The 57,500-nt window shown below is 45.9% G+C and carries 59 protein-coding genes, 2 tRNA genes and 4 rRNA genes (2 of these 65 only partly in view); 64 read left to right on the top strand and 1 reads right to left on the bottom strand.

Annotated elements, in window-relative coordinates; genetic code table 11:
- The 15 genes from BZ167_RS09535 to rsmI form a co-directional block, all read left to right on the top strand.
- Positions 1-369, top strand: a 23S ribosomal RNA gene (locus BZ167_RS09535) (it extends 2,561 nt beyond the left edge of the window).
- 50 nt (positions 370-419) lie between these two features.
- Positions 420-535: ribosomal RNA gene (gene rrf / locus BZ167_RS09530) — 5S ribosomal RNA — on the top strand.
- A gap of 174 nt (positions 536-709) precedes the next feature.
- Positions 710-904: a sigma factor G inhibitor Gin gene (locus BZ167_RS09525; protein ID WP_007409914.1), complete on the top strand. Its 195-nt coding sequence runs from the start codon at positions 710-712 to the stop codon at positions 902-904.
- 148 nt (positions 905-1,052) lie between these two features.
- Positions 1,053-1,667, top strand: a complete 615-nt coding sequence (locus BZ167_RS09520) for a 5-bromo-4-chloroindolyl phosphate hydrolysis family protein (protein ID WP_060675324.1) — start codon at positions 1,053-1,055, stop codon at positions 1,665-1,667.
- Positions 1,668-1,682: 15 nt separating this feature from the next.
- The gene (locus BZ167_RS09515; protein ID WP_060675323.1) at positions 1,683-2,801 is read left to right on the top strand and encodes a toxic anion resistance protein; all 1,119 of its coding nucleotides are present in this window, start codon (positions 1,683-1,685) and stop codon (positions 2,799-2,801) included.
- A 77-nt stretch (positions 2,802-2,878) separates the two neighbouring features.
- Positions 2,879-4,312 carry an aminotransferase class I/II-fold pyridoxal phosphate-dependent enzyme gene (locus BZ167_RS09510; protein WP_060675322.1) on the top strand — a complete coding sequence of 478 codons (1,434 nt, stop codon included), beginning with the start codon at positions 2,879-2,881 and terminating at the stop codon, positions 4,310-4,312.
- On the top strand, positions 4,309-4,947 hold the full coding sequence (gene tmk / locus BZ167_RS09505; protein WP_007409918.1) for a dTMP kinase: 639 nt from the start codon (positions 4,309-4,311) through the stop codon (positions 4,945-4,947). The genes BZ167_RS09510 and tmk overlap by 4 nt, the downstream gene beginning before the upstream one ends.
- Positions 4,948-5,017: 70 nt before the next feature.
- Entirely contained in the window at positions 5,018-5,347 is a 330-nt protein-coding gene (darA, locus tag BZ167_RS09500; protein ID WP_004264734.1) for a cyclic di-AMP receptor DarA, read from the top strand.
- Between the two features lie 12 nt (positions 5,348-5,359).
- On the top strand, positions 5,360-5,800 hold the full coding sequence (locus BZ167_RS09495) for a YaaR family protein (protein WP_004264730.1): 441 nt from the start codon (positions 5,360-5,362) through the stop codon (positions 5,798-5,800).
- A gap of 11 nt (positions 5,801-5,811) precedes the next feature.
- Positions 5,812-6,801 (top strand): DNA polymerase III subunit delta', encoded by a 990-nt coding sequence (gene holB / locus BZ167_RS09490; protein WP_031379324.1) that lies wholly within the window; start codon positions 5,812-5,814, stop codon positions 6,799-6,801.
- Positions 6,802-6,803: 2 nt separating this feature from the next.
- Positions 6,804-7,631 (top strand): competence/sporulation regulator complex protein RicT, encoded by an 828-nt coding sequence (gene ricT / locus BZ167_RS09485; protein ID WP_004264723.1) that lies wholly within the window; start codon positions 6,804-6,806, stop codon positions 7,629-7,631.
- Positions 7,632-7,645: 14 nt separating this feature from the next.
- Positions 7,646-8,005 (top strand): replication initiation-control protein YabA, encoded by a 360-nt coding sequence (gene yabA / locus BZ167_RS09480; RefSeq protein ID WP_004264720.1) that lies wholly within the window; start codon positions 7,646-7,648, stop codon positions 8,003-8,005.
- Positions 8,006-8,065: 60 nt separating this feature from the next.
- The gene (locus BZ167_RS09475) at positions 8,066-8,809 is read left to right on the top strand and encodes a tRNA1(Val) (adenine(37)-N6)-methyltransferase (protein ID WP_004264717.1); all 744 of its coding nucleotides are present in this window, start codon (positions 8,066-8,068) and stop codon (positions 8,807-8,809) included.
- Entirely contained in the window at positions 8,796-9,095 is a 300-nt protein-coding gene (locus tag BZ167_RS09470; protein WP_007409921.1) for a GIY-YIG nuclease family protein, read from the top strand. Before BZ167_RS09475 ends, BZ167_RS09470 begins: the two co-directional genes overlap by 14 nt.
- Positions 9,070-9,951 carry a 16S rRNA (cytidine(1402)-2'-O)-methyltransferase gene (gene rsmI, locus BZ167_RS09465; protein ID WP_061890392.1) on the top strand — a complete coding sequence of 294 codons (882 nt, stop codon included), beginning with the start codon at positions 9,070-9,072 and terminating at the stop codon, positions 9,949-9,951. Before BZ167_RS09470 ends, rsmI begins: the two co-directional genes overlap by 26 nt.
- Positions 9,952-10,000: 49 nt before the next feature.
- Here the strand turns inward: rsmI and abrB are convergent, their stop codons facing one another.
- Positions 10,001-10,291, bottom strand: a complete 291-nt coding sequence (gene abrB / locus BZ167_RS09460; RefSeq protein WP_169510469.1) for a transition state genes transcriptional regulator AbrB — start codon at positions 10,289-10,291, stop codon at positions 10,001-10,003.
- A 483-nt stretch (positions 10,292-10,774) separates the two neighbouring features.
- On the opposite strand from abrB, the gene metG reads away from it, so the two are divergent.
- From metG to BZ167_RS09215, 49 genes are all read left to right on the top strand, one after another.
- Positions 10,775-12,766, top strand: coding sequence for a methionine--tRNA ligase (gene metG / locus BZ167_RS09455; protein ID WP_060675319.1), 1,992 nt, complete (start codon positions 10,775-10,777; stop codon positions 12,764-12,766).
- Positions 12,767-12,842: 76 nt separating this feature from the next.
- The gene (locus tag BZ167_RS09450) at positions 12,843-13,610 is read left to right on the top strand and encodes a TatD family hydrolase (protein WP_017419495.1); all 768 of its coding nucleotides are present in this window, start codon (positions 12,843-12,845) and stop codon (positions 13,608-13,610) included.
- A gap of 134 nt (positions 13,611-13,744) precedes the next feature.
- Positions 13,745-15,070, top strand: coding sequence for a resuscitation-promoting factor (locus tag BZ167_RS09445; RefSeq protein WP_023356663.1), 1,326 nt, complete (start codon positions 13,745-13,747; stop codon positions 15,068-15,070).
- Between the two features lie 134 nt (positions 15,071-15,204).
- Positions 15,205-15,768, top strand: coding sequence for a ribonuclease M5 (gene rnmV / locus BZ167_RS09440; RefSeq protein WP_004264696.1), 564 nt, complete (start codon positions 15,205-15,207; stop codon positions 15,766-15,768).
- Positions 15,758-16,639, top strand: a complete 882-nt coding sequence (gene rsmA, locus BZ167_RS09435) for a 16S rRNA (adenine(1518)-N(6)/adenine(1519)-N(6))-dimethyltransferase RsmA (RefSeq protein ID WP_015239023.1) — start codon at positions 15,758-15,760, stop codon at positions 16,637-16,639. Before rnmV ends, rsmA begins: the two co-directional genes overlap by 11 nt.
- Positions 16,640-16,811: 172 nt before the next feature.
- Entirely contained in the window at positions 16,812-17,687 is an 876-nt protein-coding gene (gene yabG / locus BZ167_RS09430) for a sporulation peptidase YabG (RefSeq protein WP_004264691.1), read from the top strand.
- A gap of 211 nt (positions 17,688-17,898) precedes the next feature.
- Positions 17,899-18,159, top strand: coding sequence for a biofilm formation stimulator Veg (gene veg / locus BZ167_RS09425; protein WP_003218330.1), 261 nt, complete (start codon positions 17,899-17,901; stop codon positions 18,157-18,159).
- 162 nt (positions 18,160-18,321) lie between these two features.
- On the top strand, positions 18,322-18,510 hold the full coding sequence (locus BZ167_RS09420; RefSeq protein WP_011996172.1) for a small, acid-soluble spore protein, alpha/beta type: 189 nt from the start codon (positions 18,322-18,324) through the stop codon (positions 18,508-18,510).
- Between the two features lie 143 nt (positions 18,511-18,653).
- The gene (gene ispE / locus BZ167_RS09415) at positions 18,654-19,523 is read left to right on the top strand and encodes a 4-(cytidine 5'-diphospho)-2-C-methyl-D-erythritol kinase (protein WP_040238638.1); all 870 of its coding nucleotides are present in this window, start codon (positions 18,654-18,656) and stop codon (positions 19,521-19,523) included.
- A 55-nt stretch (positions 19,524-19,578) separates the two neighbouring features.
- Positions 19,579-20,436, top strand: a complete 858-nt coding sequence (gene purR, locus BZ167_RS09410; protein ID WP_004264666.1) for a pur operon repressor — start codon at positions 19,579-19,581, stop codon at positions 20,434-20,436.
- On the top strand, positions 20,433-20,813 hold the full coding sequence (ridA, locus tag BZ167_RS09405) for a 2-iminobutanoate/2-iminopropanoate deaminase (protein WP_004264663.1): 381 nt from the start codon (positions 20,433-20,435) through the stop codon (positions 20,811-20,813). Before purR ends, ridA begins: the two co-directional genes overlap by 4 nt.
- A 195-nt stretch (positions 20,814-21,008) precedes the next feature.
- The gene (spoVG, locus tag BZ167_RS09400; protein WP_004264660.1) at positions 21,009-21,302 is read left to right on the top strand and encodes a septation regulator SpoVG; all 294 of its coding nucleotides are present in this window, start codon (positions 21,009-21,011) and stop codon (positions 21,300-21,302) included.
- A 191-nt stretch (positions 21,303-21,493) separates the two neighbouring features.
- Positions 21,494-22,864: a bifunctional UDP-N-acetylglucosamine diphosphorylase/glucosamine-1-phosphate N-acetyltransferase GlmU gene (glmU, locus tag BZ167_RS09395; RefSeq protein WP_004264658.1), complete on the top strand. Its 1,371-nt coding sequence runs from the start codon at positions 21,494-21,496 to the stop codon at positions 22,862-22,864.
- 21 nt (positions 22,865-22,885) lie between these two features.
- On the top strand, positions 22,886-23,839 hold the full coding sequence (locus tag BZ167_RS09390) for a ribose-phosphate diphosphokinase (RefSeq protein WP_007409928.1): 954 nt from the start codon (positions 22,886-22,888) through the stop codon (positions 23,837-23,839).
- An 84-nt stretch (positions 23,840-23,923) separates the two neighbouring features.
- Positions 23,924-24,532, top strand: coding sequence for a 50S ribosomal protein L25/general stress protein Ctc (locus tag BZ167_RS09385; RefSeq protein ID WP_011996173.1), 609 nt, complete (start codon positions 23,924-23,926; stop codon positions 24,530-24,532).
- A gap of 84 nt (positions 24,533-24,616) precedes the next feature.
- Positions 24,617-25,183: an aminoacyl-tRNA hydrolase gene (gene pth / locus BZ167_RS09380; RefSeq protein WP_007409930.1), complete on the top strand. Its 567-nt coding sequence runs from the start codon at positions 24,617-24,619 to the stop codon at positions 25,181-25,183.
- Positions 25,184-25,244: 61 nt separating this feature from the next.
- Positions 25,245-25,475, top strand: coding sequence for an anti-sigma-F factor Fin (locus BZ167_RS09375; protein WP_004264650.1), 231 nt, complete (start codon positions 25,245-25,247; stop codon positions 25,473-25,475).
- Positions 25,476-25,544: 69 nt separating this feature from the next.
- Positions 25,545-29,078 carry a transcription-repair coupling factor gene (mfd, locus tag BZ167_RS09370; RefSeq protein WP_061047139.1) on the top strand — a complete coding sequence of 1,178 codons (3,534 nt, stop codon included), beginning with the start codon at positions 25,545-25,547 and terminating at the stop codon, positions 29,076-29,078.
- 136 nt (positions 29,079-29,214) lie between these two features.
- Positions 29,215-29,751, top strand: coding sequence for a stage V sporulation protein T (gene spoVT, locus BZ167_RS09365; RefSeq protein WP_004264646.1), 537 nt, complete (start codon positions 29,215-29,217; stop codon positions 29,749-29,751).
- A gap of 168 nt (positions 29,752-29,919) precedes the next feature.
- Positions 29,920-31,500: a putative polysaccharide biosynthesis protein gene (locus BZ167_RS09360; RefSeq protein WP_033575246.1), complete on the top strand. Its 1,581-nt coding sequence runs from the start codon at positions 29,920-29,922 to the stop codon at positions 31,498-31,500.
- Positions 31,490-32,965: a bifunctional methyltransferase/pyrophosphohydrolase YabN gene (mazG, locus tag BZ167_RS09355; RefSeq protein ID WP_033575245.1), complete on the top strand. Its 1,476-nt coding sequence runs from the start codon at positions 31,490-31,492 to the stop codon at positions 32,963-32,965. Before BZ167_RS09360 ends, mazG begins: the two co-directional genes overlap by 11 nt.
- 1 nt (position 32,966) lies before the next feature.
- Positions 32,967-33,227, top strand: coding sequence for an RNA-binding S4 domain-containing protein (locus BZ167_RS09350; protein WP_007409934.1), 261 nt, complete (start codon positions 32,967-32,969; stop codon positions 33,225-33,227).
- 78 nt (positions 33,228-33,305) lie between these two features.
- Positions 33,306-33,608, top strand: a complete 303-nt coding sequence (gene yabP, locus BZ167_RS09345) for a sporulation protein YabP (RefSeq protein WP_004264638.1) — start codon at positions 33,306-33,308, stop codon at positions 33,606-33,608.
- Positions 33,605-34,240 (top strand): spore cortex biosynthesis protein YabQ, encoded by a 636-nt coding sequence (yabQ, locus tag BZ167_RS09340; protein ID WP_011996177.1) that lies wholly within the window; start codon positions 33,605-33,607, stop codon positions 34,238-34,240. Before yabP ends, yabQ begins: the two co-directional genes overlap by 4 nt.
- 17 nt (positions 34,241-34,257) lie before the next feature.
- A complete protein-coding gene (gene divIC / locus BZ167_RS09335; protein ID WP_004264632.1) occupies positions 34,258-34,635 on the top strand; it encodes a cell division protein DivIC in 378 nt (125 codons plus the stop codon).
- Between the two features lie 80 nt (positions 34,636-34,715).
- A complete protein-coding gene (locus BZ167_RS09330) occupies positions 34,716-35,102 on the top strand; it encodes a S1 domain-containing RNA-binding protein (protein ID WP_004264630.1) in 387 nt (128 codons plus the stop codon).
- Between the two features lie 158 nt (positions 35,103-35,260).
- Positions 35,261-35,337: transfer RNA gene (locus tag BZ167_RS09325), tRNA-Met, on the top strand.
- 9 nt (positions 35,338-35,346) lie between these two features.
- Positions 35,347-35,418: transfer RNA gene (locus tag BZ167_RS09320), tRNA-Glu, on the top strand.
- 209 nt (positions 35,419-35,627) lie between these two features.
- A complete protein-coding gene (gene spoIIE / locus BZ167_RS09315; RefSeq protein ID WP_004264625.1) occupies positions 35,628-38,117 on the top strand; it encodes a stage II sporulation protein E in 2,490 nt (829 codons plus the stop codon).
- 67 nt (positions 38,118-38,184) lie between these two features.
- Positions 38,185-38,922 (top strand): vWA domain-containing protein, encoded by a 738-nt coding sequence (locus BZ167_RS09310; protein ID WP_004264624.1) that lies wholly within the window; start codon positions 38,185-38,187, stop codon positions 38,920-38,922.
- Positions 38,888-39,889, top strand: a complete 1,002-nt coding sequence (locus tag BZ167_RS09305) for a protein kinase domain-containing protein (protein ID WP_007615197.1) — start codon at positions 38,888-38,890, stop codon at positions 39,887-39,889. The genes BZ167_RS09310 and BZ167_RS09305 overlap by 35 nt, the downstream gene beginning before the upstream one ends.
- 104 nt (positions 39,890-39,993) lie before the next feature.
- Positions 39,994-41,412, top strand: a complete 1,419-nt coding sequence (tilS, locus tag BZ167_RS09300; RefSeq protein ID WP_156886063.1) for a tRNA lysidine(34) synthetase TilS — start codon at positions 39,994-39,996, stop codon at positions 41,410-41,412.
- On the top strand, positions 41,409-41,948 hold the full coding sequence (gene hpt, locus BZ167_RS09295) for a hypoxanthine phosphoribosyltransferase (RefSeq protein WP_004264611.1): 540 nt from the start codon (positions 41,409-41,411) through the stop codon (positions 41,946-41,948). The genes tilS and hpt overlap by 4 nt, the downstream gene beginning before the upstream one ends.
- 97 nt (positions 41,949-42,045) lie before the next feature.
- Positions 42,046-43,965 (top strand): ATP-dependent zinc metalloprotease FtsH, encoded by a 1,920-nt coding sequence (gene ftsH, locus BZ167_RS09290; protein WP_004264608.1) that lies wholly within the window; start codon positions 42,046-42,048, stop codon positions 43,963-43,965.
- A gap of 148 nt (positions 43,966-44,113) precedes the next feature.
- Positions 44,114-44,890 (top strand): type III pantothenate kinase, encoded by a 777-nt coding sequence (locus BZ167_RS09285; protein WP_007409940.1) that lies wholly within the window; start codon positions 44,114-44,116, stop codon positions 44,888-44,890.
- 10 nt (positions 44,891-44,900) lie between these two features.
- Complete coding sequence (hslO, locus tag BZ167_RS09280; protein ID WP_004264606.1) at positions 44,901-45,776, top strand: Hsp33 family molecular chaperone HslO; 876 nt, start codon at positions 44,901-44,903, stop codon at positions 45,774-45,776.
- Between the two features lie 45 nt (positions 45,777-45,821).
- Positions 45,822-46,712: a peptidyl-prolyl cis-trans isomerase gene (locus BZ167_RS09275; RefSeq protein ID WP_033575241.1), complete on the top strand. Its 891-nt coding sequence runs from the start codon at positions 45,822-45,824 to the stop codon at positions 46,710-46,712.
- Positions 46,713-46,787: 75 nt separating this feature from the next.
- Positions 46,788-47,714, top strand: coding sequence for a cysteine synthase A (gene cysK, locus BZ167_RS09270; RefSeq protein WP_007615206.1), 927 nt, complete (start codon positions 46,788-46,790; stop codon positions 47,712-47,714).
- A gap of 167 nt (positions 47,715-47,881) precedes the next feature.
- A complete protein-coding gene (pabB, locus tag BZ167_RS09265) occupies positions 47,882-49,294 on the top strand; it encodes an aminodeoxychorismate synthase, component I (protein ID WP_025284092.1) in 1,413 nt (470 codons plus the stop codon).
- Positions 49,295-49,309: 15 nt separating this feature from the next.
- A complete protein-coding gene (gene pabA / locus BZ167_RS09260; RefSeq protein WP_007409944.1) occupies positions 49,310-49,897 on the top strand; it encodes an aminodeoxychorismate/anthranilate synthase component II in 588 nt (195 codons plus the stop codon).
- Complete coding sequence (gene pabC / locus BZ167_RS09255; protein ID WP_015416668.1) at positions 49,894-50,778, top strand: aminodeoxychorismate lyase; 885 nt, start codon at positions 49,894-49,896, stop codon at positions 50,776-50,778. The genes pabA and pabC overlap by 4 nt, the downstream gene beginning before the upstream one ends.
- Entirely contained in the window at positions 50,759-51,616 is an 858-nt protein-coding gene (gene folP / locus BZ167_RS09250; protein ID WP_007409946.1) for a dihydropteroate synthase, read from the top strand. The genes pabC and folP overlap by 20 nt, the downstream gene beginning before the upstream one ends.
- Positions 51,609-51,971, top strand: coding sequence for a dihydroneopterin aldolase (gene folB / locus BZ167_RS09245; RefSeq protein WP_003150671.1), 363 nt, complete (start codon positions 51,609-51,611; stop codon positions 51,969-51,971). The genes folP and folB overlap by 8 nt, the downstream gene beginning before the upstream one ends.
- Positions 51,968-52,471, top strand: coding sequence for a 2-amino-4-hydroxy-6-hydroxymethyldihydropteridine diphosphokinase (gene folK / locus BZ167_RS09240; RefSeq protein WP_007409947.1), 504 nt, complete (start codon positions 51,968-51,970; stop codon positions 52,469-52,471). The genes folB and folK overlap by 4 nt, the downstream gene beginning before the upstream one ends.
- On the top strand, positions 52,423-52,632 hold the full coding sequence (locus tag BZ167_RS09235) for a helix-turn-helix domain-containing protein (protein WP_003150668.1): 210 nt from the start codon (positions 52,423-52,425) through the stop codon (positions 52,630-52,632). The genes folK and BZ167_RS09235 overlap by 49 nt, the downstream gene beginning before the upstream one ends.
- 21 nt (positions 52,633-52,653) lie before the next feature.
- A complete protein-coding gene (gene dusB / locus BZ167_RS09230) occupies positions 52,654-53,655 on the top strand; it encodes a tRNA dihydrouridine synthase DusB (RefSeq protein ID WP_062623223.1) in 1,002 nt (333 codons plus the stop codon).
- 89 nt (positions 53,656-53,744) lie between these two features.
- Positions 53,745-55,244 carry a lysine--tRNA ligase gene (gene lysS / locus BZ167_RS09225; protein ID WP_014416740.1) on the top strand — a complete coding sequence of 500 codons (1,500 nt, stop codon included), beginning with the start codon at positions 53,745-53,747 and terminating at the stop codon, positions 55,242-55,244.
- A gap of 327 nt (positions 55,245-55,571) precedes the next feature.
- A 16S ribosomal RNA gene (locus BZ167_RS09220) occupies positions 55,572-57,121 on the top strand.
- A gap of 175 nt (positions 57,122-57,296) precedes the next feature.
- Positions 57,297-57,500: ribosomal RNA gene (locus tag BZ167_RS09215) — 23S ribosomal RNA — on the top strand; it runs 2,726 nt beyond the window's last position.
- Together the 16S and 23S rRNA genes form the textbook arrangement of a ribosomal RNA operon.

The raw sequence follows: 57,500 nt of genomic DNA, 5'->3' as shown, positions 1-57,500 counted from the left end.
AGTCGGTCCCAAGGGTTGGGCTGTTCGCCCATTAAAGCGGTACGCGAGCTGGGTTCAGAACGTCGTGAGACAGTTCGGTCCCTATCCGTCGCGGGCGCAGGAAATTTGAGAGGAGCTGTCCTTAGTACGAGAGGACCGGGATGGACGCACCGCTGGTGTACCAGTTGTTCTGCCAAGGGCATCGCTGGGTAGCTATGTGCGGACGGGATAAGTGCTGAAAGCATCTAAGCATGAAGCCCCCCTCAAGATGAGATTTCCCATTCCGCAAGGAAGTAAGATCCCTGAAAGATGATCAGGTTGATAGGTCTGAGGTGGAAGTGTGGCGACACATGGAGCTGACAGATACTAATCGATCGAGGACTTAACCAATTTGAATGTATGCTTACTGTTATCTAGTTTTGAGAGAACACTCTCAATGGTTTGGTGGCGATAGCGAAGAGGTCACACCCGTTCCCATGCCGAACACGGAAGTTAAGCTCTTCAGCGCCGATGGTAGTCGGGGGTTTCCCCCTGTGAGAGTAGGACGCCGCCAAGCTATCATTACGGTAAAGGCAGCTCATCATGAGCTGCCTTTTTTGTTTTTGAATAAAAACAAAACAAACACCGAAATACGGAAACGCCCATATACTAATTGCAAACTTCAAAAAGGTCCAAATTGTGTATACAATCAACAGCTTAAGGGAAGGCTATTCATACGGAGGTGGGCAAAATGAATGAAACGTCCAGCCATGAAGAAACATGTATTGTGTGTGAAACCAAAAAAAGCAGGGGAATCCATATTTATACGAAATTTATATGTTTAGAGTGTGAGAAGAAAGTAGTTTCCACTCCGACCTCTGATCCGAATTATGAATTTTTCGTTCGTAAACTGAAAAGCCTTCATACACCGACATTATATTCTTAACCCTGAAAAGGGTCTTTTTTTTGCCTGAAATTAGAGGAGTTTTTACACTTTTTATAAAAGAACTGATACGATAAGAAGAGGAACTTGTTTAGACATGGAATGTAATAGATAATACTGATAAAAGTGAATAAATAGGAGTCGATCAAGTATGAAACCGTTTATTCAATATATGAAATGGACGCTTTGCGGCGGCACAGTTTTTGTATTAGCGGGGATAACCTTCTTTACGATAGGGCATCAGCCTTTTCTGTATTCGCTTTTATACGGGGCAGCCGGCGGAGCCGCAGTCAGTGCGGCCGGCTTGTGGAATGCGAAGCGTCTCTTTTTAAAAAAACACCGGCTGACAAGAAAAGAATATGCTTATATCAAGGAAAATCTTGAGGAAGCAAAGGGTAAAATCATCCGATTACGCAGGGCGCTTTTTCGCTCTAAAAGTATACAAATGCTGAAGCAGAATGCAGAGATACTGCGGATAACCCGGCGAATATATCTGCTCACAAAGCAAGAGCCGAAGCGTTTTTATCAGGCAGAGCGTTTCTATTATCAAACGCTTGATTCTGTTGTGGAACTGACGGAAAAGTATGCTCTGCTCTCATCACAGCCGCGAAAAAATAAAGATTTATCAATGTCTTTGAGTGATACGAGGGTGACTCTAGCAGAGCTTTCCAGAAGGCTGGAAGAGGATCTTCATGAACTGATGAAGGAGGACATCGACGACCTGCACTTTGAATTAGATGTGGCAAAGCATTCACTGAGAAAATAAGAAAGGAAGAAGGAAATGGCCAAAGACCGTTCCGACGACAGCATGGGCGCCCAAAATGACCAGACCCCTCTAAAGCTTGCAGATACGCTGCCGGAAGAAAAAAGAGAAGCGGCACTTCGGCTCGCTGAAAAACTGGACCCTGAGAACATGCAAAGCATTGTTCTGTTTGGTTCACAGGCGCAGGCGAATCTTCTGGAATTTTCCCACACGATGATAGAGCACGTGCAAAGAAAAGATGCAGGAGAGATGGGACAGATACTGGCTGATTTGATGCTGAAGCTTGACCAGGTAAACCCCGATGATCTGCAGATGAAGAACAAAGGATTTTTCGCCCGGCTGTTTAAAAGGGTGTCCGGTTCTGTACAGGAAGTGCTTTCGAAATATCAAAAGACAAGTGTGCAGATTGACCGTATCAGCAGAAGGCTGGAACATTCTAAAAATGTGCTGTTGAGTGACAATAAATTGTTAGATCAGCTGTACGCCCAAAATAAACAATACTTTTCTGATTTAACTATGTATATAGCAGCGGGGGAATTAAAATCAGATGAGCTGAAAACAAAGCTGATACCCGAAGCGGCAAGAAAAGCCGAATTACAAGAACACAATCAAATGGCCGCGCAGGAAGTGAATGATCTTCGCCAGTTTGCCGACCGTCTGGATAAGAGGGTGCATGATCTGCTGCTGAGCAGGCAGATTACGCTTCAGAGTGCGCCGCAAATCCGCCTGATTCAAAACACGAATCAGGCACTGGCAGAGAAAATTCAGTCCTCCATTGTTACGGCTATTCCTTTATGGAAGAATCAAGTCGCCATCGCGCTGACGCTTATGAGGCAGCGGAGTGCGGCAGATGTGCAGCAGAAGGCGGCGGATACGACAAATCAATTGCTGCTGAAAAACGCTGAACTTCTGAAAACAAGTACAGTCGAGACCGCGAAAGCCAATGAGCGCGGACTTGTTGAAGCGGAAACCCTCAAAAAAGTGCAGGAAAGCTTAGTCAGCACACTTGAAGAAATCATGTCTATTCAAGAAGAAGGCAGGATGAAACGCAGGCGTGCCGAGGAGGAGCTTGTTATCATGGAAGGCGATTTAAAAAAGAAGCTGCTTGATATGAGGTCCGGCCGGGATAACGGCTAGATGGCAAAAAGTCTTAGCTTTAAGTTGGCTCGCAGGCACGATATAATAAGAAAGACAGGCAAAGGATTTGTTTAAAAATGGACACACCTTTATATACAGCGCTGATGAAGCATGCGCACCAAAATACGTATTCTTTTCATGTTCCGGGACATCACAATGGAGATGTCTTTTTTGATGAAGCCAAATCTGTATATCAATCTCTTTTATCTATTGATATGACTGAGATCACGGGTCTTGATGACTTGCATCACCCGACGGGGGTCATTAAGGAAGCGCAGGATTTGGTGAGCAGATTTTACGGCTCTCAGGAAAGTTTCTTTCTTGTCAATGGAACGACCGCCGGCAATCTGGCGATGATTTTAGCTGTGTGTGAACCGGGTGAACCCATTCTGATCCAGCGTAATTGTCACAAGTCTGTTTTCCATGCGGTGGCATTGGCCGGAGCCAAGCCGGTTTATTTGGCGCCGGAAATCGATGAAAACATGCATGTGCCGGCACATGTATCCCTTTCAGTCATCGAAAAAGCGCTGGCGTCATATCCGAACGCGAAAGGACTTGTTCTGACCAATCCGACTTACTACGGACACGCCGCCGATTTGACCGCGGCAGTTAACAAAGCCCATTCATACGGCGTTCCTGTACTGGTGGATGAGGCACATGGGGCTCACTTTGTGTTAGGCCGGCCTTTCCCGCCTTCATCATTGGCTATGGGGGCAGACGCCGTTGTTCAATCGGCTCACAAAACGCTTCCGGCTATGACGATGGGGTCTTACTTTCATTTGAACAGCACCAGAATTGACAGAGATCGATTAACTTATTATGTAAGCAGTTTGCAAAGCAGCAGCCCGTCATACCCGATTATGGCATCTTTAGATACGGCGCGCGCTTATGTGCAGGATATTGCTGAAAAAGGGACACTTCCCGTTCATATGGAGCGCATTGAGAAAATCAAACGAAGGTTCGCATCAATTTCTTCTATTGAAATAATCGAGCCTTCTGGATATGGGCTGCGGGCGGACCCGTTAAAATTAAGTCTTCGGTCAAAGCTCGGACATTCCGGCTATTCATTACAACGGATTTTGGAGAGTGAAGGCATTGTTGCCGAGCTGGCTGACGAGTACCAAGTATTGCTCGTACTGCCGATAGGCGGCCGGCGGATGATAGAACAGGCAACCGTAAGAAACATACAGCAGAAACTGGAGAATACACCGCCCGATAAATTGCCGGATGCCGTGAATTGGACCTTTCCGTCCATTTCGACTCTTGAATATCCGCAAAATGAGATGCGGAAGTTTCCAAAAGAGCTTACGGATATAAATAAGGCGGCCGGGCGCTTGCATGCGGGGAACATTATTCCTTATCCCCCGGGAATTCCGCTGATCATGGACGGAGAACGGATAACAGAAGAGATCGTACAAAAGCTTTCCCGTTTAATCGGCATGGACGCGCATATTCAAGGCTTGTTAAACGGGGAACAATTACTTGTCTATATAGAAGAGGAGAAATCATGAGCGGTTTATTTATAACATTTGAAGGTCCTGAAGGTGCAGGAAAAACGACTGTGCTTCAGGAAATGAAAGAGATTCTGTCGGCAGAGGGGCTCCCGGTGACAGCGACAAGAGAACCGGGCGGCATCGACATTGCGGAACAGATCAGAGAAGTGATCTTAAATAAAAACAATACACTGATGGATGCAAAAACGGAGGCGCTGCTTTACGCTGCGGCGAGAAGACAGCATTTAGTCGAAAAGGTGCAGCCTGCATTGAAAGAAGGCCGCATTGTGCTGTGCGATCGTTTCATTGACAGTTCTCTGGCTTATCAAGGCTATGCGAGAGGGCTCGGGATTGATGAAGTTCTTTCTATCAACCAGTTTGCAATCGGCGATACGATGCCTGATGTTACCATCTATTTTTCTATTGAGCCGGAAGAAGGGTTGAAACGGATTACGTCGAATGATTCAAGAGAGAAGAATCGTCTCGATCTTGAGGCCCTGCACTTTCATACGAAAGTACGGGAAGGATACCAAAAGGTCATGCAGCGTTTTCCGGAAAGATTCCATACAATCGACGCATCGAAAAAGAAGGAACTCGTCATTCAGGACGCACTTCAAGTGATAAATGAAGCATTGAAAAAAATTCAGTTGTGACCTGTTTCTCATAAGTTGCTATAATGAATGTAACGATAATGTTCTTTCCAACCTAAAGGGGGCCTAGAGAATGAAACTAATAGTGGCAGTGGTGCAGGATCAGGACAGCAACAGGCTTTTGAAAGTATTAACCGACCACAACTTCAGGGTGACGAAGCTTGCGACAACAGGCGGATTCCTTAAATCAGGCAATACGACGTTTATGATCGGGGTGGAAGATATCCGTGTCGATAAAGCGCTCAGCCTCATTAAAGAGAATGGCTGTAAACGTGATCAGATGATTGCCCCGGTATCCCCGATGGGCGGGAATGCGGATTCCTACGTTCCATATCCCGTCGAAGTGGAAGTCGGCGGAGCGACGGTCTTTGTCCTCCCGGTCGATGAATTTCATCAATTTTAAGGATTTGACGACGTGAAAATAAATTCTGACTTACGTACATTTATTGAGAAAAAGCAGCAGCCTGCTTATAAAGCGGCAGAGCTTTCCGGAACATTTAAAAGTTCAATGGACAGCCAAAGCAGCAAGCTGAAATTTGATCAGCTGAGCAGGTTTTTAACGGATATAGAAACGTTCGGGAAAAGGCTGACGAAGTCGAGAAACTTCAAAGACTTAGCGAAATTCAAAGGATTGGTAAAACGTTTTGTAAAAGAGGCCGTAGACAGCGGATTATCGCATGAGACGGAGAAAAGCTTTGACCTGTACGGAAGCAGCCGGACTCTGGGGCTTGTGAAAGAAATAGATGAAAAACTGCTTCAGCTGACAGAAGAAATGTTAGATCAGGAAAAACCGGCAATTGATTTGCTGGATCGAATCGGAGAAATAAAAGGTTTATTGATTAACCTTTACACATAGAGAGTGATACAATGGCAATATCATGGAAGGAAATGACCGGGCAGCAGCCCAGAGTGATGCGGCTTTTGCATAACAGCATTGAAAAGAAAAGGCTTTCTCACGCATATCTGTTTGAAGGCAAAAAAGGAACGGGCAAATTGGATGCCGCACTGCTTCTCGCAAAAAGCTTTTTTTGTCTTGAAGGCGGGACTGAGCCTTGCGGGGAGTGCCGGAACTGTAAGCGTATTGAATCCGGAAACCATCCCGACCTCCATGTGGTTCAGCCCGACGGATTATCCATTAAAAAGGCTCAGATCCAATCGCTTCAGGAAGAGTTTTCTAAAACAGGACTGGAATCGCATAAAAAGCTGTACATTATATCCCATGCGGACCAAATGACGACAAATGCAGCAAACAGTCTGCTGAAATTTTTAGAGGAGCCGAGTCAAGATACCATCGCAATTCTTATTACTGAGCAGCTCCACCGAATACTGGATACCATCGTTTCGAGATGTCAGGTCCTTCCGTTCCAGCCGCTTCAGCCGAAAGCCATAGAAGAAAGACTGATTGAACAGGAAGTGAGCCCTCACATGGCCCGGCTCTTAGCAAATATGACAAATAATATTGCGGAAGCAGTCGAATTAAGTCGAAATGATGAGTTTGCAGAGTCCAGAGCGAAAGTGATAAAATTGTATGAAGTCTTACATCAGCGGAAAGGACATGCCTTTTTCTTCATTCAGGATCAGTGGGTGCCCTTTTTCAAAGAAAAAACCCATCAAGAAATGGGTCTTGATATGCTCTTATTGATATACCGTGATGTATTATCCATCCAAATTGGAAATGAAGATAAACTGATTTATCAAGACTTATTCCAATCAATAAAACAGCATGCGCTGCAATTTACACAACAAAGCGTTACGAACCAAATTCTCGCTGTTTTAGAAGCAAAAAAACGGCTTCATTCCAATGTGAATGTGCAGGGATTAATGGAGCACTTGGTGTTAACGTTGCAGGAGGGATAAGCTTGTACAACGTAATAGGCGTCCGCTTTAAAAAAGCGGGGAAAATTTATTATTTTGATCCGAACGGATTTGATATAGAACAAGACAGCTGCGTCATTGTTGAAACCGTAAGAGGTGTCGAATACGGGCAGGTTGTCATCGCAAATAAACAAGTGGACGAGCATGATGTTGTGCTTCCGCTTCGAAAGGTCATACGCGTTGCTGATGAACGCGATCTTCTCATTGTAGAAGAAAACAAACAGGAGGCCCTGTCCGCTTTTGAAGTCTGTCAGAAAAAAGTGGCTGACCACGGCTTAGATATGAAGCTGGTTGATGTTGAGTTTACATTTGACCGCAATAAAGTCATTTTTTACTTTACAGCAGACGGACGGGTTGATTTCAGGGAATTGGTCAAAGACTTGGCTTCTATCTTCAAAACGAGAATCGAATTGCGCCAAATCGGGGTGAGGGACGAGGCGAAAATGCTCGGCGGTATCGGACCATGCGGGAGAATGCTTTGCTGCTCCACGTTCCTCGGTGATTTTGAACCGGTGTCCATCAAAATGGCGAAGGATCAAAATTTATCGTTGAACCCAACGAAGATTTCCGGTCTGTGCGGCCGTTTGATGTGCTGTTTGAAGTACGAAAATGATGAGTATGAGACGGCAAAAGAACAGCTGCCGGATTTAGGCGAAATGATTACGACGGCAAACGGCCCCGCAAAGGTTGTCGGTCTTAATATTCTGGAACGGGTGCTTCAGGTGGAACTGAAGAATCGTGAAAAAGTGATAGAATATACTTGGGAAGAGCTCTTGGAAGAGGGCGTCGTATCCGCACAAACCACAGATTAACGAGGTGTGGAACCTTGGATAAAAAAGAGTTATTTGATACTGTCATAAACCTGGAGGAACAAATCGGTTCGCTGTACCGTCAGCTGGGTGACTTAAAGCAGCATATCGGCGAAATGATTGAAGAGAATCACCATCTTCAGCTTGAAAATAAGCATTTGCGTAAACGGCTTGATGATACGACAGAGCAAATTGAGAAATTCAAAGCCGACCAGAAAGAAACAAAAACACAGAAGGCAGAGCAGAGTGATATAGGAGAAGGGTACGACAATCTGGCCCGGCTGTATCAAGAAGGCTTTCATATTTGCAACGTCCATTATGGGAGCGTCCGCAAGGGAGATTGCCTTTTTTGTCTGTCCTTCTTAAATAAAAAATAAGGAAAAGGCTTCCGCTGATGTCGGAAGCCTTTTTCAAAGAGTGCCGAAAGGAATAAGATTATGGTTTCATTACGTGATGATGAAAGATTGGATTACTTATTAGCAGAGGATATGAAAATAGTACAGAGTCCGACGGTTTTCGCTTTTTCATTAGATGCCGTGCTGCTGTCTAAGTTTGCATACGTTCCGATTCAAAAGGGGAACATCGTTGATTTATGCACGGGGAACGGCATTGTGCCGCTTTTGCTCAGCACAAGGTCAAAAGCCGATATCACCGGGGTTGAAATTCAGGAACGCTTGTATGATATGGCGCTCCGAAGCGTGGAATACAACGGGCTGGGCGGTCAGATCAGTCTCATTCATGATGATCTGAAAAATATGCCGGAAAGACTCGGACATAATAAATATGATGTTGTCACCTGCAATCCCCCTTATTTTAAAACACCGAAAGAGGCGGAGCAGAACCTGAACGAGCATCTCAGAATCGCAAGGCACGAAATTCTTTGCACGCTTGAAGATGTGATTTCCGTCAGCAGCAAACTGCTGAAGCAAGGCGGAAAAGCGGCTCTCGTTCATCGGCCGGGGAGGCTTTTGGAAATCTTTGAATTAATGAAAGCGTACCGAATAGAACCGAAACGGGTTCAGTTTATTTATCCGAAACAAGGTAAAGAAGCGAATACCATTTTGGTTGAAGGAATTAAAGGCGGCCGCCCTGATCTCAAAATTCTTCCCCCGCTGTTCGTATACAATGAACAAAATGAATATACGAAAGAGATCCGCACGATTTTATATGGAGACAAATAGTCATTTCTTTTATGTGCTGCTGTGCAATGACAACAGTCTGTATGCCGGTTATACAAATGATCTGCAAAAACGGCTGAAAACCCACAATGAGGGAAAGGGCGCGAAGTACACAAGGGCGCGGCGGCCGGTTTCGTTATGCCATGCGGAATCATTTGAAACAAAACGGGAAGCGATGCAGGCGGAATACCGTTTTAAGCAGCTGACCCGAAAGAAAAAAGAGCAATATATAGAAGAAAAACGACGCAGCAAGGAGGCTGTATATGTTAAGACGCCAGATGAGTTTTAACGGAAAATCTGAAATGGGAACTCTGTACCTTGTTCCTACACCGATCGGCAATTTGGAGGACATGACCTTTCGTGCAGTAGAGACGCTGAAATCGGCCGATGTCATAGCTGCCGAAGATACGAGACAGACGAAAAAGCTGTGCCATGTTTATGATATAGAAACATCTCTCATCAGCTATCATGAACATAATAAAGAAAGCAGCGGCCATAAAATCATTGAATGGCTGAAAAGCGGAAAAAATGTGGCATTGGTCAGTGATGCCGGCATGCCGACAATTTCCGACCCGGGGGCTGAGATTGTGAGAGATTTCACCCAAATCGGCGGATATGTCGTCCCGCTTCCGGGTGCAAATGCGGCATTAACCGCGCTGACCGCATCAGGCATCACCCCGCAGCCGTTTTTCTTCTACGGATTTTTAAACAGACAGAAAAAAGAAAAGAAGAAAGAACTCGAAATCCTGAAAAAACGGCAGGAAACGATGATATTTTACGAAGCGCCGCACAGATTAAAAGAAACATTAACAGCAATGCATGACGTTTTGGGTAATCGAACCATCGCCGTCACGAGAGAATTAACGAAAAAGTACGAGGAATTCATCAGAGGAACCATCGCCGAGGTGATGGAATGGGCAAATGAAGATCAAATCCGCGGTGAGTTCTGTCTCGTTGTCGAAGGCAATCAAGGCGCTGAACCGGATGAAGAGGAAAAGCCTTGGTGGACGGAGCTTTCTGAGAAAGAGCATGTGGAGCATTACATAAACGAAGGAGCATCTTCCAAACAGGCCATAAAACAAACAGCGGTAGATCGGGGCGTTCCGAAACGCGAGATTTATGACGCTTATCACATTCAATCATAAAAAAAACCGTTCTTGTATCGTAACAAGAACGGTTTTTGTATGAAATAGCTTATTTTTGGTTTTGAAGCTGGTTTTGAATTTCAGAGATGATTTGCTCAGCGCCTTCTTTGCTGAGTACCAATTTGCCGCCGGCAAGTTTAAGGTTATCATCAGAAACTTCACCAGTTACTTGGCAAGTCATGTTTGGTTTATATTTTTTAAGGATGATTTTTTCATCATCAACATAAATTTCAAGAGCGTCTTTTTCTGCGATGCCCAGTGTACGGCGAAGTTCGATAGGGATAACGACGCGTCCAAGTTCATCAACTTTACGTACGATACCAGTAGATTTCATTAACAGTCTCCTCCCGAGAGATAATTATTTTGTAGTTTATATTTTTCTTCGTCATTATTCGACAAAATTCCTTACATTCCTAGCATAACAAGGTTTCCAATAATCGTCAATCTTTTTGTTTACTATTGATTGTAAGAATTAGTTCTTATAGTAAGTAAAGCCTTGGAAATCCTGAAATAACAGGCTTTTTGACTGCTTTTTCGAACCTATTATCCTACTGAAAATCCTTTTAAATCAAGACTTTCGAACCAAGATGTTTTATATTAGTAGATTATATACGACAAATTTCGACATGTTAAGACTTTTTTTAATTTCAATAAAAATTTTTAATTTTATTTACTCTTTTACGCGCAGTACGTATATATCCTTGATCTTAAAGGCTAAGATGGTATCATAGATAGAGGACAAATATCAATATTGTATATCAAATAAAACCGCTCTCGTCCTTTGGGCGTGAGCTTTTCGACATTCTGAATGGGAGGTTGCAACATGCCGCAAGACAATAATACTTTTTATATTACAACCCCGATATATTATCCGAGCGGAAAATTACATATCGGCCATGCTTATACTACCGTGGCCGGCGATGCGATGGCGCGTTACAAAAGATTAAAAGGATTTGACGTACGCTACTTAACCGGAACGGATGAGCACGGACAGAAAATCCAGCAGAAAGCGGAGGAAGAGAATATCACGCCTCAAGCTTATGTGGATCGCGCAGTTGCTGAAATCCAGAAACTATGGAAGCAGCTCGACATTTCTCACGATGATTTCATCCGGACGACGGAAAGCCGGCACAAAGAAATTATCGAGAAAGTGTTTCAAAAACTTCTTGATAATGGTGACATTTACCTGGATGAGTATGAGGGCTGGTACAGCATTCCTGATGAAACATTCTATACGGAAACACAGCTGGTGGATGTGGAACGAAATGAGAAGGGTGAGGTTGTCGGCGGAAAAAGCCCGGACAGCGGCCACCCGGTCGAATTAATCAAAGAGGAGTCATACTTCTTCCGCATGAGCAAATATGCAGACCGCCTGCTGAAGTTTTATGAGGAAAATCCTTCTTTCATCCAGCCTGAATCACGCAAAAATGAAATGATTAACAACTTCATTAAACCGGGGCTTGAAGACTTGGCCGTTTCCAGAACGACGTTCGACTGGGGCGTAAAAGTGCCGGGAAATTCGAAGCATGTCGTGTATGTATGGATTGACGCACTGTTCAACTATATTACAGCGCTCGGTTATGATACGGAAAATGATGAGCTTTACAAAAAGTACTGGCCGGCTGACGTCCACCTTGTCGGTAAAGAAATTGTCCGTTTTCATACCATTTACTGGCCGATTATGCTGATGGCGCTTGATCTCCCGCTGCCTAAGCAAGTCTTCGCGCATGGCTGGTTATTGATGAAAGACGGAAAAATGTCGAAATCAAAAGGAAATGTTGTTGATCCGGTAACGTTAATTGAACGCTACGGCTTGGATGAACTTCGCTATTACCTGCTTCGCGAAGTACCGTTCGGTTCAGACGGTGTCTTTACGCCGGAAGGTTTCGTAGAACGGATTAATTATGACTTGGCGAACGACTTAGGAAACCTTCTGAATCGTACAGTTGCAATGATCCAAAAATATTTTGACGGTGAGATTGGTTCATATGAAGGAAATGTGACCGATTTTGATTCAGAGCTTTCTTCTGTAGCCGGTGAAACGGTTAAAGCTTATGAAAAGGCAATGGAAAACATGGAGTTTTCAGTCGCTTTATCAACGCTATGGCAATTAATCAGCCGTACGAACAAATATATTGATGAAACTGCTCCGTGGGTGCTTGCTAAAGATCAGGAAAAAGAAAAAGAATTACGTTCCGTCATGTATCATTTAGCTGAATCTTTACGTATCTCAGCCGTATTGCTCCAGCCTTTCTTGACACAAACGCCTGAAAAAATATTTGCCCAGCTAGGAGTTGAGGATCAGTCCCTTAAAGCATGGGACAGCATTCAGACATTCGGTCAATTGAAGAACGCGAAAGTGAAAAAAGGGGAACCGCTTTTCCCTCGTCTTGAAGCTGAAGAGGAAGTAGCTTACATCAAGCAAAAAATGCAAGGAACTGCTCCTGCTAAAGAAGAAAAGGCGGAAGAGCCGCAAGAAGCAGAGCGTCTTCCTGAAATTACGTTTGATCAATTTATGGATACAGAACTTCGCGTCGCAGAAGTCTTGTCCGCAGAGCCGGTGAAAAAAGCAGATCGGCTGCTGAAATTGCAAATTGATCTGGGCTTTGAACAGCGCCAAGTTGTATCAGGTATCGCGAAGCATTACACACCGGATCAGCTTGTGGGAATGAAGATCATTTGTGTAACGAATCTAAAACCGGTAAAACTGAGAGGCGAGCTTTCTCAAGGAATGATACTGGCAGGAGAATCAGACGGCGTTCTCAAAGTTGTAGCTGTCGACCAGTCATTACCGAAAGGCACTCGAATTAAATAAATAGATGCAAAAGGTGTTTCACGTGTAACATTCCGTCGAACACCTTTTGTTTTTCAACAAGAAAGGAGTTTTTATGATGCTTTTTGATACACATGCGCACTTAAATGCCGAGCAATTTGACACAGACTTAGAGGAAGTCATTGCGCGTGCAAAGGCTGAAAAGGTTGAACGGATCGTCGTTGTCGGATTCGACAAACCCACTATCACGCGTGCGATGGAGCTGATTGAGGAATATGACTTTATATACGCTGCGATCGGCTGGCATCCGGTAGACGCAATTGACATGACAGAGGAAGATTTATCATGGATTAAGGAACTGTCCTCTCACGAAAAAGTCGTGGCAATCGGAGAGATGGGCCTTGATTACCACTGGGATAAATCACCAAAAGACGTTCAGAAAGAAGTATTCCGGAAACAAATCGCTCTTGCCAAAGAAGTGAACCTTCCAATTATCATTCATAATCGTGATGCAACGGAAGATGTTGTCACGATTTTGAAAGAAGAGGGGGCGGAAGAAGTCGGCGGCATTATGCACTGCTTTACGGGGAGCGCGGAGGTTGCGCGGCAGTGTATGGATATGAATTTTTATATTTCATTCGGCGGACCGGTTACCTTCAAAAATGCGAAGAAACCAAAAGAAGTAGCAAAGGAAATTCCGAATGACCGTTTGCTGATTGAAACGGACTGTCCTTTCCTGACACCGCATCCTTTCCGCGGTAAACGAAATGAGCCAAGCTACGTAAAATATGTTGCTGAACAGCTCGCTGAATTAAAAGGGCTGACATATGAAGAAATTGCCTCAATTACAACCGAAAACGCAAAAAGACTTTTCCGCATGAACTGACAGAATGCGCTGTCGTAACGTGTAAAGGCTTGTCCGATTCAGTGGATATGTAAAACGGTTCTACAAGCTTCCTTCTCCTCATAAGATAGGTTGTCGATATGTCTCTCTTCCTTTTTTTGCTTTGTTTTTGCATAATGAGGGATACGCTGAAGGTTTTTCATCTTCGAGATGGGAGGGTTGACAGCATTTTAGATACTCTATATAATCTCTCCGAGGAGAAGGAGGCGTTTTTCATCACACAAAAAATGAAAAAACTGTTTTCCGTAAAGCTTGGTAAAAGCAAGGTTATTCTTATTGCAGCTATTATTCTGCTGGGCGGAACCGGGACTGCATACGGGGCACATGAGCTCTCAAAACAATCAGTTTCTGTTTCTATCAACGGCAAGAAAAAGCAAATACGCACTCATGCAAAAACGGTTGGGGAACTTCTGGAAGATTTACATATAGAGACGAGAAATGAAGACCGGATTACCCCGTCTAAGCAGACAGCATTGGCAGACAACATGAATGTCGTGTATGAAGCTGCAAAGCAGATCCGTGTGACAAGAGGCGGAGAAGAAAAGACTTTATGGTCAACGGCAAAAACAGTCGGCGCATTTCTGAACGAACAGCATACACCTGTGAATCAGCACGATAAAATAGATCCAGCAGCAGATACGAAAGTGACAAACGGCATGAAAGTCACGGTCGACCCGGCTTTTCAGGTCACTGTAAATGATGCGGGAAAGAAAAAGAAAATATGGACGACTTCGACTACGGTCGCTGACTTTTTAACGCAGCATAAGATGGACATGAAAGACGAAGATAAAGTAAAACCGGCATTACACGAAAAGCTCACAAAAAATCAGGCCGGCATACAAATCACTCGTATCGAAAAAGTCACCGATGTAGTTGAGGAAAAAATAGCGTATCAAGTGAAAGAAAAAGAAGATGCGTCTCTCGACAGCGGGAAAGAAAAGATCGTTCAAAAAGGAAAAGAAGGCAAACTTAAAAAGCATTTTCATGTTGTCAAAGAAAATGGAAAAGAAGTTTCAAGAAAGCTTGTTAAAGAAGAAACATCTGAAAAAAGCAAAGATCAGATCATTGCGGTCGGCACAAAGCGGCACAGTCCCAAGATTGAGCAGCTCAGTGCACCTGTGAAGGCATCTTCGGGCGAAACCGGATCTTCCGGTAAAGTGATTACCGTGTCTTCCACGGCTTATACCGCAAGCTGCAGCGGCTGTTCCGGCCATACGGCTACAGGCGTTAACCTGACAAGCAATCCGAATGCTAAAGTCATTGCGGTAGACCCAAGCGTCATTCCGCTCGGCACAAGAGTCCACGTAGACGGATACGGGGATGCCGTGGCCGCTGATACAGGCTCAGCCATTAAAGGAAGACGGATTGATGTCTTTTTCCCTGAAAAATCTTCAGCTTACCGCTGGGGAAAGAAACAGGTCAAAATAAAAATCTTAAATTAATTCCGATTCACTCAGAGGGTTTTGCGCCCTCTGTTTTTTTCGTTATAATAGGTAAAGTGTATTTTCAGTATATTAGACGTGACATGTAAGCAAAGGTTTCGTTTTGGATATAAAAAGTTTTTTTGGAGGAAGTAATGAAAATTAAAGAAATTATTGTAGTCGAGGGACGCGATGACACTGCGCGCATAAAACTTGCCGTTGATGCGGATACGATCGAGACAAACGGTTCCGCAATCGGAGACGAAGTCATCAGACAGATTCGGCTGGCGCAGGAAACGAGAGGGGTCATCGTACTGACGGACCCGGATTTTCCGGGGGAAAAGATCCGGAAAACCATTTCTGAAGCAGTACCCGGCTGTAAACACGCATTTCTGCCCAAACATCTTGCCAAACCGAAAAACAAGCGCGGCATTGGCGTTGAGCACGCATCCATTGAAAGCATCAGAGCATGTCTGGAAAATGTACATGAAGAGATGGAGGCAAAGCCGAGTGAGATTTCAGCTGAAGATGTCATACAGGCCGGTCTGATCGGCGGACCGGCTGCCAAAAGACGCCGCGAACGATTGGGCGACTTGCTGAAGATCGGCTATACAAACGGCAAGCAGCTTCAAAAACGGCTGCAAATGTTTCAAATCAAAAGAAGTGATTTTATTGATGCGCTCGATGCTATGAGGCAGGAGGAACAGGATGAACAATAAAGATATCGCGACACCTATCAGAACGAAGGAAATTCTGAAAAAGTACGGTTTTTCTTTTAAAAAGAGTCTGGGACAGAATTTCTTAATTGATACAAATATATTGGACAGAATTGTGGACCATGCGGAAATTACGGATCGGACCGGAGTCATTGAAATCGGGCCCGGAATCGGCGCGCTGACAGAGCAGCTTGCCAAACGGGCGAAAAAGGTCGTCGCGTTTGAAATTGATCAGCGCCTGCTGCCCATTCTCAATGATACGCTGTCTCCGTATGACAATGTAACGATCATTCATCAAGATGTGCTGAAAGCAGACGTCAAATCCGTCATTGAAGAGCATTTTCAGGATTGTGATGAAATTATGGTGACGGCGAATCTCCCATATTATGTGACGACGCCGATCATCATGAAGCTCTTGGAAGAACATCTTCCGTTAAAAGGGATTGTCGTGATGCTGCAAAAAGAGGTCGCTGAGCGGATGGCCGCTGATCCTTCGTCTAAGGAGTACGGATCGCTTTCCATTGCGGTTCAGTTCTATACGGAGGCCAAAACCGTCATGACAGTCCCGAAAACGGTGTTTGTGCCTCAGCCTAATGTCGATTCTGCCGTCATCCGTCTCTTGCTTCGTGACGGCCCGGCGGTTGACGTCGATAATGAACCGTTTTTCTTCCAGCTGATTAAAGCAAGCTTCGCACAGCGCCGGAAAACCTTGCTTAACAACCTTGTGAACAATCTTCCGGGCGGAAAAGAGAAAAAAGCTCAAATTGAAGAAGTTCTTCAAGAAACGAATATTGACGGAAAGCGGCGCGGTGAATCCCTGTCCATAGAAGAATTCGCGCTCCTGTCCAACGGATTGCATAAAGCCCTTTTCTAAGAGGGCTTTTTGTTTTGCGTCACCACTTGGACTGCCGCTACATAGGCTAGAGGAGAACCTTATTCATTCAACTGCAAGAAAAGCTTGAAACATCAAGCGCCGCAGCGGAAAGAGGTGTATTTGCCAAGACTTCTTTCATGATGAGGCTTAGTCTATTTGTGGAGTGGGTAACGTGCAATTTCAAATAGGAGATATGGTAGCCAGGAAATCCTATCAAATGGATGTTTTATTTCGCATTATCGGTATAGAGCAAACAAGCAACGGAAATTCAATTGCCATCCTGCATGGTGACGAAGTCAGATTGATTGCGGATGCTGATTTTTCTGATTTGGAGCCTGTCAGAAAAGACGAACAGGCCATGAGAAAGAAAAGAGATGAAAGCAGGATGAATGAATCTCTCGAGCTGCTCCGCCAGGATTATAAGCTGCTTCGGGAAAAACAGGAATATTATGCGACAAATCAATATCAGCATCAGGAGCACTACTTTCATATGCCCGGAAAGGTATTGCATCTGGACGGCGATGAGGCCTATTTGAAAAAGTGCCTGAACTTTTATGAAAAAATCGGTGTGCCGGTATACGGAATTCATTGCCATGAGAAAAAAATGCCGGCATCAATTGACGAGCTGCTTGATAAATACAGGCCGGATATTTTAGTCATCACCGGCCATGATGCATATTCCAAGCATAAGGGAGGCGTGAACGATTTAAGCGCCTACAGGCATTCCAAACACTTTGTCGAAACCGTTCAAAGAGCGAGGCGTAAAGTCCCTCATTTGGATCAGCTGGTCATATTCGCGGGGGCCTGCCAATCTCATTTCGAGTCTTTAATCAGAGCGGGCGCGAATTTTGCAAGTTCGCCGTCACGCGTCAATATCCACGCGCTTGACCCGGTATATATTGTCGCGAAAATCAGCTTCACTCCGTTTATGGAGCGGATCAATGTATGGGATGTCCTGAGAAATACGCTGACGAGAGAGAAAGGGCTGGGAGGAATTGAAACGAAGGGTGTGCTGCGTGTCGGTATGCCGTATAAATCAAATGGATGAGTGATAAAACCCGCATATATTTCGCTATGCGGGTTAATTATTTTACATATTGATACATAAATTTCCGGAACTTGTGAAAAATAACGCAGAAATCAATAGAATTTTGTCAAAATAATTTTGTTGACAATGACTTATTAACGTTGATATAATTTAAATTTTATTTGACAAAATTGGGCTCTTGTTGTACAATAAATGTAGTGAGGTGGATGCAATGGCGAAGACGTTGTCCGATATAAAAAGATCGCTTGATGGGAATTTAGGTAAACGGCTTACGTTAAAAGCAAACGGCGGCCGCCGAAAAACGATTGAGCGTTCGGGCATTTTAGCTGAGACGTACCCTTCTGTTTTTGTGATACAACTAGATCAAGACGAGAATTCGTTTGAAAGAGTTTCATACAGTTATGCTGATATTCTGACTGAGACTGTTGAATTGACATTCAATGACGATGCGGCAAGCTCAGTAGCATTTTAATGGGCAGTGAACCTTTTGTTTACTGCTTTTTGTTTTGCCTTCTAAAGCTCTTCTAATTATTCCCTCGAAAGTTTCAGCCGATTAAACGGAAGCTATAAGTGTCACATGTTTTATCGTGGCGTGCACGAATGGTGATCAATTCTATAAAAGGGGTTGTTTCGTTTGGGCAGACGTCGTGGAGTTATGTCAGATGAGTTCAAATATGAGCTGGCGAAGGACCTTGGTTTTTACGATACGGTGAAAAACGAGGGCTGGGGAGGCATTCGGGCGCGCGACGCCGGGAATATGGTAAAACGCGCGATTGAGATTGCCGAACAGCAGATGGCGGCTCAGAACCAAAATAACCGATAATGCAGTGGCCCGGGGGACAATCCGTTCCCCGGTTTTTTCTATCGGCATTCAAAACCGGCGTCAATTTCGGATAAGTACCTCCGGGTCTCCAAATGTGATACAATGTTCATACTTATGTTTAGATGGAGAAGTAGGTGAAAGCTATGCGTATTTTAGAAAAAGCGCCGGCCAAAATCAATCTGTCCCTCGATGTGACGAGTAAACGCCCGGATGGTTATCACGAAGTGGAGATGATCATGACGACAATTGATTTGGCAGATCGGATTGAACTGACAGAACTGCCCGAAAACGTTATCAGAGTGGCGTCGCATAATCGCTTTGTTCCGGATGATCAAAGGAATCTGGCTTATCAGGCAGCCAAACTGCTTAAAGAACGGTTTCAAGTCAAAAAAGGCGTTTCCATTATGATTACAAAAGTGATCCCTGTAGCGGCAGGGCTTGCCGGCGGAAGCAGCGATGCGGCAGCCACGCTCAGAGGGCTGAACAGGCTTTGGGATTTAAAGCTTTCTGTCGAAGAGCTTGCGGAGCTTGGGGCTGAAATCGGTTCAGACGTGTCCTTCTGTGTATACGGGGGCACTGCTCTGGCAACCGGACGCGGTGAGAAGATCAGGCACATCAGTGCTCCGCCTCATTGCTGGGTCGTGCTCGCCAAACCGACGATCGGGGTATCGACTGCCGAAGTGTACCGCCGGCTGAACTTACAGCAGGTTCGGCATCCTGATGTGCAGGCGATGATTGACGCGATTGAAGAAAAAAGCTTCCAAAAGCTATGCGGACAATTAGGAAACGTATTGGAGTCGGTTACGCTCAGCCTCCATCCCGAGGTGGCGATGATTAAAAATCAAATGAAACGCTTCGGCGCTGATGCGGTGTTAATGAGCGGAAGCGGACCGACTGTATTCGGTTTGGTTCAATACGAATCGAAGGTGCAGCGGATTTATAACGGGTTAAGAGGTTTCTGTGATCAAGTGTACGCGGTGCGGATGATCGGCGAACAGAATGCTCTTGATTAAATCCGTATGTTAAGTTATATTATTTTTAAATTATTCGGATTTTGGGGGTAAGTTCATGAAGTTTCGTCGCAGCGGCAGATTGGTGGACTTAACAAATTATTTGTTAACCCATCCGCATGAATTAATACCGTTAACGTTTTTCTCAGAACGGTATCAATCAGCAAAGTCATCAATCAGTGAAGATTTAACGATTATTAAACAGACCTTTGAACAGCAAGGCATTGGGACGCTGCTTACAGTGCCGGGAGCTGCCGGAGGCGTCAAATACATTCCGAAAGTGAAACAGGCTGAAGCAGAAGCGTTTATACAGGAGCTGGGACAGTCTTTAGTAAATCCTGAGCGTATCCTTCCGGGCGGTTATGTATATTTAACGGATATCTTAGGAAAACCATCTGTCCTCTCTCATGTAGGCAGGCTTTTTGCTTCCGTTTTTGCGGAGCGGGAGATTGATGTGGTGATGACCGTTGCGACAAAAGGAATCCCTCTTGCTTACGCAGCGGCCAGTTATCTGAACGTTCCGGTTGTCATCGTGCGAAAAGACAATAAGGTGACGGAAGGCTCCACGGTGAGCATCAATTATGTATCAGGGTCGTCTAACCGCATTCAAACGATGTCGCTTGCGAAAAGAAGTTTGGCTACGGGTTCGAACGTTTTAATTATTGACGATTTTATGAAAGCCGGCGGCACCATTAACGGCATGATCAGCCTGCTTGATGAGTTTAATGCAAACGTTGCGGGAATAGGCGTCTTGGTTGAAGCCGAGGGAGTGAATGAACGGCTTGTCGATGAATACATGTCACTGCTCACGCTTTCAACCATCAATATGAAAGACAAAACGATTGAGATTCAAAACGGCAATTTTCTGCGATTTTTTAAAGAACAGCATTTAAAGAATGGGGAGACAGAAAAATGACAAAAGCAATCCATACAAAACACGCGCCGGCAGCGATCGGGCCATATTCACAGGGAATCATCGTAAACAACATGTTTTACAGCTCAGGCCAGATTCCTCTTACTGCTGAAGGAGAAATGGTAAACGGTGATATCACAGAGCAAACGCATCAGGTGTTCAGCAATTTAAAAGCTGTGCTGAAAGAAGCGGGCGCTTCTCTCGAGACGGTTGTCAAAGCAACGGTGTTTATTGCTGATATGGAGCAGTTTGCGGAAGTGAATGAAGTGTACGGACAATACTTTGATGTACATAAGCCGGCAAGGTCTTGTGTGGAAGTGGCGAGACTGCCGAAAGACGCTCTCGTGGAAATTGAAGTCATTGCGCTGGTGAAATCTTAAATCTCAGAAAAGTGGTTCCGGTATCCGGGATCACTTTTTTTATGCAGTATATGATCCCCAAATATGGTTTATCACCTAATTGTGTATGTATATCCTATATTTTCAAAAAAACTTTTTGAAACGTGCAGGAATTTAAAAAGAATCGTGGAATTGTTAGACTAATGCTTTTATATAGGGAAAAGGTGGTGAACTACTGTGGAAGTTACTGACGTAAGATTACGCCGCGTGAATACCGATGGTCGCATGAGAGCGATTGCATCCATCACGCTGGATCACGAATTTGTCGTACATGATATTCGTGTGATTGATGGAAACAATGGTCTTTTCGTTGCGATGCCGAGTAAACGCACCCCTGATGGAGAATTCCGCGATATTGCTCATCCTATTAATTCCAGCACGCGGGGCAAGATCCAGGATGCTGTTTTAAATGAGTATCATCGTTTGGGTGATTCTGAAGCATTAGAATATGAAGAAGCCGGGGCTTCTTAAACATAACAAAATGTAAGGACTGCTGATAAAGGCTGACACAAGGCCTTTTCCGGCAGTCCTTTTTTAAATCTGATTTTTCAGTAATAAAGCGATTACATAGAAAATTCTTGCACTTTTTGATGTCTTCTTGAAATCAACAGCTATTTAGGATATATTTTTCTATGGATAAAAGGGATATTGGAGGCCATTAAATGGATAAGCGGTTTGCAGTGATTTTAGCTGCCGGAAAAGGAACGAGAATGAAATCGAAGCTTTACAAGGTCCTTCATCCGGTATGCGGAAAGCCTATGGTAGAGCACGTCGCAGACGAAGCTCTGAAATTATCTTTAGCGAAGCTTGTCACCATCGTAGGACACGGCGCCGAAGATGTGAAGAAGCAGCTCGGACAGAAAAGCGATTACGCTCTCCAAGCAGAACAGCTCGGTACGGCTCATGCGGTCAAACAGGCAAAACCATTTCTTCACGGAGAAAAGGGTGTCACGATCGTTATTTGCGGCGATACACCGCTTCTGACAGCGGAGACGATGGAAGCCATGCTGAATGAACATACAGACAAAGGTGCAAAAGCCACGGTGTTAACGGCCGTTGCCGACGATCCCGCCGGATACGGAAGAATCATCCGCAGTGAAGACGGCGCCGTTCAAAAAATCGTGGAGCACAAGGATGCTTCGGAGCAAGAACGTCTTGTGAAAGAAATTAACACGGGAACGTACTGTTTTGATAACGAGGCTCTTTTTCGTGTCATCGAACAGGTTTCGAATGAAAATGCCCAAGGCGAGTATTATCTGCCGGATGTGATCGAAATCCTCAAAGACGAAGGCGAAACTGTTGCCGCTTACCAGACTGGTAACTTCCAAGAGACGCTCGGAGTGAATGATAGAGTCGCTCTTTCTCAGGCTGAAATGTATATGAAAGAGCGTATTAACAAACGGCATATGCAGAACGGAGTCACTTTAATCGATCCGATGAATACGTACATCTCACCTGACGCACGTATCGGACAAGATACAGTTATTTATCCCGGAACTGTGTTAAAGGGACAAGCTGAAATCGGCGATGAATGTGTCATCGGCCCCCACACTGAGATAGAGGACAGCTCAATCGGCAGCCGCACTGTGATTAAACAATCCGTTGTCAATCGCAGCAAAGTTGGGAATGATGTAAATATCGGTCCTTTTGCTCACATCAGACCCGATTCCGCAATCGGCAATGAAGTGAAGATCGGAAACTTTGTTGAAATCAAGAAAACACAATTCGGCGACCGAAGCAAAGCATCTCATTTAAGCTATATCGGTGATGCCGAAGTGGGCACGGATGTGAATCTGGGCTGCGGCTCCATCACGGTCAATTATGATGGGAAGAAAAAGTATTTAACCAAAATTGAAGACGGCGCCTTTATTGGCTGCAACTCCAATCTGGTCGCTCCTGTTACAGTGGGAGAAGGCGCGTACGTCGCTGCGGGTTCAACCGTAACTGAAGATGTGCCGGGCGAAGCGCTTGCCATTGCCAGAGCAAGACAAGTAAATAAAGAAGATTATGTGAAAAACATTCATAAAAAATAATCCTAAAATCGGAGGTTTACCATGTCTAACGAATACGGAGATAAGAATTTAAAGATTTTTTCTTTGAATTCAAATCCAGAACTTGCAAAAGAAATCGCGGATAATGTAGGGGTTCAATTAGGAAAGTGCTCTGTTACAAGATTCAGTGACGGAGAGGTCCAGATCAACATAGAAGAAAGTATTCGCGGCTGTGATTGCTATATCATTCAGTCTACAAGTGCGCCGGTCAACGAGCACATCATGGAATTGCTGATTATGGTTGACGCTTTAAAGCGCGCTTCCGCGAAAACAATCAACATTGTCATTCCGTACTACGGTTATGCGCGCCAGGACAGAAAAGCAAGATCACGTGAACCGATTACGGCAAAACTTTTTGCAAACCTGCTTGAAACAGCGGGTGCGACACGCGTGATCGCGCTTGATTTACACGCGCCGCAAATTCAAGGTTTCTTTGATATTCCGATTGACCACTTAATGGGTGTTCCGATTTTAGGCCATTACTTTGAAGGTAAAGACTTGAAAGATATCGTTATTGTTTCTCCTGACCACGGCGGTGTGACGCGCGCCCGCAAACTTGCGGACCGTCTGAAAGCGCCGATCGCGATTATCGACAAACGCCGTCCTAGACCGAATGAGGTAGAAGTGATGAACATCGTCGGTAACGTGGAAGGTAAAACAGCGATTCTGATCGATGATATTATTGATACGGCCGGCACAATCACACTTGCCGCTAACGCGCTGGTTGAAAACGGAGCTGCAGAAGTGTATGCATGCTGTACGCACCCTGTACTGTCAGGTCCTGCCGTTGAGCGGATCAATAACTCTAAAATCAAGGAGCTTGTCGTAACGAACAGCATTAAGCTTCCTGATGAGAAAAAAATCGAACGCTTTAAGCAGCTTTCTGTCGGACCGCTTCTGGCTGAAGCGATTATCCGCGTTCACGAGAAACAATCTGTCAGCTATTTATTCAGCTAAACCGAAACTTTAAGGTTTAAATCCCAGTTATTGTGGGTATTGTTCTAATAGGACGATAAAACGATAATTAGGATGGTGCTGAATATGGCAACTTTAAAAGCAAATGAAAGAACAGATTTTAAACGTTCGACGCTTCGGAAAATCCGTCATTCAGGACATGTTCCAGGGATTATATACGGTAAAGAAATAACGAACACGCCTGTCTCTTTAGACAGTGTTGAATTGCTTAAAACATTGCGGGACGAAGGAAAAAACACGATTATCACAATTGATGTCAACGGAAATCAGCAATCGGTTATGGTGACTGATCTTCAGACAGACCCGCTCAAAAACGAATTGACGCACGCCGATTTTCAAGTCGTGAATATGAGTGAGGAGCTGGAGGCCGAGGTGCCGATTCAGCTGACGGGAGAGGCGAAGGGAGTCAAAGACGGAGGCGTCATCCAGCAGCCGCTGCATGAGCTTTCGATTAAGGCTAAGCCGAAGGACATCCCTCAGACAATCAATGTTGATATTTCCGGGCTTGAAATGAATGATGTGCTGACCATCGCAGATCTGACTGCTGACGGCAATTATACATTTACAAACGATCCGGAAGAAGTCGTGGCTTCCATCCTTCCTCCTAAGCAGGAAGCATTCGAAGAAGATGCAGAACCGTCTCCTGGGGAAGAGCCCGAAGGAGAAAATCAATAAGCGCTTTAAGACGTAACCCGCCCGAGGTTACGTCTTTTGTGCTAGAATGAGAAGAATTACAGCGATGTTGAGGGAGGATTTACGATGCTTGTGATTGCCGGTCTCGGTAACCCCGGGAAAACCTATGAGAACACGAGACATAATGTCGGCTTTATGGCCATTGACGAGCTTTCTAAAGAATGGAATATTGAATTGAATAAAACGAAATTCAACGGACTTTACGGAATGGGGTTTGTTTCCGGAAAAAAAGTTCTACTTGTTAAACCGCTTACATATATGAATTTATCAGGGGAATGTTTGCGGCCGCTACTGGATTATTATGATGCCGATCATGAAGATCTGAAAGTCATATACGATGACCTTGATCTTCCGACGGGAAAAATCAGGCTCCGGACGAAGGGGAGCGCAGGCGGACATAACGGAATTAAATCGCTTATACAGCACCTCGGAACCCCTGAATTTGACCGGGTCAGAATCGGAATCGGCCGCCCCGTCAACGGAATGAAAGTCGTTGACTATGTACTGGGAGCTTTTACGAAGGAAGAAGCGCCGCATATCAATGATGCCGTCACAAAAACCGTAAAAGCCTGCGAAGCTTCCTTAACGAAACCATTTTTAGAAGTCATGAACGAATTTAATGCAAATGTATAAGATAAATAATGGGAGACCATACTAGGGAAAAATGATTTTTTCACATCAGGAGGTCCAACGTATGGCTTTGCATTATTTCTGCCGCCACTGCGGCTTTAAGGTAGGGAGCCTGGAATATTCGACGGTGCCGACACAGTCGCTTGGATTTCAGCACTTAACAAATGAGGAAAGAAACGATATGATTTCATATAAAGACAATGGAGATGTCCATGTTCTTACAATTTGTGAAGACTGCCAAGAGGCGCTGGAGCGCAATCCGCACTACCATGAACACAACACATTTATTCAATAAGAAGCTTTGGTGTAGATTCTAGACCAAAGCGTTTTTCTGTTCTTGCAGAAAATAGAGAGGAGGGCCCATATGGACAACATTCAAACCTTTATTAAAGAAAGCGATGATTTTAAATCCATTGTCAACGGTTTACATGAGGGGCTGAAGGAACAGCTGCTTGCGGGTCTGTCAGGTTCCGCGCGTTCTGTTTTTACCTCTGCCCTTGCACAGGAAACGAAAAGGCCGATTTTCTTTATCACCCATAATTTATATCAGGCCCAAAAAGTGACGGAAGATCTGACGGCGCTTCTCGGGGATCAATCTGTTTTTTTATACCCCGTGAATGAATTGATTTCTTCAGAAATTGCGGTAGCGAGCCCTGAACTGCGTGCTCAGCGGCTTGATGTCATTAATAGATTAACAAACGGAGAAGCGCCGGTCGTTGTGGCGCCCGTTGCGGCAGTGAGAAGAATGCTTCCGCCGAAGGAGCTGTGGAAAAGCAGCCAGCTCGTCATTTCACTCGGAGACGAAATAGAACCGGATCAGCTGTCCGCGCGCCTTGTAGAGGTGGGGTATGAGCGTTCCGATATGGTTTCTGCACCCGGTGAATTCAGTATTCGCGGCGGAATTATCGACATTTATCCGCTGACGTCGGAGCATCCGGTGCGAATTGAACTGTTTGATACGGAGGTCGATTCCATCAGAAGCTTCAATTCTGATGACCAGAGATCAATTGAGACGCTCAAACATGTGGCGATCGGACCGGCGAAGGAATTGATCATCAGGGCGGAAGAAAAAGCCCGGGCGATGGAAAGGCTCGATAAAGGGCTTGCCGACAGTCTGAAAAAGCTGAAGCAGGACAAACAAAAGGAAATGCTTCATATCAATATCTCACATGATAAAGAACGGTTATCAACGGGACAGACTGATCAGGAACTTGTGAAGTATCTCTCGTACTTTTACGAAAAACCTGCTAGTTTGCTAGATTATACACCGGCAGACACGTTGTTACTGTTAGACGAGGTCAGCCGCATTCATGAAATGGAGGATCAGCTGAAAAAAGAAGAGGCCGAATTTATGACAAGTCTGCTCGAGGAAGGGAAAATTCTGCATGACATTCATTTATCCTTCAGCTTTCAGGAGCTTATGAGCGAAAAGCGGCGCCCGGCTATTTATTATTCATTATTTTTGCGTCATGTCCAGCATACAAGCCCTCAGAATATCGTGAATGTGACAAGCCGGCAGATGCAGAGTTTTCACGGGCAGATGAATGTGCTCGCAGGTGAAATGGAGCGCTTTAAGAAATCAAACTTCACCGTCGTCTTTTTAGGCGCAAATAAGGACAGAACCGACAGATTGGCATCCGTGCTGGCTGATTACGAAATTGAAGCCGCAAAAACGGACAGCTCCAAAGCGCTTGTGCAAGGACAGGTCTATGTCATGGAAGGCGAGCTGCAATCCGGTTTTGAACTGCCGCTGATGAAGCTGGCCGTCATTACGGAGGAAGAGCTGTTCAAAAACCGAATCAAGAAAAAGCCGAGAAAGCAGAAGCTGACAAATGCCGAACGGATCAAAAGCTATTCCGAGCTTCAGGTCGGTGACTATGTCGTCCACGTCAACCACGGGATCGGTAAGTATTTGGGGATCGAAACACTAGAAATCAAAGGCATTCATAAAGATTACCTCAACATTCATTATCAGGGCAGCGATAAGCTGTACGTCCCTGTAGAACAAATCGACCAGGTGCAGAAGTACGTCGGCTCTGAAGGAAAAGAACCGAAGCTTTATAAACTGGGCGGCAGTGAATGGAAACGGGTGAAGAAAAAAGTTGAAAACTCCGTTCAGGATATTGCCGATGATCTGATTAAGCTTTATGCGGAACGGGAAGCAAGCAAGGGCTATGCGTTCTCGCCGGATCATGAAATGCAGCGGCAGTTCGAATCTGCTTTCCCTTATCAGGAAACAGAGGACCAGCTCCGTTCCATTCAGGAGATTAAAAAGGATATGGAAAGAGAGCGCCCGATGGACCGTTTGCTTTGCGGTGATGTGGGTTACGGGAAGACGGAGGTAGCCATCCGAGCGGCCTTTAAAGCGATCGCCGACGGAAAGCAGGTCGCGCTTCTTGTGCCGACGACAATACTCGCGCAGCAGCATTATGAAACCATTATGGAGCGTTTCCAGGACTATCCGATTAACATCGGTCTTCTCAGCCGATTCAGAACGAGAAAAGAATCCAATGAAACGATTAAAGGCCTGAAAAACGGAACGGTAGACATCGTAATCGGAACCCACAGGCTCTTATCTAAAGACGTCGTCTATAAAGATCTCGGCTTGCTCATCATTGATGAAGAGCAGCGCTTTGGCGTAACGCATAAGGAAAAAATCAAACAGATCAAAGCCAATGTCGATGTGCTGACTCTTACAGCGACGCCGATACCGCGTACGCTTCATATGTCCATGCTCGGTGTGCGGGACTTATCTGTTATTGAAACGCCGCCGGAAAACCGTTTCCCTGTTCAGACATATGTCGTGGAATACAACGGCGCGCTTGTGCGGGAAGCCATCGAAAGAGAACTGGCGCGCGGAGGACAGGTATATTTCTTGTACAACCGCGTGGATGACATCGAGCGGAAGGCTGATGAAATTTCCATGCTTGTTCCCGATGCGAAAGTGGCATATGCCCACGGAAAAATGACCGAAAATGAATTGGAAAGCGTCATGCTCAATTTTCTGGAAGGGGAATCAGACGTCCTTGTCAGCACGACCATTATTGAGACAGGCGTAGATATACCAAATGTGAATACCTTGATTGTGTTCGACGGAGACAAAATGGGGCTGTCTCAGCTGTATCAGCTGAGAGGACGGGTCGGCCGTTCCAACCGCGTCGCTTACGCGTATTTTACGTACCGCAGAGACAAAGTGCTCACTGAGGTGGCGGAAAAACGGCTGCAGGCGATTAAAGAATTTACCGAGCTGGGATCAGGCTTTAAAATCGCCATGCGTGACTTGACGATCAGGGGAGCGGGGAACCTTCTCGGCGCCCAGCAGCACGGCTTTATCGACTCAGTCGGTTTTGACCTGTACTCGCAAATGCTCAAGGAAGCGATTGAAGAGCGGAAAGGCGATATTCCGAAAAGCGAACAGTTTGAGACAGAAATCGATATCGAGCTTGACGCGTATATTCCTGAGAACTATATACAAGACGGCAAGCAAAAAATCGACATGTACAAACGGTTCAGGTCAATCGCCACAATTGAGGAGAAAAATGAGCTTCAAGATGAAATCATCGACAGGTTCGGCAGCTACCCTAAAGAGGTTGAATGGCTGTTTACGGTTGCTGAGATGAAGGTATACGGAAAATATGAACGCGTCGAACTCATCAAGCAGGATAAAGACGCGATCAGATTTACCATTTCTGAAGAGGCCAGCGCACAGATTGACGGCCAGAAATTGTTCGAACTCGGCAATAAATACGGCCGGCAGATCGGACTGGGAATGGAAGGGAAAAAGCTGAAAATCTCAGTACAGACGAAAGGCCGTAAAACGGAAGAGTGGCTGGAAACCGTGCTCGGCATGCTGAAAGGCCTTCAGGATGTGAAGAAAGAAACAATCGCGTCTTCATAAAAATTGTTACTCTCTGGTGTATATTACATTTGATGTGACGGATACTAATTTCAAGCGAGTGGCGGAAGCTACATAAAGTAAAGAGCTTTAGTACTTTCCCTTAAATATCATCACATGAAAGAGAGGCACCAGAGAGATGAAAGCTACAGGTATCGTACGTCGTATTGATGATCTAGGACGGGTCGTCATTCCTAAAGAAATTCGGAGAACACTGCGAATCAGGGAAGGAGACCCGCTTGAAATATTCGTTGACCGCGACGGAGAAGTTATATTGAAAAAGTATTCTCCTATCAGTGAGCTTGGCGATTTTGCGAAGGAATATGCAGATGCTTTGTATGACAGTCTCGGCCATTCCGTCTTGATTTGCGACCGTGACGCGTATATTGCCGTTTCAGGCAGTTCAAAAAAAGAATTTCTGAACAAAGCCATCAGCGATTTGCTCGAAAAAACGATGGATCAGCGCAGCTCAGTGGTAGAAAACGACGTGAAGTCCGCGCAGCTTGTTAATGACATTGATGAAGATATGAGCTCCTATACAATAGCTCCGATCGTGGCAAATGGCGATCCTATCGGTGCCGTGGTCATCTTTTCCAAAGAACAGGCACTTGGAGAAGTAGAACATAAAGCGGTAGAAACGGCAGCCAGTTTTTTGGCGAGACAAATGGAGCAGTAGGTCTTATTACCATTATTGAAATAAGAAAACGGAGAAAGAGCAGCTCTTATACAAGTGCTGTTCTTTTTCATATTCATATGTGCTCTCTATCGGTTCGGCCGTTAGGATTGTGATATAATAAGCTCGTTTTATAGACGTAATTTTCTAGCGGCTGGAAGGAGCTTTTGGATGAACGATTCAGTTGGCGCCAAGCGGCAATCGGCATGGAAAGGTGCTTTTGTGCTCGTCGTTGCGGGTATCGTGACGAAGATATTAAGCGCCGTGTACAGGGTTCCTTTTCAGAATATTGTCGGTGACGTCGGGTTTTACATTTATCAGCAGGTGTATCCGTTTTTAGGGATCGCGGTCATGCTGTCAACATCCGGTTTTCCGGTTATCATCTCAAAATTAATGAACGATTATAGCGATCATAAACAAAAAATAATGAAAATTTCCGCCCTTTATGTCACGGCGGCCGGACTTGTTCTGTTTGCGCTCATGTATGCCGGCGCGGCGCCGTTGGCCGGTTTTATGGGTGACGACCGCCTTGTGATGCTGATAAGGGTCGCGGCGTTCGCTTTCATACTGTTTCCGTTTACGGCGGTTTTCCGGGGGTATTTCCAAGGCGTGCATGATATGATGCCGTCAGCCTTATCCCAGATTACGGAACAGCTTCTTCGCGTGGCGGTGCTTCTCGGTTTATCCTTCTGGCTTTTGAAAAGCGGCCGTTCATTATACGCGGCTGGTGCGGGGGCGGCCGCGGGATCAATTGCCGGAAGCTTGGCGGCCCTTTGTGTATTGGCTGTTTTCTGGTATAAGCGGGAAGAAACCAAGAAAGACGGCGGACATATCGAAACGGCCGTCATTGTAAAAAAGCTGCTGCTTTATTCAGTCACCATCTGTATCAGCAGTGTACTCATGCTTTTGATTCAGCTTGTAGACGCCTTAAACTTATATTCACTGCTTTCATACGGGACGGAGAGCCATGCCGCGAAACAGCTGAAAGGCATATATGACCGCGGACAGCCGCTCCTTCAGCTGGGAACCGTGTTTGCCGTCAGTATCGCCGCGTCATTGGTTCCTTCAATTTCAAAAGCGGTGCATGAGAATAAGCCGTTTATCATAAAAGAGAAAGCGACATCAGCCGTCAAGCTCTGCCTTGCGGTAGGGATCGGTGCATCAGCCGGGCTTTTTTGCATTTTAGAGCCGGTGAATATCATGCTTTTCCAAAACAGTGAGGGGACGCAGACCTTACAAATATTCAGTTTATCTATCTTTTTTGCCTCGATTGCGCTTACGGCAGCCGCGATTCTGCAAGGAGCGGGACATACCGTTTTCCCCGCCGTATCCGTTTTGGCCGGAGGGGCGCTGAAATGGGTGCTGAATGTTTGGCTGGTCCCCGGCTGGGGTATTACAGGAGCGGCACTGGCGACCGTCTTGGCATTTGCCGCAGTTGCGTGCCTGAATCTCCGGAGAATTTGGTCGAAGGGCTGGCTGACGAATATCGGAGGCGTGATTGCCCGTCTGTGCTGGTGCAGTCTGCTGATGGTCTTCTTTCTGCTCGTATATATGAAGCTTTGGCAGTTATTTGTTCCCGTCAGCAGGGCCGGAGCTGTATGTGAGAGTCTGTCTGCGTCAGTCATCGGAGGGCTATTGTTTATTTATTGTATGATAAGAATGAAGATTTTCACGGACGAAGAGCTGAGCGGCCTTCCTTTCGGCAGTGCTTTAAGCAAATTGAAAAAGAGGAGAGAAAAACATGGCAGGTAACATTACGGTCGTCGGCCTCGGCGCCGGAGACATGGATCAGTTGACAGTGGGCGTACATAAGCTGCTGACTCAGGCGAAGCATTTATATATAAGAACGAAAGACCACCCTTTGATTCCGGAATTAGAGCAAGAGACGGAAGCGGTCATCCGGTATTTTGATGATATTTATGAAAAACATGATCAGTTTGAAGCGGTCTATGAAGAGATCGCGGACATTCTGTTTGAAAAAGCGAAGCAAGAGGATGTCGTCTACGCTGTGCCCGGGCATCCGTTTGTCGCTGAGAAAACCGTTCAGCTGTTATTTGAACGCCGGGAAGAACAACAGGCAGCTGTTCATACTGCCGGAGGGCAAAGCTTTTTGGATGCCACTTTTAATGCATTGCGAATTGATCCGATTGAAGGGTTTCAATTTACGGATGCGCAAACAATGACGCCGGATGAGCTCGAACTCCGCCATCACCTGATCATTTGCCAGGTTTATGACCAAATGACGGCCTCTGAGGTCAAGCTGACGCTCATGGAGAAATTGCCTGACGACTATGAAGTGGTCATCGTCACGGCAGCCGGAAGCAAGGGAGAAAAGATGACCAAGGTGCCTTTGTTTGAGCTTGACCGCAATGTAGAAATAAATAACTTAACAAGCGTGTATGTTCCGCCGATTAAAAAAGAAGAACTCCTTTACCAGGAATTTTCTGCATTCCGAAGTATTATTCGCGAGCTTCGCGGGCCGAACGGCTGTCCGTGGGATCAAAAGCAGACACACCAGTCATTAAAGAAATATATGATTGAGGAATGCTACGAACTGCTTGAGGCCATTGACGAAGAGGACACGGATCACATGATAGAAGAACTCGGGGACGTCATGCTTCAGGTTATGCTGCACGCCCAAATCGGAGAAGACGAGGGGTATTTCTCAATTGATGATGTCATCAGAGACATCAGTGCGAAGATGGTCAGACGGCACCCGCACGTGTTTAAGGATGTTAAGGTTCAGGATGAACATGATGTCGTCGCCAACTGGGAAGAAATCAAAAAGGCGGAAAAGCAAACAACATCCACTTCATTGCTGGATGCCGTGCCGAAAACACTGCCTTCTCTTGCAAAAGCGGCCAAGCTTCAGAAAAAAGCCGCAAAAACCGGCTTTGACTGGGATGACGTTCAGGATATATGGGATAAAGTAAATGAAGAGCTGAAGGAATTTTCTGCAGAGGCTTCCGCCGAATCAGCAGATGAAATCAGCTTAAAAGCTGAATTCGGCGATGTTTTATTTGCATTGGTCAATATCGGCCGATACTATAAAATTGAGCCTGAGGAAGCGCTCGCCATGACAAATGACAAATTCCGCAGACGCTTTGCTTATATTGAGAAAGAAGCGGCAGCAAAGGGACTTGAATTGACCGCAATGTCACTTGAGGAAATGGACAAATTGTGGGATGAAGCAAAAGAAATGGAGAGGAGATTCTGATATGAGACTTGATAAGTTTTTAAAAGTATCCAGATTAATTAAACGCCGCACATTGGCGAAAGAGGTCGCCGACCAGGGGAGAATCACCGTTAACGGGAATCAGGCGAAAGCCAGCTCAGACGTAAAAGCCGGTGATGAACTGACGGTCCGCTTCGGGCAGAAGCTTGTCACCGTGAAGGTAAACGAATTGAAAGAAACAACGAAAAAAGAAGAAGCCGCGGGCATGTATACAATCGTCAAAGAAGAAAAACTCGGCGAATAGGCTTGTTCTAAACAAGGCTCCCGCCTCATACAATGCAGTAATAATGCTAAAAGTATCGAGGATATGGGGGCTGAATAGATGAATTCATATTATGAGCAAAAAGGTTCTTCTTCTGTTCCGGAACAGCATGATGTAACGATGAAAGGGAGAAAGCATTTAGACATTTCGGGCGTCAAGCATGTAGAAAGTTTTGACAACGAAGAGTTTTTGCTGGAAACGGTTATGGGAATGCTTTCCGTCAGAGGCGAGAACCTGCAGATGAAAAATCTTGATGTGGAAAAAGGGATTGTATCTATAAAAGGCAGGGTGTTTGACCTTGTATATTTAGACGAGCAGCAAGGGGATAAAGCTAAAGGGTTTTTTAGCAAGTTGTTTAAATGACGCTGACCACCCAATTTTATACGATGCTGGCAATGACCGGTATGGGCGCCTGGCTCGGAGCGTCGCTTGATACATACAGGCTGTTTGTCAGCCGCGCCAAAACGGCCAGATGGCTGTTATTCATTCATGACATTCTCTTTTGGATTGTACAAGGTCTGCTGTTTTTCTATGTGCTGCTCAACGTGAATGAAGGAGAACTCAGGGTATACATTTTCTTGGCTGTCTTACTGGGGATTGCGACGTACCAAAGCCTGTTTAAACGAATGTATATAAAAATACTGAAATTTGCCATTCATCTTGCGGTGTCTCTTTACCAATTCGCAAAAAAGCTCATTCAGCACGTGCTGTTCCGTCCGGTGCTTCTGCTCTTTAAGCTGCTCATCGGGCTGATCACGGTTGTTTCTTTATACTCCTATCGGGTGAGTGCCTTTTTTGCGAAGTGTCTTTTTAAGATCGTAACGTTTTTGCTGTATCCGCTGTTTTTCCTGTTGAAACAATTATTGAAACTTCTTCCTGAAAAGTGGCGTCTTACTTTCAAACGATATTTTCAAAAAAGTGCAGGATTTTTACAAAAGAGCAAGAAACTAATCATAACAATCAGATCGACCATGATACGTATTTTGAAAAGGTGAAAGGAGGACCGTCTGGTTTGAATCTATCTAGAGAACGTACAATAACTGAAATCCAAAACGACTATAAAGAGCAGGTTGAACGGCAATCCCAGCTAATGAAAAGAAGGCGGAAAGGGCTTTTCAGACGGTTGATCGTATTCGGCGCCCTTGTGTTGTTGACGGCTATTGTCTTAGCGGGTTCTCTGTGGTCACAGACCTCTTCCCTTAGCGCAAACGAAGAAAAGAAAGCTCAGCTGGAAAAACAAGTGAAAGAATTGAACGCGAAACAGGCTGATTTAAAAGATGAAATTTCCAAATTAAAGGATGAGGATTACGTCACAGAGCTTGCCAGAAGAGACTTGTTTATGTCAGGAAATGGTGAGATACTCTTCAATGTAGAAAAGAAGAGCAAGTAGCCTTGTTGACACTTAAATTTTTATTTAGGTATAATTAAACAAACGATCTTTTTATAAGCCTAAGGAGGAGCACTTTTTTTATGTCGATTGAAGTTGGCAGCAAGTTGCAAGGGAAAATAACAGGTATTACAAATTTCGGAGCATTTGTTGAATTGCCTGGAGGCTCAACCGGTCTCGTTCATATCAGTGAGGTAGCCGATAATTATGTTAAAGACATTAACGAGCATTTAAAAGTCGGCGATCAAGTTGAAGTGAAAGTCATCAACGTTGAAAAAGACGGGAAAATTGGTTTATCAATTAAAAAAGCTAAAGACCGTCCGCAAGCCAGACCTAGAAATGATTTCCGTCCGAAAGAATCTTTTGAACAGAAAATGAACAAGTTTCTTAAAGATAGCGAAGACCGCTTATCATCTTTAAAACGAAACACGGAATCAAAACGTGGAGGGCGCGGAGCAAGAAGAGGATAACTTGCTGCTTTCTATAAATACATGGAGCATCCGTCTATCCCAGCGGGTGCTTTTTTTGTATGCGCCATTATAGTCAGAAAATTAAAACTTCAAAGTTTCTGTTGACGGAATGAAGAAACCTTTGTATTATATAACTTGTGCTTATAAGCACCTTATATGGCGGTGTAGCTCAGCTGGCTAGAGCGTACGGTTCATACCCGTGAGGTCGGGGGTTCGATCCCCTCCGCCGCTACCATATATATCTGGCCCGTTGGTCAAGCGGTTAAGACACCGCCCTTTCACGGCGGTAACACGGGTTCGAATCCCGTACGGGTCATCAAGCGAATCGGCTTCTGTTGCAGAAGCCGATTTTTTCATATTTAGACAACTTTTTGAGAAATGTCGGAGGAAATACGAAAGGAAAGGGGAACAAGGGAGAAAGCGTCGAAGAGTTCTTTGGAATTGTTACCTTCTTTTGACAAAATCCTATCTGGGCTTTCATTTATAATAACAAGCAACGAATAAAACAGGTGGGGGATGAGAGCAATGGAAAAAGCGGAAAGAAGAGTGAACGGGCCGATGGCGGGACAAGCTCTGGAAAAACTGCAATCGTTTTTTGAAAAGGCGGCAAAGCTTACAGTCCATCAAGCGCATTCACTTTTTTTCTATAAGGGTTTCATTTATGTCGTGATCGGTTTTTTACTTGGACGGGCTTTCATATTATCTGAGGTTCTTCCGTTTGCGCTGCCGTTTTTCGGAGCGATGCTTTTGATCAGAAGAGATAAAGCCTTCTATGCTTGTCTGTCTTTACTTGCGGGCGCTTTAACCATTTCGCCGAAACACTCTTTATTGATTCTCACAGCTTTGGCCGTCTTCACTCTATTTTCAAAAATCGGTACATATATCGTGCAGGACCGGGTGAAGATGCTGCCGATCGTGGTGTTTTTCTCTATGGCTGCGGCGAGAATCGGATTTGTTTATTTTGAGAGCGGCGCTTTTACCACCTATGATTATGTGATGGCTGTTGTCGAGGCGGGCCTGGCCTTTATTTTGACGCTGATCTTTTTGCAAAGCCTGCCGATCTTCACGATCAAAAAAGTGAAGCAATCGTTAAAAATAGAAGAAATCATCTGTTTTATGATCTTGATCGCATCCGTTTTAACCGGGCTTGCCGGTGTTTCATTTCAGGGAATGCAGGCTGAACATATCCTGGCCCGCTATGTCGTGCTGAGTTTTTCCTTTGTCGGCGGGGCAAGCATCGGCTGTACGGTCGGTGTGGTGACCGGACTGATCCTCGGGCTTGCGAATATCGGGAACCTCTATCAAATGAGTCTGCTTGCGTTTTCCGGGCTTCTTGGCGGGCTGCTGAAAGAAGGAAAGAAAGCCGGAGCCGCAGTCGGGTTAGTGATCGGCTCACTGCTGATTTCATTATATGGAGAAGGGTCTGCCGGATTAATGACCACCCTTTATGAATCTTTGATTGCCGTTGTTTTGTTTTTGATTACGCCCCAATCGATTACGAAAAAGGTGGCGCGATACATACCGGGAACTGCTGAGCACAGTCAGGAACAGCAGCAGTACGCGAGGAAAATCAGAGATGTCACCGCCCAGAAAGTAGACCAGTTCTCCAATGTGTTTCATGCCTTGTCGGAGAGCTTCGCCACCTTTCATCAGACGTCTTCCGATGAGCAGGCGGAAGAAGGGGAAGTGGATCTCTTTTTAAGCAAAATCACCGAGCACTCCTGCCAATCCTGCTATAAGAAAAGCAAATGCTGGGTTCAAAACTTTGATAAAACATATGACTTAATGAAACAGGTTATGCATGAAACAGAAGAAAAACAGTATGCTTCAAACCGCAGATTAAAAAAGGAGTTTCAACAGCACTGTTCCAAATCCAGACAGGTGGAAGAGCTGATTGAGGACGAACTTGCCCACCATCACGCCCATCTGACACTGAAGAGAAAAGTTCAGGACAGCAGAAGGCTTGTTGCCGAGCAGCTGTTGGGGGTTTCTGAGGTCATGGCGGACTTTTCTCGGGAAATAAAACGGGAGAGGGAGCAGCATTTTATTCAGGAAGAACAAATGATAGAGGCGCTTCAGCATTTCGGAATCGAGATTCAGCATGTCGAGATATACAGCTTGGAGCAGGGCAATATTGATATCGAAATGACAATCCCGTTCAGCGGAGGACACGGCGAGAGTGAGAAAATTATCGCCCCGATGCTGTCTGACATTCTTGAGGAGCAGATACTTGTCAAAAGCGAACAGCACTCGGCTCATCCGAATGGCTACAGCCATGTTGCGTTCGGTTCGACCAAGTCGTACCGGGTATCGACAGGCGCGGCTCATGCGGCAAAAGGCGGCGGCCTTGTCTCCGGCGACAGCTACAGCATGATGGAACTGGGGGCGAGAAAATATGCGGCCGCGATCAGTGACGGCATGGGCAATGGGGCAAGGGCCCATTATGAGAGCAATGAAACGATTAAGCTGCTCGAAAAAATTCTCGAATCAGGTATTGATGAAAAAATAGCGATCAAAACGATCAACAGTATTCTGTCTTTACGGACGACAGACGAAATCTACTCAACTCTCGATCTTTCTATCATTGATCTTCAGGATGCAAGCTGCAAATTCTTGAAGGTCGGTTCAACGCCGAGTTTTATCAAGCGGGGAGATCAAGTCATGAAAGTGCAGGCCAGCAATCTGCCGATCGGCATCATCAATGAATTTGATGTGGAGGTTGTAAGTGAACAGTTAAAAGCGGGAGATCTGCTCGTCATGATGAGTGACGGTATTTTTGAAGGGCCGAAGCACGTTGAAAACCACGACCTGTGGATGAAACGGAAAATGAAAGGGCTGAAAACCGAAGACCCGCAAGAAATCGCTGATATATTAATGGAAGAGGTCATCAGAACGCGTTCCGGCCAAATCGAAGACGATATGACAGTGGTTGTTGTCCGGATTGACCACAACACGCCGAAATGGGCTTCCATACCGGTGCCGGCGGTTTTCCAAAATAAAAAGGAGATTTCTTAATCCATTCGTATAAATCACTTTCCTTCTGGCGAAGATGGGACTAATCGTATCACCGGGAGGAATGTATGTGAATAAGGGACATTTAAATCAAGTTCTGCTGATTACAGATGGCTGCTCCAATCATGGTGAAGACCCGATCGCAATGGCGGCTTTCGCCAAGGAGCAGGGGATTACGGTGAATGTTATAGGAATTATGGAAGAAAACGCGATTGACCAAGAGGCAATGAAGGAAGTTGAAGGCATCGCCATGGCCGGAGGCGGCGTCCATCAAGTTGTGTATGCGTCACAATTGTCTCAGACGGTTCAAATGGTGACGAAAAAAGCAATGACCCAGACGCTGCAAGGTGTCGTCAATCAAGAGCTTAAACAAATCTTAGGGAAAAACGTTGAAATGGAAGAGCTTTCTCCTGAAAAACGCGGCGAAGTGATGGAAGTGGTTGATGAACTCGGCGAAACGGTTCATCTGCAAGTGCTTGTGCTGGTTGATACGAGTGCGAGTATGGCGCCGAAACTGCCGACGGTGAAAGAAGCGCTGATCGATCTTTCCATCAGTTTAAATTCCCGGGCCGGGCAAAATGAATTTGCAATGTGTATATTTCCCGGGAAAAGCCAGGAAGTTGAGCTTGTGCTGAATTGGACGCCGAAGCTTGAATCCCTTTCTGCACTCTTTGCGAAGCTGTCGACCGGCGGTATCACCCCTACGGGCCCCGCTATCCGGGAAGCGACGCAGCAGTTTGAGAGAATCCGCTCAAGAAGGAGCATGTTGGCAGATGATGAACGACGCTTTAACGAGTTTGGCATGTAGTCTGGCACCGGGGACGGCAATTCAGGGCAAATGGAACGGCAAATCCTACAGATTGCTCAAACAGCTTGGAAAAGGGGCTAACGGTATTGTATATCTGGCAGAAGCATCAGGCGGACAGGTCGCTTTGAAAATAAGCAGCGACAGCATGTCTGTTACCTCTGAAGTGAATGTCTTAAAATCCTTTTCAAAGGCCCGGTCGCAAACGATGGGGCCTTCTTTTTTTGATGCGGATGACGCGTTTATTCCGCAGCTGAATAAAAATGTCTCTTTTTACGTGATGGAGTACATAGAAGGGCCGCTTCTTCCGCAATATATCAGCAGTAAGGGAGCGGAGTGGATTCCGGTGCTGATGGTGCAGCTTCTTTCCAGCCTGTCAGTCCTTCATCAGCAAGGGTGGGTTTTTGGCGACCTCAAACCGGACAATCTCATTGTAACCGGACCACCGGCTGCCATTCGCTGCATTGATGTAGGGGGAACGACAAAACAGGGCCGCGCGATTAAAGAGTATACGGAGTTTTACGACAGGGGCTATTGGGGGTATGGAACAAGAAAAGCAGAACCATCCTATGACCTGTTTGCTGTCGCAATGATCATGATCCACTGTGTCCAGAAGAAAGAGTGCAAAAAGTCAGGACAGCCGAAAGAACAGCTTCGTTCTATCATTGAAGGCCACCCGTTTCTGAATAAGTATAAGAAGGTTCTGTTTTCTGCTTTAAACGGCCAATATCCGTCTGCGGAAGCCATGAAGCATGACATCCTGACGGCGGGGCAGAGTGCAGGGAGTAAAAGGAAAGCCGCCGCCAAGCCTAAGCCGCCGCAATCAAAACCGCGGCAGGGCACTGTATCTCAAACGCGGTATAAACCTAAACAAAAACCCGCAAAGCACAATGGTTTGTTTGAAACAACACTTATTTTAATCAGCGTTCTCGCCCTTTATTTCGCTTACATCGTCTTTTTTCTCATCTAGTGCCGGCCGGACGCCTGCGCTCATGCTTCTTCTTTGCTTGGAGGGAATGAAAGTGATAGGATATGTATATCTTTAAAAAACCTGCTCATTGTGAGGGGGACATTGTGAAAAGCGTGGAAGATTTTTTCAAAACATATCATCTTCAGGCGGAGGGAGAAACGATTATTGCCGGGGTCTCCGGAGGCCCTGATTCAATGGCGCTTCTCAGTATGCTGAATAAGCACTTCGGGCATTCTTCCGTTATCATAGCGGCGCATGTCGACCATCAGTTCAGGGTTCCTGAATCTGAAGAAGATATGAAGTTTGTGCAGTCATATTGCGAAGCGGAACATATCCTCTGCGAAACGGTACAGATTGATGTTTCTGCATACGCAAAGAAGAATAAGCTGAACAAGCAGGCTGCCGCGCGTGATTGCAGATATCAGTTTTTCGAAGATCTGATGACAAAACACCAAGCGAAGTTTTTGGCGCTGGCTCATCACGGCGATGACCAGGTTGAGACAATGCTCATGAGGCTTGCGAAAGGTACGCTCGGGGCAGGGCTTGCGGGAATGCAGCCCGTCCGCGAATTTGCATCCGGCTGGCTGATCAGGCCTTTCCTCTATGCGGCAAAGGATGAAATCCTTGAATACTGCCGTCAAGAAGGGCTCAGCTACAGAACGGATGAGAGCAATGCAAAAGACGATTATACAAGAAACAGATTCAGAAAGACCGTGCTTCCTTTTTTAAAACATGAATCACCTGACGTTCATAAAATGTTTCAAAAGGTGAGTGAAGCACTGACAGAAGACGAACAATACCTGCAGTCATTAACGAAAGAACGAATGAATAAGGTTATTACAAGCAAGTCTGACACATCGGTTGAAGTCAATTCCTCTCAATTGCTTGCCCTTCCGATACCTTTACAAAGAAGAGGAGTTCAACTAATATTAAACTATCTTTATGAAAACGTTCCATCGTCGTTTTCCGCCCGCCACATACAGCAGTTTCTCGAATGGGCGGAAAATGGAAGCGCCTCGGGAGTGCTTGATTTTCCGAAAGGGCTGAAGGTGGTCAAATCATATCAGACATGTTTGTTTACATTTGAACAATGGCAATGTGAAAAAATTCCCTTTGAGCTGCAGCTGCAAGGAGCGGAAGGCGAGACTGCTGTTCTCCCCAACGGCTTTATGATAGAGGTGGCCGATCAGGCTGACCCTCATATCAAAAATGGGAATGCTGTTTTTATGACAAGCAGAAACAAGGTGCAATTTCCTTTAACAATCCGGACGAGAAAAATCGGCGACCGGATCAAACTTAAAGGGATGAATGGCTCGAAAAAGGTGAAAGATATATTTATTGATCATAAACTGCCTCTGCGGGATCGGGACGAATGGCCGATTGTAACGGATGCGAGCGGTGAAATTATCTGGCTGCCTGGCTTGAAAAAATCCATCTTTGACGATCTTGTGATTTCAAACAGTGACCGCATTGTATTACAATATAGACAGCATGAAAAGTGTAGGGGGCAAGCATTAACATGAAACAGGATATCGAAAAAGTGCTGATCTCAGAAGATGAGATCCAGCAGAAAGTAAAACAGCTTGGAGAACAATTAACAAGCGAGTACAGCGACACGTTTCCGTTGGCAATCGGTGTGTTAAAGGGAGCGCTTCCTTTTATGGCTGATCTTATAAAGCATATTGATACATATTTGGAAATGGACTTCATGGATGTATCAAGCTACGGAAATTCCACGGTTTCTTCCGGAGAAGTCAAAATCATCAAAGATTTGGATACATCTGTAGAAGGCCGGGACATCTTAATCATTGAAGATATTATCGACAGTGGGTTAACCTTGAGCTATCTCGTAGAACTCTTCCGATATCGTAAAGCGAAATCAATTAAGATTGTTACCCTGTTGGATAAACCAAGCGGAAGAAAAGCGGACATTAAAGCAGACTTCGTAGGCTTTGAAGTTCCTGACGCGTTTGTTGTGGGTTACGGACTTGATTATGCCGAACGCTATCGCAATCTGCCTTACATCGGAGTATTAAAACCGGCGATTTATGAAAGCTGATCGGCTGCCTGCTTCCGAGATGGTTATCGGTTGTATTGGAATGATTTTCTATGGTACTATTGAACATAGTTGTGCTTACTGTGGGAGGAGGTAAGGAATGAATCGGGTCTTCCGTAATACCATTTTTTATTTACTTATTTTATTAGTAGTAATCGGGGTTGTGAGTTACTTCCAGACTTCAAACCCGAAGACAGAAAATATGTCGTACAGTACGTTTATCAAGAACCTCGATGAAGGGAAAGTTGATAGCGTATCGGTTCAGCCTGTCAGAGGTGTTTATGAGGTAAAAGGACAGCTGAAAAAATACGACAAAGACCAGTACTTTTTAACACATGTTCCTGAAGGAAAAGGAGCAGACCAGATATTTGATGCAATTAAAAAGACGGACGTAAAAGTTGATCCCGCACAGGAAACAAGCGGGTGGGTGACGTTCTTAACGACGATCATTCCGTTTGTCATCATCTTTATTCTGTTTTTCTTCCTGCTCAATCAGGCTCAGGGCGGCGGCAGCCGTGTCATGAACTTCGGAAAGAGCAAAGCGAAGCTGTATACGGAAGAAAAGAAACGCGTGAAGTTTAAAGATGTAGCCGGCGCGGATGAGGAGAAGCAGGAGCTTGTTGAGGTTGTTGAGTTTCTGAAAGATCCTCGCAAATTCGCCGAGCTTGGCGCCAGAATCCCTAAAGGCGTGCTGTTGGTCGGACCTCCGGGAACCGGTAAGACGCTGCTTGCGAGAGCCTCAGCCGGTGAAGCGGGCGTTCCTTTCTTCAGCATCAGCGGATCTGACTTCGTTGAAATGTTTGTCGGTGTCGGTGCTTCCCGTGTGCGTGATTTATTCGAAAATGCGAAAAAGAATGCGCCTTGTCTGATCTTCATTGATGAGATCGACGCGGTGGGACGTCAGCGCGGCGCAGGTCTTGGCGGCGGGCATGATGAACGCGAACAGACGCTGAACCAGCTGCTTGTTGAGATGGACGGTTTCAGTGCGAATGAAGGAATCATTATTATCGCTGCGACAAACCGTGCGGACATTCTTGACCCTGCATTGCTCCGTCCGGGACGTTTTGACCGTCAGATTACGGTAGACCGTCCGGATGTCATCGGCCGTGAAGCCGTATTACAGGTGCATGCGAGAAACAAACCGCTTGATGAAACGGTGAACTTAAAAGCAATCGCTTCAAGAACACCCGGTTTCTCAGGCGCAGATTTAGAAAACCTTCTTAACGAAGCGGCACTCGTTGCTGCCCGTCAAAACAAGAAGAAAATTGATATGCGCGACATTGATGAAGCAACGGACCGTGTCATTGCGGGTCCTGCGAAGAAGAGCCGCGTCATCTCGAAAAAAGAACGCAATATCGTGGCGTACCACGAGGGCGGTCACACCGTTATCGGACTTGTGCTGGATGAAGCCGATATGGTTCATAAAGTAACGATCGTTCCGAGGGGGCAGGCTGGCGGATACGCGGTCATGCTTCCGAGAGAAGACCGTTACTTCCAGACAAAACCTGAACTTCTCGATAAAATTGTCGGTCTTCTGGGCGGACGCGTTGCCGAGGAAATTATCTTCGGCGAAGTCAGCACGGGCGCTCACAATGACTTCCAGCGGGCAACGAACATTGCCAGAAGAATGGTGACAGAGTTCGGTATGTCTGAAAAACTCGGACCGCTTCAGTTCGGTCAATCTCAAGGCGGTCAAGTATTCCTGGGCCGGGATTTCAACAACGAGCAAAACTACAGTGATCAGATCGCTTACGAAATCGATCAGGAAATTCAGCGCATCATTAAAGAATGTTATGAGCGTGCGAAAACCATCCTGACTGAAAATCGCGATAAGCTTGAATTGATTGCTCAGACATTGCTTGATGTGGAAACATTAGATGCGGAACAAATCAAGCATCTCGTGGATCACGGAAAACTCCCTGAGCGCAATTTCTCAGATGACCATCTTCAAAAAGATGATGTGAAAGTAAACATCCTGTCTAAAACAGAAGACGAAAAGAAAGACGAGCCGAAAGAATAGCTCGCTTTCTGATATGAAAACCGCCGGCATATACCGGCGGTTTTTTTACTGGTTCCGTTTTGTTTACAAAAGAGCCGCAGATCGTGTATGGTATTGTAGAATGTTGAAAATGTTATGATTAGAAACTATTCAAAAGTGGTGATAGAGGTTGTTACTGGTTATAGATGTGGGGAACACCAACACCGTGATTGGTGTATATCATGATGGGGAATTAGAATATCATTGGCGCATAGAAACGAGCAGGCACAAAACAGAAGACGAATTCGGCATGCTGCTCCGCTCCTTATTTGAACATTCCGGACTCATGTTTGAACAGATTGAAGGGATTATCATCTCATCCGTGGTGCCGCCGATTATGTTTTCTTTAGAAAGAATGTGCACAAAATACTTTCACATCGAGCCGCAAGTTGTCGGCCCGGGAATGAAAACAGGTTTAAATATAAAGTATGACAATCCGAAAGAAGTGGGAGCTGACAGGATCGTCAATGCCGTTGCGGCGATCCAGCAGTATGGAGGCCCCTTAATTGTTGTGGATTTCGGAACGGCGACGACGTATTGCTACATTGATGAAAACAAACAATACATGGGCGGCGCGATTGCTCCCGGCATTACGATTTCGACGGAAGCGCTGTACTCACGTGCGGCGAAGCTTCCAAGAATTGAAATTGCCCGTCCGGACAATATCATCGGCAAAAACACGGTAAGCGCTATGCAGTCCGGCATCCTTTTCGGCTATGTCGGACAAGTTGAAGGCATTGTAAAGCGGATGAAATGGCAGGCAACACAGGAACCGAAAGTCATTGCGACAGGCGGGCTTGCGTCATTAATCGCAAACGAATCAGACTGTATTGATATTGTTGACCCGTTTCTCACTCTGAAAGGGCTGGAAATCATTTATGAGCGAAATCGCGTGGGTCACGTATAGGAGGTAAACGATGGATTATTTAATTAAAGCAATTGCATATGACGGTAAAGTGCGGGCTTATGCAGCCAGAACGACAGATATGGTTAATGAAGCGCAAAGAAGGCATGACACGTGGCCGACGGCATCAGCCGCAATCGGCCGGACGATGACAGCTTCTCTGATGCTCGGAGCGATGCTTAAGGGTGAAGATAAGCTGACAGTCAAAATAGAAGGCGGTGGCCCGATCGGAGCCATTGTCGCAGATGCGAACGCAAAGGGTGAGGTAAGAGCATACGTATCAAACCCGCACGTTCATTTTGACCTCAATGAACAAGGGAAACTGGATGTCAGACGGGCGGTCGGAACTGACGGAACACTCAGTGTCGTAAAAGATTTGGGCTTGCGTGATTATTTTACGGGACAAGTAGAGATTGTCTCGGGTGAACTCGGTGATGACTTCACGTATTACCTTGTTTCTTCTGAACAAGTCCCTTCATCTGTCGGCGTAGGTGTTCTAGTAAATCCTGATAACACGATTCTCGCTGCGGGCGGATTCATCATTCAGCTTCTTCCGGGGACTGATGAAGAAACCATTTCAACAATTGAAAAGCAATTATCTCAAATCGAACCGATTTCAAAATTGATTCAAAAAGGCCTGACACCGGAAGAAATCTTAGAAGAAGTTCTGGGTCAAAAACCGGACGTTCTCGAAACAATGCCGGTCAAATTTCACTGTTCTTGTTCAAAAGATCGATTCGAAACGGCCATTTTAGGACTAGGCAAAAAAGAAATACAAGATATGATAGAAGAAGACGGAAAAGCCGAAGCGGTTTGCCATTTTTGTAATGAGAAATATTTATTTACAAAAGAAGAACTGGAAGAGCTTCGTGACGAAACAACCCGCTAGCTCTTTAGCGGGTTGTTCTATTTTATAAAAGGGATGGGGTAGATTTTGAAATCGAGAACACTTTTGACGATTATTGTAGCGGCGCTGTTAGTATGCAGTGTGACAGTGGCGTATAAGTTAACAAAATCCCAAGCCGCGGGGTCATCTGAAGAATCCATCGCGACAATCGGTGATAAACATATCACACGGCAAGACTGGATGAAAAAGATGGAAGACCAGTACGGAAAATCAACTCTGGAAGACATGATTAATGCGGAAGTAGTGGAAGAGCTTGCGAAAAAGAATAAACTTACAGTTTCAAACAGCGAATTGGAGCGGGAATTTCTTTTAATCAAAGCGGTAGATAATTCATTTTATGAAGACAGCCATATTACCGAAAAAGAATGGAGAGACCAGATCCGCTACAACATTCTTCTTGAAGAACTGCTGACGAAGGACATCGATATATCGGATAAGGAAATGCAATCATTTTATAATAAAAATAAAGAATTGTACCATTTCGATGATTCCTACAGAATCCGGCACATTGTCGTCAAAAACAAAGATGAGGCGGACAGGGTGCTTGCTGATTTGAAAGGCGGTTCCAGCTTTGAAGCCGTCGCCGCTGAACGTTCCACGGACAGATATACGTCTCAGTATGGCGGAGACCTCGGCTTTGTGACAGAAAACCAGGAAAATATCCCGCAGGCATATATCACAGAAGCTAAAAGTCTTAAAGAAGATGAATGGTCCGCTGAACCGATTAAAGTTTCTTCAGGATACGCCGTCATTCAGCTGAAAGAAAAGCTTAAATCGAGAACTTTCTCATATAATGAAGTGAAGAGCCAAATCAGACGCCAGATCGCGATGGATCAATTAGGTGACAAGGCGACAGTCAAAACGCTGTGGAAAGAGGCGGGGGTCTCTTGGTTCTACGGGGAAAAAAGAACTAAATGATTGACAAAAAATTTTGAAATTGATAACTTATATTTATAATACCAATAAATTTAGTCGGAAATTGAGGTGTCCAACATGGTGCGTATTGCAAATTCTATTACTGAACTAATCGGAAATACTCCTATTGTGAAATTGAATCGCCTGACGGATGAAAACAGTGCAGATGTATATCTGAAGCTTGAATACATGAATCCGGGCAGCAGCGTAAAAGACCGTATCGGAGTGGCGATGATTGAAGCGGCTGAAAAAGAAGGAAAATTAAAAGCCGGCGACACAATCATTGAACCGACAAGCGGAAATACAGGAATCGGTCTTGCGATGGTGGCAGCGGCTAAAGGTCTCAGAGCCATTCTCGTTATGCCTGATACGATGAGTATGGAACGACGCAATCTGCTGCGCGCATACGGAGCGGAGCTTGTGCTGACTCCCGGCGCAGAAGGAATGAAGGGCGCCATTAAAAAGGCGGAAGAACTTGCCGAGGAACACGGATACTTTGTGCCTCAGCAATTCAACAATGCGGCAAACCCGGAAATTCACCGCCAAACGACGGGGAAAGAAATCGTAGAACAGTTTGGTGACGACCAGCTTGATGCGTTCGTGGCCGGAATCGGTACCGGCGGAACCATCACGGGAGCGGGCGAAGTGCTGAAAGAAGCATATCCATCCATCAAAATCTATGCGGTAGAGCCGGCGGATTCTCCGGTTCTTTCCGGCGGAAAACCGGGCCCGCATAAAATTCAGGGTATCGGAGCGGGATTTGTCCCTGAAACATTGAATACGGACATCTATGATCAGATCATTCCCGTCAAAAACGAGGATGCATTTGAATATGCCCGTAAAACGGCAAAAGAAGAAGGGATTCTCGGCGGCATTTCTTCCGGAGCGGCCATTTACGCGGCACTGGAAATCGCGAAAAAATTGGGGAAAGGCAAGAAAGTGCTTGCGATCATCCCTAGTAACGGAGAACGTTACTTAAGCACACCGCTTTATCAGTTTGAATAGAGACTTACACACGGCTCCCGGCTGTATCCGGGAGTTTTTTTGTGCCTGAAGCATCGAAAATCCAAAAAACGTTTCGAATTTTATGGTTGGAAGTGAAATTCACTTTTTTCACCAGTGTGATTGCTTTAAAATAAAACTACAGTAAAACGAAGCAGAGGATTGATATGATGGCACAACGCAGACCGGCAGGAAGAAAAATACCTTTTACGAAACAAGCATTTTTACAGCGATATGAAAACCTTTCGAAATCGAGAAAACGGCATGTTCTGCTCGAAAGCGCGAGAGGGGGAAGATTCAGTATAGCCGGTCTAGATCCGATTGCGTCCGTCAGAGGGAAAGACGGAATTACAACGATCAAGCATGAGGGGGAAACACTGTTTAAAGAAGGTGACCCGCTGCGGGCCTTTCATGAATGGTTTGGAACGCTCGGAACGGAAACAAACGTTGAGTTTCCGGACTTTCAGGGCGGTGCGATTGGTTTTATCAGTTACGACTACGCCCGATATATTGAGAATTTTAAGATGCTGTCGTTAGATGATCTGGAAACACCTGATATTTACTTTCTTGTTTTTGATGATGTGGCCGTTTATGACCATGAGGAAGAGGCGTTATGGCTCATTACCCATACTGAAGCGGAAGAAGCGGATCTTGCGGAAGAAAAGCTGTCCCGCTTAGAGGACATGTGGTGTTCCCTCCAAACGGCGGACGAGCCTTTTTCACCGCTGAATCGGAATGGGGACGGATCGTACGCCGCTCCGTTCACTGAAGAAGGATTTTCGCAGGCTGTAGAACAAATTAAACAATATATCGCGAGCGGCGATGTGTTCCAGGTTAATTTGTCCATCAGGCAGTCTCAGTCCTTATCCGTTCATCCGTATGAGGTGTATAAACACTTGAGAAACGTCAATCCGTCTCCTTACATGGCCTATCTCGAGACACCGGGGTTTCAAGTGATATGCGGGTCGCCGGAGCTATTGGTGACAAAGAAGGGGAAGAAGCTTGAAACGAGACCCATCGCGGGTACGCGTTCAAGAGGAAAAGACGATGCTGAAGACAAGGCTTTGGCTGATGAATTAATTCACAACGAAAAAGAACGTGCGGAACACGTCATGCTTGTTGATCTTGAGCGCAATGACCTCGGGCGCGTATCGCGCTACGGCTCCGTGCGGGTTAACGAATTTATGGCGATCGAAAAGTATTCCCACGTCATGCATATCGTGTCAAACGTACAGGGAGAGCTGCAGGACGGATATGACGCGACAGACATTATTCATGCGGTGTTCCCGGGGGGCACCATCACGGGAGCGCCCAAAGTGAGAACGATGGAAATTATAGAAGAGCTTGAGCCGACAAGACGGGGGCTTTATACTGGATCTATAGGCTGGTTCGGATTTAACGGAGATTTGCAGTTTAACATTGTGATCCGGACGATCTATGCAGCCGGCGGACATGCTTTCATGCAGTCCGGAGCAGGAGTAGTCATTGATTCGGTTCCGAAGCATGAATACAAGGAATCGTTCAAAAAAGCTTTTGCGATGAAAAAGGCGTTAGAGCTGAGCGAAGAAGAGACAAAAAATTAGACGAGGTGAGCAGAGATGATTTTAATGATTGACAATTATGATTCATTTACGTACAACTTGGTTCAATATTTGGGTGAACTCGGGGAGGAACTGATCGTCAGACGGAATGACGAGATTACGATTGAGCAGATTGAAGAGCTGGGTCCGGACTTCTTAATGATTTCACCCGGGCCGTGCAGTCCTGATGAAGCGGGGATCAGCCTCGAAGCGATCAAACATTTTGCCGGCAGTATTCCTATTTTCGGCGTATGTCTCGGACATCAGTCGATTGCGCAAGTATTCGGCGGCGACGTCGTCAGAGCGGAGCGGCTCATGCACGGCAAAACGTCAGAAGTTATGCATGACGGACAGACGATTTTTAAAGGCCTGCAAAATCCGCTTGTCGCCACCCGGTACCATTCACTTATTGTCAAAGCGGACACGCTGCCGGATTGTTTTACGGTATCCGCTCAAACCAAAGAAGGAGAAATTATGGCAATCCGCCATAATGAGCTGCCTGTTGAAGGTGTTCAGTTCCATCCGGAATCCATCATGACCTCCTTCGGCAAAGAGATGCTCAGAAACTTTATAGAGACACACCGCAAAAAGGAAGTGACGGTGTGATTATATATTTGAATGGTCAATATATAGAGGAGAAAGAAGCGGCGCTTTCTCCTTTTGACCATGGTTATCTGTACGGGATCGGCGCGTTCGAGACGTTCAGGCTTTACAGCGGCCGGCCGTTTCTGCCGGATGCGCATGTCGCCAGGCTCAACAGGGCGCTTCGGGATCTGCAGATTGCATATGAGGTGAACAAACAGGAGCTGCTTGATATGCTCCGGAGACTGTTGCTCCTCAATGACATCAAGGACGGCAGCGCGCGTGTCCGGCTTAACATCTCGGCAGGCGTCAGCGATAAGGGATTTGCCGCGCAGACTTATGAAAAGCCGACCGTCCTTTGTTTCGTCAACCGGCTCAATCCGGAAACTCTGCCTGTTCAAAAAGAAGGCAGGCTTCTCTCTATCAGGAGAAATACGCCTGAAGGAACTTTTCGGTTAAAATCCCATCACTATTTAAACAACATGTATGCTAAACGGGAGATCGGGAATGATCCCAATCTTGAAGGCATTTTCCTGACCGGAGAAGGAGATGTCGCGGAAGGCATTGTCTCCAACGTGTTTTGGCGAAAAGGAGACAAGGTCTTTACGCCATCCTTGGATACGGGAATTCTCGATGGTGTAACGAGACAGTTTGTCATTGATGAATTGAAACGGCAGGGGACAGAAGTCACCGAAGGCCGATTCCGTTTTCAATCAATGCTTGAAGCGGATGAAGCATGGTTGACAAACTCCGTGCTTGAAATCATCCCGTTTTCTAAAATAGAGGAAGTGCCGCTGCCCGGAGTGAGCGGAAAAACGGTGCAATTGCTCCGTAAGCAGTATCAGCAGGAAATAAACAAAATGAATGTACAGGAGGAGGAACAAAATGGCGCAGCAAACAATTGAACAGCCTAAACTGATTCATACAAAAAAAGGCGCTCTGTCCTATAAAGAGAAGACACTCGTTATGGGGATATTAAATGTAACGCCAGACTCCTTCTCTGACGGCGGTAAATACGACAGTACGGAAAGGGCGCTTCTGCATGCGGCGAAGATGGCTGAAGAAGGGGCGCATATCATAGATATCGGCGGCGAATCGACAAGACCCGGCGCATCACTCGTGTCGGCTGATGAGGAAATGTCACGAGTCATCCCAGTCATAGAGCGGATCACAAGCGAGCTGGACATTCCGCTTTCAATCGATACGTACAAAGCGTCCGTGGCAGACGAAGCGGTCAAAGCGGGAGCCTCTATCCTTAATGACATCTGGGGGGCGAAAGGTGATCCTGACATGGCGTCAGTAGCCGCCGCACACGGGGTTCCGATTATCTTAATGCATAACCGCATGGAAAGAAACTACAACGATCTTATTCCTGATATGCTTGCAGACTTGATGGAAAGCGTAAAAATTGCCGCGGAAGCCGGCGTCACAGATGAAAACATGATTCTGGATCCGGGGATCGGCTTTGCGAAAAACTATGAGGACAATCTGGCTGTCATGAACAAGCTGGAGGTGTTCAGCGGGTTAGGTTATCCGCTGCTCCTGGCGACATCGAGAAAAAGGTTCATCGGCCGTGTGCTTGACCTTCCTCCTGAAGAACGTGCCGAGGGGACGGGAGCGACAGTATGCCTTGGCGTCCAAAAAGGCTGCGACATTGTGAGGGTGCACGATGTCAAAGAGATCGCAAGAATGACGAAGATGATGGATGCTATGTTGAACAAAGGAGGCGTGCATTATGGATAAAGTATATGTGGAAGGTATGGAGTTTTACGGATATCACGGCGTGTTCGAAGAAGAAAACAAACTCGGCCAGCGCTTCAAAGTAGACCTGACTGCCGAACTGGATTTGAGCAAAGCGGGAAAAACGGATGACCTCTCTTATACCATTAACTATGCGGAATTGTACAGTGTCTGCCGCGGCATTGTTGAGGGCGAGCCCGTTAATTTGGTCGAGACCCTTGCGGAACGGATCGCAGACACCGTCCTTGAGAAATTTGAGCCGGTGCAGCAATGTACGGTAAAGGTTGTTAAGCCTGACCCGCCGATTCCCGGCCATTATAAATCAGTAGCCATAGAAATGACGAGAAAGAAATCATGAACAATACGGCATATATCGGCCTCGGCTCCAATATGGGCGACCGTGAACATTATTTGCGTCAGGCAGTGGCCATGCTCAGCCGGCATCATGGCGTGACGGTGTCAAAGGTGTCCTCCATATATGAAACAGATCCCGTCGGCTATGAGGATCAAGATCAGTTTCTCAATATGGCGGTTGAAGTGAAAACGTCGTTATCTCCTTTTGAACTTCTTGATGTAACGCAGAGCATTGAAGCTGAATTAGGCAGAACGAGAGAGATTCGCTGGGGACCGCGGACGGCAGACCTTGACATTTTGCTGTATAATCGTGAAAATATTGAAACAGAGCGGCTGATTGTTCCGCATCCGAGAATGTATGAGCGCTTATTTGTCCTTGCGCCGTTAAAAGAAATATGTCCGCAGGCGGATCATATCACGATAAGCGCTGAAACAAACCAAGAAGGTGTAAGAGTATGGAAGCAGAAATCTGGGGTAGGCGAATTCGTGCATTCAGAAAGCTGAAAGGTTATACTCAAGAAGGATTTGCAAAAGCATTAGGTATATCAGTTTCTATTGTCGGTGAAATTGAACGCGGAAACCGATTGCCGTCAGATGCCATCATTCAAGATGCGGCAGATGTTTTAAATATAAGTGCGGACGAATTGGCCCCGCCTGAAAAATAGACAAATGAAAGGAGGGGAAAAATGTTTAAAATCGGTGATATTCAATTGAAAAACCGGGTTGTGCTTGCCCCTATGGCCGGTGTCTGCAACTCAGCGTTCAGATTGACTGTAAAGGAATTCGGAGCCGGATTGGTATGCGCTGAAATGGTCAGTGACAAAGCGATTCTTTACAACAACGCAAGAACAATGGGGATGCTTTACATTGATGAACGTGAAAAACCGCTCAGCCTTCAGATTTTTGGAGGGAAAAAGGAAACCCTTGTGGAAGCGGCGAAGTTTGTAGATCAAAACACGACTGCTGATATTATTGATATTAACATGGGATGTCCCGTACCCAAGATTACAAAATGTGACGCGGGCGCCAAATGGCTTCTCGATCCCGATAAGATTTATGAAATGGTATCCGCAGTAGTAGATGCTGTTGATAAGCCGGTTACAGTGAAGATGAGAATGGGCTGGGATGAAGAGCACATTTATGCGGTGAAAAACGCCCAAGCCGTTGAACGTGCCGGCGGAAAAGCCGTTGCCCTGCACGGCCGCACAAGAGTGCAAATGTATGAAGGCACTGCGAACTGGGATATCATTAAAGAAGTGAAGCAATCCGTCTCTATTCCCGTCATCGGAAACGGTGATGTCAAAACGCCTCAGGACGCGAAACGCATGCTTGAGGAAACAGGAGTTGACGGCGTCATGATCGGCCGGGCCGCACTCGGCAACCCGTGGATGATTTACCGTACGGTGCACTACCTTGAAACCGGCGAGTTAAAAGACGAACCGAAAGTCCGTGAAAAAATGTCGGTATGCAAACTGCACTTAGACCGCCTGATTAAGTTAAAAGGCGAAAATGTGGCAGTCAGAGAAATGAGAAAACATGCTGCCTGGTATCTGAAAGGTGTCAGAGGCAATGCGAATGTACGCAACGAAATTAACCAATGTGAGACGCGTGAAGAAATTGTGCAGCTTTTAGATGCATTTACCGCCGAAGCAGAGGCAAAAGAGCTTCAAGATGCAAAAGTAGGTTAATATACACCCTCTATTGCTGCTCACTGCCAGCTTACCGCTGGCAGTTTTTCTGCTTTTTCGTGAAATCAAAATGTAACGGAGTGATACCAATGAGTCAAGAAGAGCAAAATCATGAGGAATTGAACGACCAGCTGCAAGTCAGACGAGATAAAATGAACCAGCTGAGAGAAAACGGCATTGACCCTTTCGGCGAACGTTTCGAGAGAACGCATCAATCTCAACAGATCATTGACGCCTACCAGGAGCTTTCTAAAGAAGAACTGGAAGAAAAAGCGATCGAAGTGACCATTGCAGGCCGTATGATGACAAAGCGCGGAAAAGGGAAAGCCGGCTTTGCGCATCTGCAGGACTTAGAAGGTCAAATTCAAATTTACGTAAGAAAAGACAGTGTCGGCGAAGAACAATATGAAATCTTTAAATCTTCAGACCTCGGAGACGTTATCGGCATCACGGGGAAAGTTTTCAAAACAAACGTAGGCGAGCTTTCTGTCAAAGCGACATCTTTTGAACTGCTGACAAAAGCACTGCGTCCTCTTCCTGATAAATATCATGGGTTAAAAGACGTTGAACAGCGTTACCGCCAGCGCTATCTCGATCTCATCGTAAACCCTGACAGCAAACAAACGTTTATCACACGCAGCAAAATCATCCAAGCGATGAGAAGATACTTAGATGACCATGGATACTTAGAAGTTGAAACACCTACGATGCACAGCATACCGGGAGGAGCGTCTGCGCGCCCGTTCATCACGCACCATAATGCGCTCGACATGCCTCTTTATATGCGTATTGCGATTGAACTGCACCTGAAACGCCTGATTGTCGGCGGATTGGAAAAAGTCTACGAAATCGGCCGCGTGTTCCGTAATGAAGGTGTTTCTACACGCCATAACCCTGAATTCACGATGATCGAGCTGTATGAAGCGTACGCCGATTATAAAGATATTATGAGCCTTACGGAAAATCTCGTTGCACATATTGCGCAGGAAGTGCTTGGAAGCACCACAATCCAGTACGGCGAAGAGCAGATTGATCTGAAACCTGAGTGGAAACGACTCCACATGGTAGATGCGGTCAAAGAAGCGACAGGTGTAGATTTCTGGAATGAGATGACTGTTGAAGAAGCGCGCGGTCATGCAAAAGAGCATGGTATCGAGATCACAAACTCAATGACGGTGGGTCATATCATCAATGAATTCTTCGAACAAAAAATTGAAGAAACACTCATTCAGCCTACATTTATTTACGGCCACCCTGTAGAGATTTCTCCTCTTGCTAAGAAAAATCCGGAGGACCCTCGCTTTACAGACCGTTTTGAGCTGTTTATCGTCGGCCGTGAGCACGCTAATGCGTTTACGGAGCTGAATGACCCTATTGACCAGAGGGAACGCTTTGAAGCGCAGTTAAAAGAAAGAGAAGAAGGAAACGATGAAGCGCATATGATGGATGAAGACTTCGTTGAAGCTCTTGAATACGGCATGCCGCCGACCGGGGGATTGGGTATCGGTATCGACCGCCTTGTCATGCTGTTAACAAATGCTCCGTCTATCAGAGACGTTTTATTATTCCCTCAAATGAGACAACGCTAATAAAAGGGAAGGCGCCGTTTCTGCTTATCGCAGTACGGCGCTTTTTTAGAAACAAGCCGCTCGTAAAACTTTTTTGATTTTCTTTTAAAAAACTATTGCACTATTATTTGTGAGGTGGTATATTATTATTCGTTGCCGCTAAACAAGGCGCTGACGAAAAAAGAAATTTAAAAAGTTGTTGACTTCAAGAGAATGATAAGATATAATAATAAAGTCGCTTGAACGAAAGACAAAATGATCTTTGAAAACTAAACAAGACAAAACGTACCTGTTAATTCAAAGTTTTAAATAAATCGCACAGCGATGTGCGTAGTCAGTCAAACTACTTTATCGGAGAGTTTGATCCTGGCTCAGGACGAACGCTGGCGGCGTGCCTAATACATGCAAGTCGAGCGAACAGATGGGAGCTTGCTCCCTGATGTTAGCGGCGGACGGGTGAGTAACACGTGGGTAACCTGCCTGTAAGACTGGGATAACTCCGGGAAACCGGGGCTAATACCGGATGGTTGTCTGAACCGCATGGTTCAGACATAAAAGGTGGCTTCGGCTACCACTTACAGATGGACCCGCGGCGCATTAGCTAGTTGGTGAGGTAATGGCTCACCAAGGCGACGATGCGTAGCCGACCTGAGAGGGTGATCGGCCACACTGGGACTGAGACACGGCCCAGACTCCTACGGGAGGCAGCAGTAGGGAATCTTCCGCAATGGACGAAAGTCTGACGGAGCAACGCCGCGTGAGTGATGAAGGTTTTCGGATCGTAAAGCTCTGTTGTTAGGGAAGAACAAGTGCCGTTCAAATAGGGCGGCACCTTGACGGTACCTAACCAGAAAGCCACGGCTAACTACGTGCCAGCAGCCGCGGTAATACGTAGGTGGCAAGCGTTGTCCGGAATTATTGGGCGTAAAGGGCTCGCAGGCGGTTTCTTAAGTCTGATGTGAAAGCCCCCGGCTCAACCGGGGAGGGTCATTGGAAACTGGGGAACTTGAGTGCAGAAGAGGAGAGTGGAATTCCACGTGTAGCGGTGAAATGCGTAGAGATGTGGAGGAACACCAGTGGCGAAGGCGACTCTCTGGTCTGTAACTGACGCTGAGGAGCGAAAGCGTGGGGAGCGAACAGGATTAGATACCCTGGTAGTCCACGCCGTAAACGATGAGTGCTAAGTGTTAGGGGGTTTCCGCCCCTTAGTGCTGCAGCTAACGCATTAAGCACTCCGCCTGGGGAGTACGGTCGCAAGACTGAAACTCAAAGGAATTGACGGGGGCCCGCACAAGCGGTGGAGCATGTGGTTTAATTCGAAGCAACGCGAAGAACCTTACCAGGTCTTGACATCCTCTGACAATCCTAGAGATAGGACGTCCCCTTCGGGGGCAGAGTGACAGGTGGTGCATGGTTGTCGTCAGCTCGTGTCGTGAGATGTTGGGTTAAGTCCCGCAACGAGCGCAACCCTTGATCTTAGTTGCCAGCATTCAGTTGGGCACTCTAAGGTGACTGCCGGTGACAAACCGGAGGAAGGTGGGGATGACGTCAAATCATCATGCCCCTTATGACCTGGGCTACACACGTGCTACAATGGACAGAACAAAGGGCAGCGAAACCGCGAGGTTAAGCCAATCCCACAAATCTGTTCTCAGTTCGGATCGCAGTCTGCAACTCGACTGCGTGAAGCTGGAATCGCTAGTAATCGCGGATCAGCATGCCGCGGTGAATACGTTCCCGGGCCTTGTACACACCGCCCGTCACACCACGAGAGTTTGTAACACCCGAAGTCGGTGAGGTAACCTTTTAGGAGCCAGCCGCCGAAGGTGGGACAGATGATTGGGGTGAAGTCGTAACAAGGTAGCCGTATCGGAAGGTGCGGCTGGATCACCTCCTTTCTAAGGATTTTAACGGAATATAAGACCTTGGGTCTTATAAACAGAACGTTCCCTGTCTTGTTTAGTTTTGAAGGATCATTCGATTCTTCGAGATGTTGTTCTTTGAAAACTAGATAACAGAAGTAATTCACATTCAATTAGTAATGCAAGATATCACGTAGTGATTCTTTTTAACGGTTAAGTTAGAAAGGGCGCACGGTGGATGCCTTGGCACTAGGAGCCGATGAAGGACGGGACGAACACCGATATGCTTCGGGGAGCTGTAAGCAAGCTTTGATCCGGAGATTTCCGAATGGGGAAACCCACCACTCGTAATGGAGTGGTATCCATATCTGAATACATAGGATATGAGAAGGCAGACCCGGGGAACTGAAACATC

It is taken from the genome of Bacillus sp. 275, assembly GCF_001999205.1.
In the GTDB taxonomy this organism is placed as follows: domain Bacteria; phylum Bacillota; class Bacilli; order Bacillales; family Bacillaceae; genus Bacillus; species Bacillus velezensis.
The sequence above is the reverse complement of the archived record's forward strand: the minus strand, read 5'-3'. Positions and strand labels throughout refer to the sequence as shown.

Coding starts and splice junctions, on each gene's coding strand:
- hpt (WP_004264611.1), top strand. CDS start 41,409: ATGAAACAGGATATCGAAAAAGTGCTGATCTCAGAAGATGAGATCCAG.
- folB (WP_003150671.1), top strand. CDS start 51,609: ATGGATAAAGTATATGTGGAAGGTATGGAGTTTTACGGATATCACGGC.
- pabA (WP_007409944.1), top strand. CDS start 49,310: ATGATTTTAATGATTGACAATTATGATTCATTTACGTACAACTTGGTT.
- holB (WP_031379324.1), top strand. CDS start 5,812: ATGGCAATATCATGGAAGGAAATGACCGGGCAGCAGCCCAGAGTGATG.
- purR (WP_004264666.1), top strand. CDS start 19,579: ATGAAGTTTCGTCGCAGCGGCAGATTGGTGGACTTAACAAATTATTTG.
- BZ167_RS09475 (WP_004264717.1), top strand. CDS start 8,066: ATGGTTTCATTACGTGATGATGAAAGATTGGATTACTTATTAGCAGAG.
- tmk (WP_007409918.1), top strand. CDS start 4,309: ATGAGCGGTTTATTTATAACATTTGAAGGTCCTGAAGGTGCAGGAAAA.
- folP (WP_007409946.1), top strand. CDS start 50,759: ATGGCGCAGCAAACAATTGAACAGCCTAAACTGATTCATACAAAAAAA.
- BZ167_RS09450 (WP_017419495.1), top strand. CDS start 12,843: ATGCTTTTTGATACACATGCGCACTTAAATGCCGAGCAATTTGACACA.
- BZ167_RS09305 (WP_007615197.1), top strand. CDS start 38,888: ATGATGAACGACGCTTTAACGAGTTTGGCATGTAGTCTGGCACCGGGG.
- hslO (WP_004264606.1), top strand. CDS start 44,901: ATGGATTATTTAATTAAAGCAATTGCATATGACGGTAAAGTGCGGGCT.
- veg (WP_003218330.1), top strand. CDS start 17,899: ATGGCGAAGACGTTGTCCGATATAAAAAGATCGCTTGATGGGAATTTA.
- mfd (WP_061047139.1), top strand. CDS start 25,545: ATGGACAACATTCAAACCTTTATTAAAGAAAGCGATGATTTTAAATCC.
- BZ167_RS09375 (WP_004264650.1), top strand. CDS start 25,245: ATGGCTTTGCATTATTTCTGCCGCCACTGCGGCTTTAAGGTAGGGAGC.
- metG (WP_060675319.1), top strand. CDS start 10,775: ATGCCGCAAGACAATAATACTTTTTATATTACAACCCCGATATATTAT.
- darA (WP_004264734.1), top strand. CDS start 5,018: ATGAAACTAATAGTGGCAGTGGTGCAGGATCAGGACAGCAACAGGCTT.
- cysK (WP_007615206.1), top strand. CDS start 46,788: ATGGTGCGTATTGCAAATTCTATTACTGAACTAATCGGAAATACTCCT.
- rnmV (WP_004264696.1), top strand. CDS start 15,205: ATGAAAATTAAAGAAATTATTGTAGTCGAGGGACGCGATGACACTGCG.
- BZ167_RS09385 (WP_011996173.1), top strand. CDS start 23,924: ATGGCAACTTTAAAAGCAAATGAAAGAACAGATTTTAAACGTTCGACG.
- mazG (WP_033575245.1), top strand. CDS start 31,490: ATGGCAGGTAACATTACGGTCGTCGGCCTCGGCGCCGGAGACATGGAT.
- rsmA (WP_015239023.1), top strand. CDS start 15,758: ATGAACAATAAAGATATCGCGACACCTATCAGAACGAAGGAAATTCTG.
- BZ167_RS09360 (WP_033575246.1), top strand. CDS start 29,920: ATGAACGATTCAGTTGGCGCCAAGCGGCAATCGGCATGGAAAGGTGCT.
- BZ167_RS09520 (WP_060675324.1), top strand. CDS start 1,053: ATGAAACCGTTTATTCAATATATGAAATGGACGCTTTGCGGCGGCACA.
- BZ167_RS09330 (WP_004264630.1), top strand. CDS start 34,716: ATGTCGATTGAAGTTGGCAGCAAGTTGCAAGGGAAAATAACAGGTATT.
- ridA (WP_004264663.1), top strand. CDS start 20,433: ATGACAAAAGCAATCCATACAAAACACGCGCCGGCAGCGATCGGGCCA.
- rsmI (WP_061890392.1), top strand. CDS start 9,070: ATGTTAAGACGCCAGATGAGTTTTAACGGAAAATCTGAAATGGGAACT.
- BZ167_RS09525 (WP_007409914.1), top strand. CDS start 710: ATGAATGAAACGTCCAGCCATGAAGAAACATGTATTGTGTGTGAAACC.
- BZ167_RS09390 (WP_007409928.1), top strand. CDS start 22,886: ATGTCTAACGAATACGGAGATAAGAATTTAAAGATTTTTTCTTTGAAT.
- BZ167_RS09350 (WP_007409934.1), top strand. CDS start 32,967: ATGAGACTTGATAAGTTTTTAAAAGTATCCAGATTAATTAAACGCCGC.
- ispE (WP_040238638.1), top strand. CDS start 18,654: ATGCGTATTTTAGAAAAAGCGCCGGCCAAAATCAATCTGTCCCTCGAT.
- dusB (WP_062623223.1), top strand. CDS start 52,654: ATGTTTAAAATCGGTGATATTCAATTGAAAAACCGGGTTGTGCTTGCC.
- yabP (WP_004264638.1), top strand. CDS start 33,306: ATGAATTCATATTATGAGCAAAAAGGTTCTTCTTCTGTTCCGGAACAG.
- pth (WP_007409930.1), top strand. CDS start 24,617: ATGCTTGTGATTGCCGGTCTCGGTAACCCCGGGAAAACCTATGAGAAC.
- BZ167_RS09470 (WP_007409921.1), top strand. CDS start 8,796: ATGGAGACAAATAGTCATTTCTTTTATGTGCTGCTGTGCAATGACAAC.
- ftsH (WP_004264608.1), top strand. CDS start 42,046: ATGAATCGGGTCTTCCGTAATACCATTTTTTATTTACTTATTTTATTA.
- spoIIE (WP_004264625.1), top strand. CDS start 35,628: ATGGAAAAAGCGGAAAGAAGAGTGAACGGGCCGATGGCGGGACAAGCT.
- BZ167_RS09235 (WP_003150668.1), top strand. CDS start 52,423: ATGGAAGCAGAAATCTGGGGTAGGCGAATTCGTGCATTCAGAAAGCTG.
- spoVT (WP_004264646.1), top strand. CDS start 29,215: ATGAAAGCTACAGGTATCGTACGTCGTATTGATGATCTAGGACGGGTC.
- pabB (WP_025284092.1), top strand. CDS start 47,882: ATGGCACAACGCAGACCGGCAGGAAGAAAAATACCTTTTACGAAACAA.
- lysS (WP_014416740.1), top strand. CDS start 53,745: ATGAGTCAAGAAGAGCAAAATCATGAGGAATTGAACGACCAGCTGCAA.
- BZ167_RS09515 (WP_060675323.1), top strand. CDS start 1,683: ATGGCCAAAGACCGTTCCGACGACAGCATGGGCGCCCAAAATGACCAG.
- yabQ (WP_011996177.1), top strand. CDS start 33,605: ATGACGCTGACCACCCAATTTTATACGATGCTGGCAATGACCGGTATG.
- BZ167_RS09510 (WP_060675322.1), top strand. CDS start 2,879: ATGGACACACCTTTATATACAGCGCTGATGAAGCATGCGCACCAAAAT.
- glmU (WP_004264658.1), top strand. CDS start 21,494: ATGGATAAGCGGTTTGCAGTGATTTTAGCTGCCGGAAAAGGAACGAGA.
- folK (WP_007409947.1), top strand. CDS start 51,968: ATGAACAATACGGCATATATCGGCCTCGGCTCCAATATGGGCGACCGT.
- BZ167_RS09445 (WP_023356663.1), top strand. CDS start 13,745: ATGAGGGATACGCTGAAGGTTTTTCATCTTCGAGATGGGAGGGTTGAC.